Raw genomic sequence first — 55,735 nt, 5'->3', positions numbered from 1 at the left:
GAAAGTTACTCATGATCAGCAGCATAATGACGGTGATAGAAAAAATGACGTTCTGTTTAATAATCCGGTTCATGCGTTTGGAAAGTTCCATGGCACGCGCGATTTTCGGAAGATCATTTTTCATAAGGACAACATCAGCTGTCTCTAAGGCGACATCTGTACCTTCTCCCATAGCAACTCCTACATCAGCCTCTGCCAGTGCCGGAGCATCATTAATGCCGTCTCCGACCATAGCGACGTGAGGGAAGTGCTGTTTCAACCGCTTGATTTCCTCCAGCTTTTGATCAGGAAGACATTCGGAAATGTATTGGTCCAGTCCTGCTTCTCGAGCAATGGCCTCCGCTGTGGCAGCATTATCTCCAGTCAGCATAATTGTATAAATCCCCTGATCCTTCAGTATCTGTACCGCCCGTTTCGTATCCTCTCTTACCGTATCCTTCAAGGCAAGAAGGGCCGAAACGAGCCCGTTCCGTTTTACGAAGATGACGGTCTTCCCTTCAGCAGCTAATGTGGAAAACAATCCTCCCTCAAAACTGGAGCAGTCGTCCCGTCCAATGAAATCGGCTTTTCCAATCGCCCATTCCTCACCTTTGTACCAGCCGCTTACACCGTTACCGCTGTGATTTTTTACGTCCTCAACGTTTACAAAAGGAACTTTCTGCCCGGCGGCAAAGGTCACGACGGCTTTTGCGAGAGGATGGTTGGATTGCTGCTCAATGGATGCTGCCACAGATAACAGGTCATCAGCGGCCTCTTTGTCCGTGGTGACGAAATCCGTTACGACCGGCTGCCCTTTTGTGAGGGTCCCGGTTTTATCAAAGGCGAAAGCTTTGATGGAAGACAAGTGTTCAAGGTGGACGCCGCCTTTGAATAGTATCCCCTGACGTGCCCCATTGGTAATAGCTGAAAGGGTGGCCGGCATAATAGAGGCGACCAGTGCGCATGGGGAGGCGACCACAAGCAGAATCATCGCCCTGTACAAAGTTTCCATCCAGGTCCATCCAAATAAGAAGTGCGGCAGAAACATCATGACAGCTACTGCTCCAAGCACAGCTTTGACATACGTGCTTTCAAACCGTTCGATAAACAGCTGGGAAGGCGATTTTTCGCTTTGTGCGTTTTGAACCATGGTAATGATTTTCTGGAATAAGGTTTCCTTTGACTCTTTTGTCACTTCTACAAGCAGGCTTCCATCGATATTCATCGTACCTGCAAAGACCTCGTGATCCATTCCCTTGGAAGCAGGCATGGACTCTCCTGTGATCGTGCTTTCATCCAAAGTGGATGTTCCTTCAGAAATGACTCCGTCAGCCGGAACACGTTCCCCTGGCTTCACACGAATGACATCTCCGACGGTTAATCGTTCTACAGGCACCCATTGTTGATGTCCATTTGTAACAAGCAGCGCCTGCTCCGGCTGCAGGTTCATGAGGGAGGAGATTTCCTTATGGCTCTTATTCATCGTATAGGTTTCCATAGCTCCGCTTAAAGAAAAAATGAAAATCAGGATGGCTCCTTCAGTCCAGTAACCGATGGAGGCCGATCCAACAGCGGCCAGGATCATCAGCAGCTCTACATTCAATGACCGGTCTTCCAGCGTTTCTTCTAATCCCTCTTTCGCCTTGGCAAATCCACCAATGATAAAGGCGGAAAGGTACAAAGTGATGTACACAGGGGGAGACCAGTAGTTTTCTCCTATCCAGGCAGAAAGCAGAAGCATACCACTGACAAGAGCGGCAATCAGTTCGGCGTGCTCTTTCATATGTCCTGGGAATTTCAGTTCCTTCCAATGTTTCGGGTAAGGAAACGTGCGGGTTTCATTCACTTGATTCTCAGCTCCTTTTACATAATTGAAAATGAAATTCATTCACAATTAATTATAAGATTTATTATTTTATAATCATTATAATCTGAGTATGGTATTATCATAGCACACTGGACGGAAAAGTCCACAAAAAATTTCCCAGCCGATAAAAATGGACAGCACAGTTGATTTGACAGGTGTCAAGTTGCTATATTAAACAGGTGACACGAATAAAAATGGAGGGTGGAAAGAACGATGCGCAAAGCTTTTATACTTATGAGCATGTTACTGCTGGCTGTGATTGTGGCTGCTTGTGGATCAAGTGAAGACACAGGGGACAGTGGTTCAAATAATGGAAGCGAAGAAGCTTCTGACAGTAAGTGGAGTGAAATTCAGGAAGAAGGAGAAATCGTCGTCGGGACATCCGGCACACTTTTCCCGGCTTCCTACTACCCGGAAGGCTCCGATGAAATGACCGGGTATGATGTGGAGATCATGCGCGAAGTCGCCGACCGCCTTGGTCTTGAATTGAAATTTGAGGAATATGGTGTCGATGGACTGCTTTCTGCGATTAACAGCGGCCGGATTGATGCCGTTATTAATGATATGGAAGTTACGAAGGAGCGCCAAAAACAATTTACGTTCAGTGAACCTTACAAATACTCCTATTCCACGATGATTGTGCGGGAGTCTGATTTGTCCGGCATTGAAAAACTGGAGGACCTTGAAGGCAAGACCCATGGTGGTGGAGCGACAACGGTATTCTCCCAGATTGCGGAACATTTCGGTGCGGATACGAAAACATACGGAAATGTCACCAATGATGTCTACCTTCGTGATGTGGAGAATGGAAACACAGACTTCATTATCAATGACTACTATTTACAGTCCCTGGCCCTGCAGGCTTTAACAGATATTGAAGTTCAGCTTCATCCAGATTTGAAATTCCATCCGACGAACTCAGCTATTGTGATGCCGAAAGAAGCAGAAACAATGAAAGAGGAAATGGATGCCGTACTGGCTGAAATGAAGGAAGATGGAACATTAACAGAATTGTCCGAAGAGTTCTTCGGCGGCCAGGATGCTTCGAAGGAACCGGAAGAGGATATCCGCGAAATCGAAGGCCTGGATTTATAAGGGTTAGGAAATGTTTGGCATTGAAGTAAACGAAATACAAGTCGAGAAGCTCTTTAATGCAGAGCGGGCCTGGTCCAACCTTCCTTTTATCCTGGAAGGTGTGCCTCTTACTTTATTAGTAGCAGTCATTGGAATGGCCATCGGTCTCATTCTTGGTTTTTTCCTGGCATTGGCACGTGGGTCCAGTCGTATCTGGCTCCGATGGCCGGCGAGGTTTTATATTTCCTTCATGAGAGGAACGCCTATCCTCGTTTATTTATTTGTCCTTTATTTCGGACTGCCGGTTGTAGGATTGAAACTGCCGGCAACGACGGCTGCCATTATCGGATTCGGAACCAACAGTGCTGCTTATATTGCTGAAATCAACCGGGCTTCCTTAAACAGTGTGTCCAACGGGCAGTGGGAGTCCGCCCGTGCTCTTGGATTTACGTACTGGCAGACGATACGCAGGATTATTATGCCGCAGGCGACGAGGATCGCCATTCCACCATTAGGAAATGTGTTTCTTGATTTGTTGAAGGCCACCTCACTTGCAGCCATGATCTCCGTTCCGGAAATTTTGAATAAAGCACAGATTGCAGCAGGACGGACAGTGGATTCCATGACCATGTATATTACAGCAGCATTGATCTACTGGCCGCTGACGATGATTTTCTCAGCACTGCAGGATTATCTGGAAAGAAGAAACAATCGGTATTTATAATATTCAAAGACCAGTGCAGGGTTCCCTGTCCTGGTCTTTTGCTTTACATAAAGAAAAATAGGGTACTTCTCTCTTGATTCCTCAGGCAACCTCCTATATGATAGGGAAAGAATTTTAAATCGTAATGATTATTATCTTGAGAGGGATGGACCATGAGTGAACAAACCATTGTAAAGTTGGACAATGTCTCCTTTAAATATGAGAGAGAAACGGTCGTTCAGGATGTAGATCTTGAGATTAAATCAGGTCAGTTCCTTGGACTGGTGGGACCTAACGGATCAGGGAAGTCGACACTCATTAAATTGATGCTCGGACTCGAGAAGCCTGATAAAGGAACGATCCAGTTGTTCGGCAGACCACTGAAACAGTATAAAGACTGGCAGGAAATCGGTTTTGTCTCCCAAAAGGCGAACAGTTTCAATTCCGGATTCCCCGCAACAGTTCTGGAGGTCGTAAAGACCGGTCTCGTATCGAGGATAGGCACGTTTAAATTTTTCAATAAAAAACATAAAGAGAAAGCGATGGATGCTCTGCGCACAGTGGAGATGGAAGAATACGCGCATGCCGGCATTGGTGATCTTTCCGGCGGTCAGCAGCAGCGTGTGTTCATAGCAAGAGCTCTTGTCAGTGATCCATCATTGATGATTCTGGACGAGCCCACCGTCGGAGTCGATGCTAAGCATGTCACCGAATTTTATGACCTGCTCGGCAGATTGAACAAGGAGCGGGGCATTACGCTGCTTATGATCAGCCATGATATTGGAACGATTACAGACCATGCCACCCATGTGGTGTGCATGAACAAGACGGTCCATTTCCATGGACAGTCGGAGGAATACAAGGAATTCAGTGAAGAGGATTTGAATCAGCTTTATGGATACGCCGTTCAGCAGCTGACTCACAATCACAGTCACTAAGGAGGAAAAAGAGCGTGCTTGAAAGTTTTATGCAATTTGAGTTTTTACAGAATGCAGCGATTACAGGTCTTTTGATTGGCATTGTCGCTCCTCTCCTTGGAGTGTTCATAGTCGTACGACGCTTATCGTTGATTGCTGACGCCTTGTCCCACATCACACTGACAGGGATTGCGGCCAGTCTTCTGTTGGAAAAGAGAGTATCATCCATCGATGACTGGAACCCGGTTTATATGGGCATGGCGTTTTCTGTAGCCGGTGCCATTTTGATTGAACGGTTGAGAAAAGTATATAAACACTACGAAGAACTGGCGATCCCTATTATTTTATCCGGAGGGATTGGACTTGGTGTCATTTTGATTTCCCTGGCGGACGGATTTAATACGGACTTGTTCAGTTACTTGTTCGGAAGTGTTACAGCGGTAAGCCGCGACAGTATGTGGACGGTATTATTGGTAACCGTGATCGTTATTTTTATCGTTATTTTCTTTTATAAGGAATTGTTCGTTCTATCGTTTGATGAGGAACATGCGTCGGTATCAGGGGTGAACGGCCGTTGGATTCATTTATTATTTATTGTTATGGTGGCGCTTGTGATTGCTTCCGCCATGCAGGTCGTCGGCATTCTGCTCGTATCAGCGCTGATGACGCTGCCTGTGGCTTCCGCACTCCGGATTGCCACAAGCTTTAAGCAGACGATCGGGCTTTCCATCGCGTTTGGGGAAGTCTCTGTCATGGTCGGGCTGTACTCCTCCTACCACCTGAGCGTACCTCCGGGTGGAACGATTGTCGTCATGGCCATCTTGATTCTGGTAATGTCTATTATTTATAAAAATGTTAGAAACCAGCAATGGATAAAGGGTGAGGCTTCATGAATGTGGAAACAGCATTGCAGAGATTGAAGGAAAAGGGATATAAGCGAACCAAGCAGCGCGAACGTATGCTGAAGATTTTTTCTGGTCAGGACCAGTATATTGCGGCTAAGGAAATTCTTAAGGAATTTCAGGGATATTTCCCGAGCGTCAGTTATGATACGATCTATCGGAACCTTTATATGCTGACGGAGGTTGATATTCTGGAGTCGACAGAACTGGGGGGCGAAAAGCATTTCCGCCTCAGCTGTGATACGGACGGCCACCATCATCATTTCATCTGCACAGACTGTGGAAAAACTAAATCCATCGCCTTTTGTCCGATGGAAAACGTGCATGAGAATTTGAAAGGCTATGATATTGAAAACCATAAGTTTGAAATTTATGGCAAATGTCCGCGGTGTCATTAAACAGATGGGAAAGGGTGTCTTCACAGGCATCCTTTCCTTTATTGATTAAAAGGTAATGGTTACTGTTTACAAACCGTAATGATTACGCTAAGATTTGGGCAGAACCATTTGGAGAGGACGAAATCATATGAAGAAATTTGGTATATTATCGTTTTTATTAACAGCAGTTTTTCTTCTCAGTGCCTGTGGAAGTGAAGAAACTTCAGGGGATGGGAAGGAAGGAGAAGAGAGCGGGGACACTATCAAGGTGTATACAACAGTTTACCCGCTTCAATTTTTCACCAGTGAAATCGGGGGAGACACGGTAGATGTGGAAACGATCCTTCCGCCAGGGTCTGACGCGCACACGTACGAACCTACAACAAAAGAAATGGTGGATATGGCCGGGGCCGATTTGTTCGTTTACAACGGAGCAGGCCTTGAAGGGTACGCCCAGAAAATCTCTGAAGCTTTGAAACCTGAGGGGACAACCGTGTTGGAAGCGGCCGGCGATATGGACCTGCAAGAGCGTGTTCATGATCATGGAGCGGAAGACAGCCATGAAGGTGAGACAGCGGAAGAACATGCTGAGCATGACCACAACCATGAGGGAGAAACAGAAGAAGAGCATGCCGGGCATGACCACAGTCATGAGAGCGAAACAGAGGAAGAGCACGCGGAGCATGAAGACAGCCACGAAGGACATGATCATGGGGAGAATGATCCGCACGTCTGGCTCGACCCGGTTCGGTCCATTGAACTCGCTGAAGGTATTAAAGAGCAGCTTATTGAGTTGAATCCTGAAAAGGAAGACCTGTATGAAGAAAACTTCGAGGCCTTAAAAGGAAAACTTACAGCGTTGGACGAGCAGTTTCATAAACAAGTGGAATCACAGCCGAAAGACAAAATCATCGTTTCTCATGCGGCCTACGGCTACTGGGAGGAAGCTTACGGCATCGACCAGATTGCAGTGTCCGGCCTGAGTCCGACGAATGAACCTTCCCAGAAAGACTTGGAGGAAATCATTGAACTGGCAGAGGAAGAGGAGCTCCGCTACGTGATTTTTGAACAAAATGTCACTCCTAAAGTATCAAAAGTCATTCAGGATGAAATCGGTGCAGAGCCTCTACAGTTCCATAATCTTGCTGTGTTGACGGAAGAAGATGTAGAGAATGAAGAAGATTACTTCTCCTTGATGGAACAAAACCTGGAAGTGCTTTATAAAGCACTCGCAGAATAAACAAACAGGCAGCCCTTAGGATGGGGCTGCCTGTTTTTTCTCTAACGGAAGAGGTTTGTACAAGAATATCGCTGTCAGAACGACAACCAACAGGGATACGATGACATAAAAGAATGAAAGGTCCGGCCACAGGTCCAGAACGAATCCTGATAAGAATGGACCTAGAATACTTCCGATACTGAAAGACATCCCGCAGAGAATGTTTCCCGCGGGAAGGAGTTCCTTAGGTAGAAGGTCGGTCATATAGGAAATCCCCAAGGAAAAGAGAGAGCCCACAAAAAGCCCGCCTAAGGCGAAGGAGGCAAAAAGCCAAGGGATCGATCCTTCAAAAGCTGCAGCGAGCAGAAAGGCGGCAATGCCTCCCGTCACGACCGTTATTATCACTTTCTTTCTCCCAATATGGTCACTTAATATGCCTAGAGGAATCTGCGAAAATAAACTGGCCGCAGCAAAGGAAGGGATGATGAACGATAACATGTTCACATCGTGTCCGATCCGCATGCCGTACACGGGGAAAATCCCATGCAGGGTGGCTTCCAGAAAGCCATAGGCAAGAGGCGGCAAAAAGGCCGGCCATGCCAGACGGATACTCCGGCCGAAACGTTTCCATGAACTTGTCCCATAAGCAGTGGCCTGCTCGGTTGGCGGCTTTTCGCTGCGAACGCGCAGGAGCAGCAGCCACACCATGAAACTTAAGAAGGAAGACAGGAGAAACGGAACGAAAATCCCGAATTCCAACAGGTTGGTCATTAATGGACCAAGGGTGAATCCGACACTGAAAAACAAACCATAATAGGCAATGCTGCGCCCTCGGTTCTGCGGGTCCGAGGAAGCGGTGATCCATGTCTGGGTACCGAAGTGGAGAATCTGGTCACCGATTCCGACAGCTACCCGGAGCATAAACCAGAACCACAGCGCCTGCCAGAAAGGAAAGAGCGCGAGTGAAACGAATACGAGCGCTCCCCCGAACAGTATGATGGCTTTGTAGCCGAACCGACGGAGTGGTTTTTCCATAAAAGGGGACGATAATAAAATTCCTATGTAAAGCCCCGTTGCATGTATCCCGTTCACAGAAGACGAAATCCCGTTCTGCTCAAGGATGACCGCGATGAGGGGGAGAAGCATGCCTTGGGAAAAGCCCGATATGGTGACAAGACCGATTAAAATCCAAAACCTGGTGCGATTAGAAACCATAGTCATCCTCCTGTTCTACACGCTTATCGTATCGGAAAAGGTGTCAAACAGGCAAGGTCGGGGCGGAAAGACGGTGTGGTTTCTTTTACAGAACGATCTATTATATAATGAACGCAAAGCCGTTAAGCGAAAGGAGTGAATAAACTGATGGAGTTTCATTTAAGAGAGAACGGCATCCGTACTTCTTTGGAATATGGACAGCTGGACATTTCCGGCGATGAAGCCAATGGTTTCCGCCCGTTTCAATTGATGGTGTCTTCGATTGCAGGGTGCAGCCTTGGGGTGTTCAGGAAAATCCTCGATAAACAGCGGATGAATTACGAAGATATACAGGTATCTGCGGAAGTAACGAGAAATCCCGATGAGGCGAACCGTATCGAAAAGATCCACCTGCACTTCGTTGTCAAAGGGTATCACTTGAATCAGGACAAGCTGTTGAAAAACCTGGAAATTTCCCGGAACAACTGCTCGATGGTTCAATCAGTAGAAAATAGTATAAATGTGGAAGAAACGCTTGAGTGTATCCAGTTAAGCTAGTAAAATATAAAGAGCATGAGTCCGACAGCCGGATTCACGCTCTTTTTTTGTGTCTTATGTACAGGTTTTCGGTTCAAAGCAACTTTGAAATAAAGAAATGAGGGAGACCATGAGAACATTAGTCATTAAAGGATTCTTTTATCTTGCAGGGTTGATTGTCATTGCGATGGGCGTCACACTAACGATTAAATCGAATCTGGGAGCTGGAGCGTGGGATGCCGTAAATGTCGGGCTGACGGAACAGATCGGACTTACAATTGGAACGTGGGTTATGGTCATTGGTGGTTTTCTGATTGTAACCAATGCACTGATTGCAAAAGAGAAGCCGGACCTGCCTGCGGTGATTACTATATTAGTACTTGGGAAATTCATCGATTTCTGGATGCTGCAGGTGTTTGACACCTTGGTGCTTCAAGCATTCTTCATGAAATTGATCACTTTAATCCTCGGAATTGTAATTATTGCCATCGGCGTATCGCTTTATCTGCAGCCGAAATTCTCCTTGAATCCTGTGGACGGGTTTATGGTCGCTCTCCAGAAGCGTTTCGGCTACAGCATTACCAAAGCTAAAACCATGACCGAGTCTTTTGCTCTCGTGCTGGCTCTTGTGCTTGGTGGCCCTATTGGTATCGGTACCATTGTAATTCTTCTGGGGATCGGGCCATGCATCCAGTTTTTCGACAGCAAAGCGAGCTATATGATGAACAAGCTAATTGCAGCAGAATAATGTATACTACGGGCCATCTTTCACAAGCTATAAAAAAAGTGAAAGGTGGCCCTTGATGTGAATAGAAAATGGCTGGGACTACTGCTGTTTATTTGTATTCTTACTTGGTTTGCTGCCGGTTCTGCCTCGGCTGAACCTAAGAAGAATGAAAAAGAAGAAGGCTCCATTCCGAATCACGTCTTAAACATATCCAAAGACAACACGTATCCGAACTCTACCGATGATCAGGAATTGCTGGAAGCGGAGGAAATTACGAAAGAGCTGATGGAGAATACGGAGGTCCGCATTACCAATCCCCAGTTGATTGAAATGCTGAATGAAACGTCCTTGAAGCCTTCTCCACTGGCGATTGGGTACAGAGGAGACATATTTCTTGGAAGGTGGCCGCTTTCCTATGATTCGAAAGAAACCAATATCAATTGGGAGTATCAGGAGATCAATACAAATGAACTGAACAACCACGGAGGAGAAAAGCAGGAGAAACTGAGTTATCTTCAAAAAGAAGAAAAAGCAGTCAAGGGTGGTCTGACCTCACGGATCAGCCACAGCGACCAGATGATGAAGCTGATTCTTCTGGAAGCTCAGAAAAACACAAAACTTCCGTTATCCTTTAACACCGTGATTGGTAAAGGAACAAAGCAGAATAATACGTACGGCATCCCGACCAACAAAGTAGGGGTCCTTCATGCGTTTGCACCGGCCGTGAATGAAAAAGGAGAAGTAGCTTTCGGTGATGTTTACATCCAGCTGAAGGGGTCGAAGAAGACACTCTCCGTTAAAAACGTGACCCGGCAGGGCATCGGAGCCTGGATCCCCATTCAGGATCACGTCAGCTTTTCCTTCGAATTAAAATGAGAAGACGCGCCGTCTGTACGAGAACAACACATTTGTTTTCGTACAGACGGCGCTTTTTTACAGCTGGGTGAAGCCGGTTCTGGACAGAGGCAGATACTTGTACTATGATGGACTGGACGTAAAACAGATAAAGGAGCTGAATCGTTACATGACGCAGCAGGAGAAGATGTCCAACTTGAAGCAGCGCCTGGAAGATTTTATGGGACGTTTAGATAACCTGGATCCTGAGCAGACGTCAGTGGAAGACATTGACCGCCTGATCTCTATGCTTGAATCCCTTGAGCGCAGCATGGACGAATAAGCAGCTTTCAGAATTGACTCTCTATTTTCCTGAGGGTTGATTTTTTCACCATCATACTTTATCATGATAAATCGCTAATGCATGAAACTACTGGAGAGGAGAATGTCTTATGGCATGGGCAGTTGTCGTTTCTGTCCTGGTGATGACCGTGTTAAGTTTATTACGCGTGAACGTCATCGTTGCCATTATCGCCGCGGGTTTAACCGCAGGTCTCATGAACGGGGAGAGCTTGACAGATGCGTTAACCCTTCTTGTTGACGGGATGGGAGAACAGGCGAATGTGGCATTAAGTTATATATTGCTGGGAGCTTTCGCGGTTGCGATCAGCTACTCAGGCATCACATCCATACTAGTCGGATTTTTACTGCGTGTTTTAAAGGATAAACGGACGATGATTGTTTTTGTCATTGCGTTCGTAGCCAGTCTTTCTCAGAACGTCATTCCTGTACACATTGCTTTTATACCGATTCTTATTCCACCGCTTTTGAAATTATTTGATGAAATGAAGCTGGACCGGAGAGCTGTAGCTGCCGCCTTAACCTTTGGTTTGAAGGCGCCGTATGTCATGATTCCGGTTGGCTTCGGCTATATTTTCCACGATACGATCAAGACATCCATGGAAACGAACGGCATTGACCTTGGGATTGGGAGTATTGCTTCATCCCTTATTATTCCCGGTTCGGGAATGATCGTCGGACTTTTCATCGCCATCTTCATTACTTACCGGAAACCGAGGGATCCTTCTGTCGTACCAGAAGATAAAGAAACGCCGGATGAAGAGGTTGTCCTTGATTCACGTTTCCAATTGAAACACCTTCTGACGCTTGCAGCCATGCTTGTGACCCTTATCATTCAGGCGGTCTGGTCGAATCTGATTCTGGCTGCTCTGGCCGGTATCATCCTGATGTTTATCTTCCGTGTCGTTCCGTTCAATAAAGGCGACAAGGTCATCAACGACGGCATCGGAATGATGGGTTTTATCGCTTTTGTGATGCTTGTCTCATCAGGTTATGCCAATGTATTGACCGCGACAGAATCTGTATCGGCGCTTGTAGAGCTCAGCTCCGACTATCTGGGGGATAACCAGGCTTTCATCGCCTTTATCCTGCTCCTGGTCGGACTGATTGTCACAATGGGAATCGGGTCTTCCTTTGCAACGATACCGATTCTTGCGGCTCTGTTCGTTCCGATCTGTGTGGCTGCCGGTTTTTCACCGATGGCAACGGCTGCACTGATTGGTACAGCAGGAGCTCTCGGTGATGCAGGTTCTCCGGCTTCAGACAGTACACTCGGTCCGACTTCAGGGTTGAATGCGGACGGCCGGCACAATCACATCTGGGATACTTGTGTACCGACATTTCTGCACTACAATATTCCATTGTTCATCTTCGGATGGGCCGCATCTTTATTTTTGTAAAAAGGCAGCGTGGGGAATTTTCCCACCTGTCTTTTTTTATATTCCTTTTTCCTTCACACATACTAAATAAAAAGCGAGGGATACACATGAGCAGGATAGTGAAGTTGATCACAGCCGTCCTAATGGTCTGTTTTTTTCCTTTAACCACCTATGCGGAAGGCTGGGGATATAATAAAAGCAAAAATGGTATGACACCGGATCCAGGCAGATATGGGCCGATGATTGAACAGCATCATGGTTTTTTTATGGATCCTTCTGAAGAACGTGTGGTTTATTTAACGTTTGATAATGGGTATGAACAAGGACATACCGGTCAGGTCCTGGATGTTCTTAAGGAAAAGGATGTTCCGGCTGCCTTCTTCGTGACCGGGCATTATATAGAGAGTGCGCCGGATCTTTTGAAGAGAATGGCTGACGAAGGACATATCATTGGAAACCATTCCTGGAGCCATCCTGATTTTACGCAGAGTTCCAAAGCGGAAATGGAAAAGGAATTACAGCGGGTGGAGGAAGCTGTCAAGGAAAAGACAGACCAGGATATTATGACCTTTCTTCGTCCGCCTCGAGGTATGTTCAATGCGCAGACATTGAAATGGGCAGAAGAATTGGGGTACACCCATGCGTTCTGGTCCGTCGCTTTTGTTGACTGGCATACTGACAGGCAGAAAGGGTGGGAGTACGCCTACCGCAGCGTTATGGATCAGATTCACCCCGGAGCCGTCATTCTCCTGCACACCGTTTCCAGTGATAATGCAGAAGCTCTTTCCCAAATGATTGATGAGCTCAGGAAAAGAGGCTATCGGTTTGGGAATTTAAATGAAATCTTGATGAAAAAGCTTGTCCCCGCCCCGGTGTGGGGATTATAAAATAGAATGCCGCCGTACACGTTGTACAGCGGCTTTTCGTTTTATGAAATCAGAGCAGGTGTCTGTGATTGTAATGTTTTGCTAAGTTTCATCAAAGCTTCTATGATAAAGGGAGAATTGGTCGGATAAGCCTCAGGTCTTCTTTCCTATTCTTGACAAAATAGAAAAACTAAAGGAATTGAAGGAGGAGAAACTCACGTGTGGAAAGAAAAATTAAAGGCAGTTAACTTTTACGATTTTGATTATACGCTACTCCGCTGGCAGCTGGACCCTTTAATTCATCTGGACAGAGAGGAACGATGGGTGGACATCCCTGTCAAGCTGAATGAGGACCATCATATAGTCAGAGTGCAGGCCCTTGGGACGACCCTTGATCCTGTTTTCTCTGTGCAGAGTGACAGCGATGAAGCCAGACCACAGCTCCTGAACTACATCAAGCATCTTTTTCAATGGGATGTTGATTTGGAGGGAATTCATCAGCATTTTTTGGACACCGACTTGGAACAATTATTCAGAAATCATCCGGGCACACCGATTGTGAAGGATTTTCACCTTTACGACTGTTTGATGAAAGTCATCATCCACCAGCAGTTGAATATGAAGTTCGCTTATACTCTGAGTACCAGGTTCGTAGAGACACTGGGCAGACAGAAAGACGGGGTATGGTTTTATCCTGATCCGGAAACGGTCGCTCAGACGCCATACGAAACACTGAGGGAACTGCAGTTCAGTCAGAGGAAAGCCGAGTATGTGATCGATACGTCCAAACGCATAGCAGAAGGGGAGCTGGACCTGCCGGCGCTGTCTGCTATGGAGAACGATGACATTATGAAACGTCTGGTGAAAGTCAGAGGAATCGGGCCATGGACAGCAGAAAACTGGATGATGTTCGGGCTCGGAAGGGAAAACTTATTCCCGAAAGCGGACATCGGCATCCAAAACGCGTTGAAGCACTACTTTCAAATGGAACGTAAACCGACAATAGAAGAAATGGGAGCATGGAGCCGGCCGTGGTCGCCTTATTTGAGCTACGCCTCGTTAACATTGTGGCGCAGTATTGAAGGGTGAAATTTCTGTCATATCGTTGTTCTTTTCAGCGTACAATGTTTAAAAAGCAAAAATAAAGGCTAAATCGTTAGAAAATATTCAAAATTTGTTAATTTTGCGTTATAATGAAAACCGTATTGGAAATAAACGAGCGGCAAAAAGGAAAGAGGTCTTACTATTGGTTATAAGAGAGAGGTATTCAGACCAAGTTCATAGCGGTGAGATTTTGGATGTTCTCAGTATGAATGGAACACCCGCATGTTTACTCGATCTGCGTCTTCAAGCCGTTACATTGAATCAGGAAATGATTCATATGCTGCATTTGAAGGAAACAGACCTGTCTTTCTCTCAGTGGATCCGGTGTTTCCGCCACACAGGCCAGCACCGTCTTCAACAATCTCTTCATCAGCTTCTGACCGAAGGGCTGAGGGAAACCTCTGTCCAGTTGACAGATAAGAATTTTAATCTTAGGTTTCAATGCCGTATGGTGCATCTGACCAACGGACAAATCACCTTTACACTTGCCAAAACGGAACAAGACCATCATTTTTCTGCATCGGGTCCGGTGGCCGCTGATGTGCCTTCAAAGAATGATAAGCCGTCCTTATCCATTACGAATTATGAAGGCGTTCCGCTGTCAAGCTTTTCCTCTTCTCAAATCCAGCACCGCATGACACACATTGTCGATAAATTCCCACACGGCCTTGCCGTCATTAATCATAACTGGGAAGTTGTTTATGCCAATCCTAAAATGGAAGAGCTGACCAAACGTCCTTTTTTCAAAAATTATTATAAAAAATTATGGGATATCTTCTCCATAGATGAGCACTATCCATTTTTTCAGCATTTCCTGCGATCTATGGAAACGTACGAAACGGTGGAATTCGAAGGTTTTATTGAGGAAACCCAGCTCGATGTGAAAGTGACGGTCCATCCAACAGAACTGGGCCTTACTGTTTTTCTGCAGGATATTACTCAATACAACAAACATTTGCAAGCGCTTAAAGATTCAGAAGAACGTTTTGCTCTACTCGCTGATAACATTACGGATGTCTTCTGGATCAGTGATCCACACTTTGAGGAAGTCCACTATATCAGTCCTGCCTTCCAAACCTTGTTCGGTATTCCGAGGCGCCAGGCATTTTCAGACCCCAAGTCACTTTTGGAGCACGTACATGAAGCGGACCGTTCTCATTTTGTAGACGGCCTTTCGAAAATGAAGGACGAGGAATTCGTCGTTGACTATCGGGTGTGTGTCCAGGGAAAGGAAGAAAAATGGATCCGTACGAAAGGCTTCCCTGTGGATTATAACGGAAAGTCGCTCATTCTCGGTATTCATCAGGACGTAACGGAATACAAGGAAATGATTGAGCTGAAGGAAAAGTCCCAGCAGCTGTCTACAATTACGCAGATGTCTGCAGGTATTGCTCATGAAATCAAGAATCCCCTGACCGCCATCAAAGGTTTTCTTCAGATCGGAGCGGCTAATCCGGAGCTCAGGGATAATTATCAGGAAATCATTTTAGATGAAGTCAATCGGATCGAAGCAATCGTCCAGGACTTCATGATGTTATCAAAGCCTAAATCTTCCATCCAGCTTGAGGAAGTGGACCCGGAACAGCTGGTATCGTATGTACTCCGCCTTCTTGAACCGGAAGCGAACGAAAAGCAGATCCTACTGCTGTTTGATTGTGATCCTGTACAGGATAAGTTCAGGACGGAACCGAAACGTATGAACCAGATTTTAATCAATTTGGTGAAAAATGCAGTGGACGCGGTCGATCTTGGTGGTGAAGTACGGATTGAAATTCAGATGTCGAGCTCTCATCTAACGCTTTTCGTTAGAGATAATGGGCCGGGTTTAAGTGCTCAGGAACTCTCGAAAATCGGTGAACCGTTCTTTACTACAAAAGAAAAAGGAACAGGACTAGGAGTTATGGTCACGAAAAAGATCGTATCGGATTTGAACGGGACGATAAATTATGAAAGTGAAAAAGGAAAAGGAACGACGGTCATTGTCAAACTGCCTCGTGCATGAACGAAAAAACGCCACTTAAAACGTGGCGTTTTTTTATGTTTCCTTATCAGGGAAAACCATTTCAATTTGCTGAATATTTACGCTTAAACCGCTTACTTAAAATAAATCCTTTTTTTACATCAACAGCTGTTTACAAAAGGCAGAAAGGGCTCTATAATCCCGATTGTATTGCAAATTTCGTTCGACAAAATCCTATCATTAATTACAATAAAGGAGGCTCTCAGATGTTTAAAAAAGTGTGGTCATTTCTAATGATGAATCTTGGTGCGCTTGCTGTAGCAACCAACGTCCACTTCTTCCTGTCCCCGAACGACCTGGCTACAGGGGGAGTGAGTGGTTTATCCATCGTTTTGAATAAGGTTTTTCCTGATTTGTCCCTTGGAATGATTATGATTCTCTTGAATATTGTCTTATTTATCGTCGGTTTTATTTTCCTAGGGTTCCAATTTGGTGTGAAAACTATTTATGCAAGTTTTGCACTTTCATTTATGGTTTGGGGCCTCGAAGCCTTTTTCCCTATGCAGGAAGCTCTGAGTGATGATCTGCTGATTCAGCTGATTATCGGACAGATTATTGCCGCTTCAGGCATGGCCCTCGTTTTTCATCAGGGAGCTTCCACAGGTGGGACCGATATCCTGGCTATGATTCTAAATAAATTCTTCTCCATTGAAGTTGGAAAAGGTGTGCTTTTCTCTGATATTGCCATTGCCACATCTTCCATCTTCCTGTTCGGCCCTACGGTCGGTATGTATGCGTTCTTTGGTGTCATCCTCAATGGTCTTGTGATCGATTATATGCTTCAGCAGTTCGAGGATAACAAGGAGATTGTTATTATCAGTCGTGAGAGTGAGCTTGTCCGTAACTTTATCATCAATAAGCTCGGCCGCGGTGCTACCATTCATGAAGCAAAGGGTGCGTTTAACCAGGAGCAGAAGGAAGTCATCACTACAATTCTCAGCCGGAAAGATTATACCCGTCTCAAGAAATATATGACGGCTGTAGATGAGCAGGCGTTTATAACGGTTCACTCCATGAATGAAATTCTTGGGGAGAATTTCAAACGACTGGCTTGACTCCTGGAGAAACCGACGGCGCTTCTCATCCCTTCATTCACGAACGGTCGAATGGCAGCGGGGATCAGTCGTGTCTGATCATACTTGGATGAAAGATCAACATGATACGGATATAGAGATAAACATCAAAAAAGAGTCTCCGGAAGGCATCACCGGAGGCTCTTTTTTCTGTCTTTTCGGATGGAAGGGGAAGCGAGAGCTACATTCATAATGACCACACTTGCAACGGAAGCTGCGGTGTAATTGTAATTGTTTGTTACGATGGAGAGGGACAGAAATAAAGCCAACATCACTCCTGAAATGAACAGGAGAGGGAAACCTGGAATGACACGCTGCTTTTTCATTGGACGAAACTCCATCTGCCGCACTCCTCTCTACAGTTAGTACCAGTATATGAAAAGTTTTAATTATCTGTCAATTGTTCTGAATAAAAGGAACAATATTTGAAAGATTTAGATAAATTGGTATAATGGGAGTGTTGAAAATGCAGTACGTTATTATGGAGGAGGATGGCACATGAATCGAGAAGAATTGATTGCCCCGGAACGGTACAACGTCGTTTCTGAAATGGAAAAGTATGCAGACGATGCCGAACGGAAAGCTTTATTATGGTTGAACGATCAGGGGGAAACGAAAGAAGTTACATATCAAAGCCTGATGGAACGTGCGAATAAAATTGGAAACGCTTTCCTTGACTGTGGATTAAAGCAGGGAGATAAGATCCTGGTTATGATCCCACGCCTTATTGAAGCATATCAGGTTTACACGGCGGCTTTGAAGGCCGGACTTGTCGTTATTCCAAGTTCTGAAATGCTGAGGACGAAAGATCTTCAGTACCGGATCAGTCACGGAGAAGTCCGGGGCGTTGTCAGTTATTCTCCTTATACAGATCAGTTTCAAGGGATCCGCGAATACGATGAGCTTGTGAGGTTTTCCGTCGGTGAACAGAAGGAAGGGTGGCATCACCTGGACAGTCTGATGGAAGATTACAGCGGAACGATGACGCCTGCTGACACGGGTCGTGAAGATATGGCATTCCTCTCCTATACTTCAGGAACCACCGGAAATCCAAAAGGGGTCGTTCACACGCATGGATGGGGATATGCCCATCTGAAAACAGCGGCTTATCAATGGCTGGCCATTGAAGATGGAGATACCGTGTGGGCAACAGCTGGTCCAGGGTGGCAGAAGTGGATTTGGAGTCCGTTTTTATCTGTGCTGGGGACGGGTGCAAGGGGACTCGTTTATCAAGGGAAATTCGATCCGAATGTCTACCTGGATATCATGGACAAACACGATGTGAATGTGCTCTGCTGTACGCCGACGGAATATCGTCTGATGGCGAAAGTGGATAACTTGAGTGAGTACAGTCTGAACCATCTTCACAGTGCCGTGTCAGCCGGGGAACCTTTGAACAGAGAAGTCATCGACACCTTCCAGAGGCATTTTCAAGTGACTGTCAGGGACGGATACGGCCAGACGGAAAATACACTTCTCGTTGGGATTATGAAGGATATGGAAGTCCGGCCGGGATCGATGGGACGCCCGACACCAGGCAACCAAGTCGAAATCGTGGATGAAATGGGGGTACCTGTAGGGACGGATGAAGTGGGAGATATTGCTGTACACTTGGATACCCCGGCGCTCTTTAAAGAGTATTATAAAGATCCAGAGAGGACGAAAATGTCAAGGAGAGGCAATTACTATATTACTGGAGATCAAGCCAAAAAAGATGAGGATGGATACTTCTGGTTTGAAGGGCGCAGTGATGACATCATTATCAGCTCGGGGTATACGATCGGACCATTTGAAGTAGAGGATGCGCTCGTCAAACATCCGGCTGTCCGGGAATGTGCCGTAGTTGCAAGTCCGGATGAAGTCCGGGGCAATATTGTAAAAGCATTCGTTGTGCTGCAGTCCGGGTATGAAAAAGACAGTCAAATCGTTCAGGAGCTGCAGACTCATGTGAAGGAGCATACGGCCCCTTATAAATATCCGAGGAAAATTGAGTTTATCGAAGAACTTCCCAAAACAACCTCGGGTAAAATACGAAGGATCGAACTGAGGGAAAAGGAAAAATCCTTCCATAATTAAGCGGGAAAACCGGAGGCAATCAGTCTCCGGTTTTTTCGTTCTCTTCCGTTTGAAGTGATAAGATAGACGGGAAATAGGCAGATTATAAGAACAGGAACTTACATCGAAGTGGAAAGGTGGAGTATTATGAACATACACGTAGAAATTACATACCGTGCGAAAAACAAAACGGAAGTCTTTTTCAAATCTGAACCTGTTTCTCCTGGAGAAGCGCTTCTTATAGCGGAAGACCTTGAAAAAACAGGACGGTTGAAGGATATCGCATTTATTGATGATTATGATACTTCATGGAAATTGAAGGATCTGAAGAAGTATATGGCCAAGGTGGACGCCGAGCCCCATCATATACGAGTGTATTTTGACGGAGGGTTCGACAGGAATGACAGGAAGGGTGGTCTGGGATGCGCGATTTATTATGAGCAGGACGGCCGGTTTATGCGTCTAAGGAAAAATGCCGCGGTCGAGGAAATGGAAACGAATAATGAGGCGGAATACGCTGCTCTTTATTTTGCTGTACAGGAACTGGAGGCGATGGGGGTTCAGCATATCCCTGTAAGCTTTATCGGTGATTCCCAGGTTGTCATCAATCAAATGAAGGAGGAATGGCCGACGATGGAACAATCCCTTCATGAATGGGCGGATCGGATCGATGGGAAGCTTAGGGCCATGTCCATAGAGGCGTCCTACCATCTGATCTCAAGGAAGGACAACCGTGAATGCGACCGGCTTGCCACTCAGGCCCTGCAGGGAACAGAAGTGGAGAGTACGTCTGAAGTGCAGGGATAGGTTATAAATGGATGGTGACGGGGGTGCCGTTCGGAATCGTGAGCGCCAGTTCTTCCACGTCTTCATTGTACATCCGTACACATCCGCGTGATACAGCTTTTCCAATGGAGGACGGATTGTTCGTTCCGTGGATGCCGTAATGTTCTTTTGATAAGCTCATCCACATCGTTCCGAATGGTCCGCCGGGATCGGGGGCTTTATTCAGGATAATAAAATCCCCTATCGGTGTTTCATAAAGCATCCGCCCGACAGCCACTGGATATTCTTTTACGAACTGCCCGTTTTTGTAGAGCCTCAGCAGGCGTTCATTGATGGAAACATCCAGCTGGTACGGCTGGGTTTCTACAGGTGGGTACCCTGGGATTGTAATTCTCTGTCCGACCCTGATCACATCCGGATTAGGAATGGAATTGACGGCTAAAATGGTTGTCAGCGGCATCCGGTAATCTCTTGATATTTGATAGAGGGTTTCTCCCGGTTTTACCGTATGGAGCATTCCATCATCTCCCCAGAAGTTTTACACCATTGTATGCATGGATGAGACAAAAAAACCAGACCTCCTGTCTTTGTCAGAAGGAGGTCTGGTTTTTTTCGATTTATAATACGATGGTTTTGTTTTCGTGTACGATGACGCGGTCCTCAAGGTCCCATTTGACCCCTCGGTTTAGAACAGTACGTTCAATCAACCGGCCTTTCTTTTTTAAATCGTCGATGTGGTTACGGTGATCGACACGGATGACATCCTGTTCAATGATGGGGCCTTCATCAAGGTCATCTGTTACATAGTGGCAGGTGGCTCCTATCAGCTTAACGCCCCGTTTATGCGCCCGTTTATGTGGATTCGCTCCGATAAAGGCGGGTAGGAACGAATGGTGGATGTTAATGATCTTCGATGGGTGGGTCGACACGAAATGTGGAGTAAGAATCTGCATATATCGTGCAAGTACGATGACATCGATGTCGTATTCCTTCAAAAGCTTCAGTTGTTCCTCTTCCACTTCGTGCCGGATCTCTTTACTTGCGGGAATATGGTAGAAAGGGATGCCGAAGGATTCGACGAGCTCCTTTCCTTCCCTGTGGTTGCTGATGACGAGAGGGATATCCGCCATAAGACCACCACTTTCCCATTCGTAAAGGAGCTCTCGAAGACAATGGAGTTCTTTGGAAACGAAGATGGCCATGTTCTTGAGTTTATATAAAAATGTCAGCCGCCATTTCATATGGAATTGGGCAGCAATTTCCTTGAACCCTTCCTGGAACGTTTCTTCCTTTTCTTTCATATCCGAAGCGGCAAATTCGATGCGTATGAAAAATGTCCCCTCATCCGGGTGTGTTGTGTATTGATTGGACTCCACGATATTCGCTCCGTGTTCATGAAGGAATGTGGAAATGGCAGCCACTATACCCGGTTGATCTGTACAACTGATGAGAAGCCGCGCTTTGTTTTGGTTTTTTTCTGTGTGGTGCTGGATGTGCTGGTTGGTAGACGTCATGCCTGGTCCCCTTTCGTTGTTTCTTTATATTGTAGAGGAAATAAATCCCGAAGCAAACCATGTTTTTGCAAAATTCGCTCGATACCTTTTTGATTTGACAATCATCAGATAAGGAAGGGAACGTTGAGATTTATGAAACGTTTTTCCCTTCCATGTCGTATAGAGAGGTAGAGAAAGAAATTCTGGCGGAAAAAATAACAGGTCCTGTCTATACAAAGAAATAATCAGGAAGGATGGCATGTGTGAAGAAAAAATTATTGACGTCAGCAGTACTGGCCTTTCTTGTGTTGTCGACTTGGTACATACACCACACGTTTTTTTTCAGCCCTTTATCTTTTGAACAGGATGATATTACCCACCACTCATGGAGCGATTACCAACGTCCGATGACGCTTACTTATTATGACTTGGATGGAGAACGGTCATCCTACCAAATGGACACGGATGAAGACATACGGTCGTTTTTCAAAGCAATGAAGAAGTGTCCGTCAAGTGCAGGAGAGAAAAAAGGGGCACAGGTGCTGGGGGCGCTCCGCATATCCAGTGCCCGTGAGGTCGTGCTGGAAGCCTATTTTTACAAAGATTTCTGGCACGTGCTGCAGAATGATCATGAGCGGCTTGAAATCACTCCGCAGCTGGAGGGACTGATCAATCAATTGTAAACACTGAGGCGGCGTTTCTTCGTCCGCCTTCCATGGTATTCTTCCTAAAAGAATAAGGTTGTACTATACTTGGAAAGGATACAGGCAACCATAAGTGGAAGGAGTCAGACGGATGAATAGCTGGTTCACCCATATTTTTAACATCTTAGTCGGAATATTGATCATTGTCGAAGGCGGCGTGTACATATTTATGAATAATAAAGACGGAGACCTTCATCTGCGCAGTATGATGATGACGGTCCTGCTCCTCACAGCTTGGGCCATGTCCTACCGCAAACAGGTGACAAGCGATAATCCCAGTGCGTGGCTGATTGTAACGATCATCATTATGATCCCGATGATTCTCCCGTGGTTGTTCTTTATATAATTTAGAAGAGCCAGCGGTAAAGACCTGCCGCAGCAAAGAAGACGGCTGCCAGCAGGTATAGAAAGCCGAAGACGCGGGATCTGGGTTCTTCAGCGGCTGTTTCTACAGCCCCTGCGAACACCAAAAAAAGAATGCCCATGATCACCATCGTCACTTCAACCCCCGAAAACGGGGGTTTTTTTAATAGCAGCCATACTTCAATAGGAATGGCTGTCCACAGGGGTGAAAGCAAGGGACCGAACCATTTTTCCACGCCCTTCTTCAATCCGTCCATTTTCTTCCTCCTTTCCTCATCCAGTCAAGTGTCCATTCTGGTCGAATGCCGGCGGAAAATCTGTTAAATAGGAATATTCTACCCGGGATGGGGTATTAGATTTACATCTAGATTTGCCTTCTGTCTATACAATTGGTACAATTCATTCTGTACGAAGTACTTAATCCTCTGATTTATCCCCCGCATTGCATGTTTTAACCCTTGCAGTTCAAACTACTTAACGAAGGTATAGGAAAGGATGTATGTCACTTGAAAATGAAGCTTATTGACTGGCCTACGTTTATTGGGGCCTTAATATTACTGCTCGGAGTTACCATTCCGTTAATTGTTTTCCCTGAGGCAGGGAAAGAAGTGGTGTCTCAAGCCAATACATTTATGACAGAGAATTTCGGCGTTCTTTATATGGTTCTTGGATTTGTCATTTTTGCTTTTTTAATCTATGTCGCTTTCAGTAAAAATGGAGCCATCAAACTCGGAGATGAAGGAGAAAAACCTGAATTCAGTACATTCTCCTGGGCTGCGATGCTTTTCGCTGCCGGGATCGGTTCCAGTATTCTTTACTGGGCAGTCATTGAATGGGCGTATTATTATCAGGGACCTCCTTTCGGCGTAGAGCCGGAGTCGAAGGAAGCCATCAAGTGGGCTTCTACTTACGGCATGTTCCACTGGGGGCCTATCGCCTGGGCGATTTACACGCTGCCGGCACTGCCGATTGCCTATTTCTATTATGTACGTAAAAAGCCGGTGTTGAAAGTATCTGAAGCCGTACGTCCGGTCCTTGGTGATACGGTGGACGGCCCGGTCGGTACAATTATTGATGTCCTGTTTATGTTCGGACTTCTAGGCGGGGCGGGAACGACGCTTGCGCTCGGAACACCGATGATTGCACAGGGGGTCAATGATTTAACAGGCATCCCTGTAACGCTCGGTCTGAAAAGTGGGATTATGCTGCTTTGTACGTTGATTTTCGCAATCAGTGCCTATTCCGGCTTGAAACGCGGGATTAAAATCCTTAGTGATGTGAACTTATGGTTGTCCATCTTCCTGCTTGCGTTTATTTTCATCTTCGGTCCGACCCGTTTTATGAGTGAAACGACGTTCACATCTCTCGGACTTCTTGCCGATAACTTCTTCCGCATGGCTACATGGATGGAGCCGTTCGGGAACCTCGGCCAGTTTGAGAAGACGAGCTTCCCTGAATACTGGACCGTGTTCTACTGGGCATGGTGGCTCGTGTACGCTCCGTTTGTCGGTTTATTTGTTGCCCGTATTTCCAGAGGACGTACCATCCGTCAAATGATCCTCGGGACGATGGTTTACGGAACAATCGGATGTGTCCTTTTCTTCGGAATTATGGGGAATTTCGGACTTTACCTGCAGATTTCAGGTCAATTTGATGCCATTGCCTTTATGAACGATAACGGGGCACCGGCAACCATTATTGAAATTATGAACCAGCTGCCGCTGGCTGATTTCATTGTCTTGATCTTTACGGTCCTGGCTATCATTTTCCTTGCCACAACCTTTGATTCTTCCTCCTACATTCTTGCGTCTGTGACACAGAGAAGTGTAGAAGGTGAACCGCTCCGCTGGAACCGTTTATTCTGGGCGTTCGCGTTATGTATCATGCCGCTCGCTCTCATGTTCCTCGGTGGACTGGATACGCTGCAGACAGCAAGTATCGTCGGTGGTTTCCCGCTCATTATCATCATGTTCCTGCTCGCCTGGTCGTTTATGAAGGCGTCCAATACGGATATTCGTGAGTCTGACGACTATGAGCCATCCACCATTCACATTAAGCGCTGGAAAAACCGTAAGAAAAAGAAAAAGCGTTCCGCCCTCGAGGCTCTTGAAGATAAAGATACGGATTAAAAATAAGGAAACCCTGAACTCCATTGGAGTTCAGGGTTTTTTCTTTCCCGCAGAACAAAGGGGGTCAAACGTTCTTTTTTTCTGGAAGGTAGGGGACGACGTCCTGGATGATCACATCGCCGCTTTCCTGGAGAAACTGTTCCACCAGATGAAGGTGATCGGCACCGACGAGAACAAGGACACGGTCCCCGGGTGCAGCTGTGCGGAGGATGTTGGCGGCCATGGCTAAGTCGCGGTGGTGCCACTGTTTGAGCCAGTGGACACCAATTTGGTGCTGGCGCTCCCCGACACGGGTCAACTTCATATAGACGCGCTGCAGTTGTTCTTTGTAACCCTCGTGATTAATGTAACGGAAATAGCCGGCCAGTGTTTGTTTATCCTCCATCTGCTTTACATCCTGCTGTATGGAAAGAATATCCTTGAGAAGCTCCGGTTGATGCTCTCCCGCCCAGGAGAATACCTGCTCAAGGGAAGGGGTGGACATATCCACAATCTCGTCAACAGGATAGAGGTGATTCTGTCCAAGGGAGGCAGCAAGTGGGAAAGCGATCTGTTCCACTTCATCGTACGCAGGTGCCTGCTCTCCCGTTAGGAACTGCCCCAGCCTTTTGTTGAGTTCTTCTTCAAGGAAAAAAGACTTTTCCACCGCGATCTTTGTCGGTTTCCATTCTTTCAAGGAAGCGGTCAGGGAAGAAAGTTCATCTCTATGCTTATGGATCATTTCCGGCTCCACAGCCATATGAAAAGTGCCGAGAAGCATAATCTCCGGTTTCATATCATCATTCCTTTCCGTGTCATTTGAAATAGGGCAGGATATCTTCGCCAATTTCCTGCATTACCTCAGTTGTCGGTCGTTTGTTTTTGGAAAGGCCGAACATCATATGGTTCACACCAGCGGAACGGTACTGTTCGATAATATCCTTTAAACCTTCGCGTCCGGTTTGATAGCCGGCCGGAATTTTTTCGACAGGGGCTTCAGGGTTTTCAGAAAGAATGACAGGAAGAGGCATGAAAAAAGGACGGAAAACATCGCCGTGGAAGCCTCTCACTTTTTCCCTGTACATGTCAATCGTCTGTTTCTGCTGTTCTGGACGCTGAGGATAAAACATCCACCCATCTCCGTGTTCAGCAATCCAGTCGAGCGTCTGCTGACAATAGCCTGTCATAAAAACAGGAATCCGGTTCGGCGGCTTAGGAACGAGGTTGGCTTTATCAAGCTTGCCGAAAGAGGAGAAGGCTTCCGGGTACTCTTCATATAAGGCCTTCGCAAAGAAATCGTAGGCTTCTCTGAACCATGCCCCGCGCTCCATGATAGGGATGTTCAATCCTTCAAAGTCCTTCCGCCGGTCTCCAGAGGATAGGCCGGCCATGAGACGTCCGGGAAACAAGCGTTCAATGCTTGCCAGCTCCTTTGCTGTCCGTAAAGGGTGGCGGAGCGGCATGACCAATGCGGCTGTCCCGAGATTGATGGACGGGGTGTGGGAGGCCAGGTAGGTTAAGTAGATCAGGCTGTCAAAGATCTGCCCGGTTGCAGGGTCTTCAAACGTTGGATCTTCAAGAAGGACGTCCTGCAGCCATAGACAGTGAAAACCGAGTTCTTCTGCCATCTGCGCCTTCTGGACTTGATCGTCCATGAGCGGTGTCTCTTTATCGTAATTTTCAATCGGTATCGTCAGTCCAAAAGATATCTGATCTTTTTGGAGCATGTTCTGCCATCCGCGATGGTTTTCAAACAAAATATTTCCTCCTCCATGTTTCTTTCTTCTTCTTATTATAATGAGGTGGAGGCTGGACTTCTAATCAAAGGAACTAAAAAGCACCTTCTCCTGAGGGGAGAGAGGCGCTCGTTGTAAATCACATGACATAGATGGCCAGATAAAGGACAAGAGTGAGAAAAACGGAACCTCCGGCTACACTCACGATTTCTGTTCGGTCGTATTCCATACGTTTTTTCAATGTCATCGCTCCTTAAAGATATAAATGTCATCTTCCTATGTATTTTTTTGTTCTACTCTATATGACGATTGAATAGTCAGAAAGGTTTCATTTATATTACAAAAATGTAACTTTTCCATGTCGGTGATTTTTATGTGTCATCACGTAAAGGGAGTTTGCACCTCTGATATAATGGGAGAAGCAATCCATAATAGATGGGAGAGGAAACGCTTATGTCTACCTATGCAATGACGTGGAATCTGGACAGTCTTTTTCAAGGCGGCAGCCATTCCAGTGAATTAAAAAACTATGTCCAGCAGCTGGAGGTTCATCTGGAGGAGCTTGAATCGCTTATTCCATCCTTTGTGCCGCCGTCCAGTACAGATGAAACGGAACCATTACATCACATGATAGAGGCTCTTCAGGTGGCTGTGAAAGAGCTTGAAGAATTCAGTGCCTTTACGAGCTGTCTGCAGGCTCAGGATGTGAACGATACTGGAGCTGGTCAATGGCTGGCGAAGAGGAGTGAACTGGGAGCCCGTCTGAATAATGTGCTGGTTCAGCTCGATGAGACGTTCATCACCATTGATGATGAAATCTGGACTTCACTTCTACAGCAGCCATCGCTGAAGGAACTGTCCTTCGTGCTTGATGAGCGGAGACAGAAGGCTGCAGATAAGCTGGATGCGTCACGGGAATCGTTAATCAATGACCTTAGTGTTGATGGCTACGACGCATGGGAGCTCATGTATGACCGGCTTGTTGCTAAATTGTCTGTCAAAGTGGAAGGCAGGTCCTTATCGGTTGGGCAGGCCTCCAATAAATTGGATTCCCCCGACCGTTCTGTCCGCAAGGAAGCTTTTGATCAATTGCAGAAGGCGTGGCAGAACGAAGCGGACGTATTCAGTGAAACATTGAATCATTTATCTGGGTTCCGCCTTCAAACTTATAAGCATAGAGGGTGGGAGAATGTCCTTAAGGAGCCACTCGACTACAACCGGATGAGTGCCGCGACGCTTGAGACCATGTGGAACGTCATCACCGATTATAAGCAGGCCTACATTCCATATATGAGAAGAAAAGCAGAACTTCTGGGTGTGGACCAGCTTCGTTTTTATGATGTGGAAGCTCCTGTCGGAAAGACGGATAGTACAAAGAGCTTTCAGGAGGGGGCCTCCTTTATTATCGAGCAGTTCAGGAAGTTCAGCCCTAAAATGGCCGATTTTGCTGAGATGGCATTTGAGAAAGGCTGGATAGAGGCTGAGGACCGTCCTGGGAAGCAGCCGGGTGGATTCTGCACCAGCTTTCCGGATAGTGAAGAAACAAGAATTTTCATGACCTACTCCGGCAGCCCCTCCAGTGTCGCCACACTGGCTCATGAACTTGGTCATGCCTATCATCAGCATGTCATGAATGACCTTCCTGTATTGAATCAGGGCTATGCGATGAACGTAGCTGAAACAGCCTCTACGTTTGCGGAAATGATCGTAGCCGATGCCGCCGTGAAAGAAGCGTCCACGAAGGAAGAGAAGATGACGCTTCTCGAGGAAAAAGTACAGAGCAGTGTGGCTTTCTTTATGAATATCCATGCCCGTTTCCTGTTTGAAACACGGTTTTACGAAGAACGGAGAAGGGGAATCGTACCTCAGGAACGTCTCAATGAATTGATGGTGGAAGCACAGAAGGAAGCCTATATGGAAACGCTGGAAGAGTATGATCCGACGTTCTGGGCATCCAAGCTTCATTTCCACATCACCGATGTTCCGTTTTACAACTTCCCATACACCTTCGGCTATCTGTTCAGCGCGGGAATCTATGCGAAGGCATTGGAGACCGGACCTGAATTTGAAGAGCGTTACACAGCGCTGCTGAGGGATACAGGGAAGATGCCGGTAGAGGAACTGGCCTGGAAACATCTCGGTGTCAATCTCGAGGAAAGAGAGTTCTGGGAACATGCCGTGGAATTATGCACAGCCGATCTGGATGCATTTATGAAATACAGTGAATCATCAATGGAGGGATAAGGATGGATGAAACGCGTATTCCGGAAGAAGCCAAGTTGGAGAGAGTGGCTGAGCTGGATGGATGGAAGCTGACCGATGAGAAATTCATTACGAAACGCTATCGATTCCAGGATTTTTTAACAGGCGTCCGTTTTGTCAATTTGATTGCGGAGTATGCTGAGGAAATCCAGCACCATCCGTTCATCAGCATCGATTATAAGATGGTGACGTTGAAACTGACCTCCTGGAATGCCGGGGGCCTGACAGAACTCGATCTGGAGTGCGCCCGGAAGTACGACAGCATTTATCAGTCTATTGAACAGAAATAAAAGACGCTGAACGCACCTTGTGCCAAACAAACGGTTATAACAAGACCCCCTTACTTTCACAGAGAGCCACGTTCCGCCTACCGTTGGATAGCTGACGCAGACGTTACCAGCGATCAGCTCATCCGGGGTGGAGGCAAGAATGAAATACTGTTGGCCATCGACGGAAGAGGGAATCATCGGGAACTTTGTTGAGCCAAAACCCGCTCCTGGAATCAGGAGCGGGTTTTGGCTGAAGAAAAAGCCTGTGTCAACCAGTTAGAGTTGTCCATTTGTCATGTAAAGTGACACATTCCGCTTATCGGTGGATGAATGCCGCGGGCACGTCCTCAGCTCACTTGGTCAGGAAGATCGTCTGCCCAAGTGGATCTTCGGCCCGTGCTTTTCACGCAGGCATCACCACCGAACGCTCCACGTGTCGACGTTAGAATATAGAGGAGAAAGACTGGACCCTATGCAGGTTCGCAGATTCCAAAGAACGGCATGAGTTGCGCTATGGCCGCCTGCGTGGAAAAGAAGGGAAAGAACAAGCGCTGATGATGGCTGCCTGCCGGAATACGGAAAAGACTGTTCTCCATCCAACAAGGGCGATCTGGGTGAAGGAGAGTCTTGTTCGATGTTAGAGAACTCCCAAGAAGCGGTGCCCCTTCCACTCCTGCGGATGAACGAGTGGTCCGAGATCGCCGAGCGTGGGTGTTGCGAGGAAGCTCGGGCGCTCGTCCGCGGAAAGGGAAGGGGGCTTTCGCTCCTGGCGGTAAGAAAGAAAAAAGCTTGTAAAGAAACAGGGGTTTCTCTACAAGCTGAAACCGCTCCTGGAATCAGGAGCGGTTTTTTATCTGTTTCAGCAAATCAATATGAGCTTTGGTAAATAACGTGGACGATGGGGCGGGCGGTGCATAACAATGAATCGTTTCCTCAGTAAAAGGATGGACGAATGTCAGCCTGGCTGCATGAAGAGCCTGTTTATAGTGGATATTCCCTTTTCCCCCGTACAGCGTATCCCCGATCAATGGATATCCGATCGAGCTCAAGTGCACACGGATTTGATGTGTCCTTCCTGTCTCCAACTGCAGCATAACGAGGGAGCAGTCCTGACCGGCATCATAGCTTAACACGGTATAATGCGTCTCTGCATACCGGCCGTCCCCGGAGACCATTCGTTTTACGGTATGTTCTGGATCTTTGCCGATCGGTTTAATGATCGTCCCCTGCTCCGGGAGAAGTCTGCCGTGAACCCAGGCCAGGTAGGAGCGTTTGATCTTCCTTTCCTGGATTTCTTTTCCGAGCATCGCTGTAGCCAGTGCATGCTTGGCAAATAATATGGCTCCGGATGTATCCCGGTCGAGCCGGTGGACATACTTCGGAGTAGAGGGTATACCTTGTCTTTGGAAATATCCGGCGGCTCCGTTGACAAGGGTATCGTGTTCATCCGGCCGGTTCGGGTGTGTGAACACACCGGCCGGTTTATTGATGACAAGCAGATGATCATCCTCAAAAACGGGGTCGATCGACATGGACGATGGAGTTACCTCTAAAGGCTCCGGTCCGAAAAGCCGGAGGCGGAGGTGATCCCCGGAGTGGACATTCGTCGTTTTGTAATGAGGAAAGGTGTTGTTCAGCATCACCTCATTCTGGGAACGGAAACGATGCATCAGTTTCCTCGGTACATGCCATTGTTTTGTCAGGATCTTTTCGATTGTTAAACCGTCCCATTTAAAGGGGATGATGACGTTGAGCCATTCCCCGTCCCGGCTTGTTTTCATGATGGACACCTAATTTCTGGCTGCTGTGTATCCGGTTCTTTTTCGAAGGAACCTGGACCAATTGATTTTATTTTACTTGTTTCCATATCTGTGGTGCAATGGGGAATAGAAGTGATTCTGCCGGGAAGGTGCAAAACCAGCCAGCTGTCTATCGTTAACTCTAAGTAAATCTGGTATCGATCCTAAAGCAGTTGTGTTATAATAGAACGGTTGAATAATATTTGCGATACGAAAGAGGTGTGTGCTTCATGCAACACAGAGATGATATTCGTAATATAGCCATCATCGCACACGTTGACCACGGTAAAACAACGCTGGTTGACCAGATGCTTCACTATTCCGGAACTTTCCGCGATAACGAGCATGTCGATGAGCGCGCTATGGACTCTAACGATTTGGAAAAAGAACGCGGCATTACGATTCTTGCTAAGAATACCGCGATCAATTATAACGATGCCCGTATTAATATTTTAGATACACCAGGTCACGCCGACTTTGGTGGAGAAGTAGAACGTATCCTTAAAATGGTAGACGGCGTTCTTCTCGTTGTCGATGCGTACGAAGGGTGTATGCCACAAACTCGATTTGTTTTGAAAAAAGCGCTGGAACAGAAACTGACACCAGTCGTTGTTCTTAACAAAATCGACCGTCCGAACGCCCGCCCTGACGAAGTCGTCGATGAAGTACTGGATCTGTTCATCGAGCTTGGAGCGGATGACGAACAGCTTGAATTCCCAGTCGTTTATGCGTCTGCTCTTAACGGTACATCCGGCGATGAGCCTGAAGACCAGCAGGAAACGATGGATCCGATCTTTAAGCTGATCATGAACAACATCCCTGCTCCGCACGATACGAAAGATGATCCGCTTCAATTCCAGGTGACTCTGCTTGACTATAACGACTACCTCGGCCGTATTGGTGTCGGACGTGTCTTCAATGGTCAAATTAAAGTCGGTCAGCAGGTTTCCTTGATGAAGAAGGACGGTTCAGTGAAGAACTTCCGTATTTCCAAACTATTCGGTTTCATAGGCTTGAAGCGTGTCGAAATCGAAGAAGCCAAAGCGGGTGACATCATTGCCCTGTCCGGTCTTGAGGATATTAACGTCGGGGAAACGGTCTGTCTGCCTGAACACCAGGATGCGATGGAAATCCCTCGTATTGATGAACCGACCCTGCAGATGACATTCCTTGTCAACAATAGTCCTTTTGCCGGTCGTGAAGGTAAATATGTAACTTCCCGTCAAATTGAAGAGCGTTTGATGACACAGCTGGAAACAGATGTCAGTCTGCGCGTCGACCCTACAGATTCCCCTGATGCCTTCACAGTATCAGGACGTGGTGAACTTCACCTTTCCATCCTTGTGGAAAATATGCGTCGGGAAGGTTATGAACTTCAGCTTTCCAAGCCTAAGGTTATTCTGAAGGAAATCGACGGTCAGACTTGTGAGCCTGTCGAGCGTGTTCAAATCGATACACCGGAAGAGTACCAGGGTGCCGTTATGGAATCCATCGGTTACCGTAAAGGTGAAATGCAGGACATGGTCAATGATGGTAATGGACAAGTGCGTCTTGAATTCCTTGTACCATCTCGTGGTCTTATTGGCTATGCGACAGAATTCATGACGCAGACACGCGGATATGGAATTTTGAACCATACTTTTGATGGCTATGCGCCCCTTGTAAAAGGCCAGGTCGGCGGACGTCGTGAAGGTGTCCTTGTGTCTCTTGATAAAGGGAAAGCTTCCACGTACGGCATCATGAACCTTGAGGACCGCGGTACCATCTTCGTGGAACCGGGTACAGAAGTGTACGAAGGTATGATTGTCGGAGAGCACAACCGTGAGAACGACTTGACGGTCAACATCACGAAAGAAAAACACTTGACCAACATTCGTTCTGCGAACAAAGACACGACGAATACAATCAAGAAAACCCGTCAAATGACGCTCGAAGAAGCGATTGAGTATCTTGATGATGACGAATACTGTGAGGTTACTCCAGAGAACGTTCGTCTTCGTAAGAAATTCTTGAACAAAAACGAGCGCGAAAAAATGGCGAAGAAGAAAAAGCTTCAAAATACGGACGTATAATAATGAAAGGACCACCGGGCAGCCCGGTGGTCCTTTTTTTATTCGATTACTTCTATGGTCTGCTGTTTTTCACCTTGAAGGTCTTTCTCTTCCTGTTCATAAACGACGGTGACTGTATAGTTTCCTGCTTCCTCGAACGTGTAGGATCCTTGGTATTCCCCCGGCTGTTTTTCTTCAGCCGTGACTTCGGTTTCCTCACCACCTGCTTCTGGTGTAATGAGGTATTTCACCTTACCTTCTGTGAACGGTTCCTCCATATGATTGATATGGGCCGTAAGCATGGATTCACTTCCGGCAGCGAATGTTTCTTCTGTCATCAAATGAACCATGAACTTGCTGGATTCCATATCCATGGCCTGTCCCTCTTCTCCATGGCCGACCTGTACTTCTTTTTGGGGCATCGTATGCAGATCATCGACTTGCGTATGAGCAATCACCTGGTAGGAGCCTTCCTGTTCAAACGTATAGGACAGCTCGTAAATGCCGTCTTCTGTATGTTCGGCTTCTTTCGTTACCGAGTCTTCCTGCCCTTCCTCTGTATTCCAGATTTCAAACTTAACATAAGAGGCATCAGTGACAGGCTCCTCTCCCTGTGTCACTTCTGCGCGGATATCGACGGGTTCATTGACTGGATAGGGCTGCTGTTCGAGCAGCACTTCAACTTCAGGTATGGGAGCGGCCTGGTCTTCACTTCCGCTGTTCTCCGAATCAGCACAGGCCGTTAAAAAAATCGTAAGTATAAGGGCTGTCACTAAAATGGCTGCGTTCTTCAAAAAATCATCTCCTTTATGTTGACCCTTTTTATAGAATATCATTTCCATCATGGTCATGGAGTCCTGAATTTAGACAGATCGGTGAAAATCTGCCAGTGTAAGAATGATTTGGATCGTTCGAACTACAAAAAAAGTCCTGCTCCATGGAGCAGAACTTTTATGTTTTAGGTGACCTGATCGCTGGACCAGTCATACGTATAAAATTTCTCTTCGGTCACCCATTTAAGAGCTTCCGGATCGTTGACCTTGATGCCTTCTTCAAGCATTTCCAGCATAGCAGCTGTCTGGGAGATATGGGCGCGCATGGCATTCATTTTCTGTTCCTGGACACCGCGGATGTCGTTAATCACGTCCGGACTCCCCAGGTTTTCCTCTGTATCATTGGCGAAGGCAACAGCGTGGAACTTCGGGCGTTTGTCTTCATCGATGTCGCGCAGCGCCCGGACAACGGCGCGCGCTGTCGCTTCATGATCGGGATGGACGGCATATCCTGGATAAAAACTGATGACAAGGGATGGGTTCAACTCGTCGATGAGCTGGCTGACCATATTTTTCATCTCTGTATCGTCTTCGAATTCCAGTGTTTTATCCCGGAGCCCCATCATACGGAGATCTTCGATGCCCATAGCTTCAGCCGCTTTGACAAGCTCTCTGCGCCGGATGTCAGGCAGTGATTCCCTCGTGGCGAACGTGGGACGGCCGAGGTTTCTTCCCATTTCCCCAAGTGTGAGGCAGGCGTAGGTTAATGGTGTGCCCTGATTTATATAAGTGGAGATCGTTCCGGACACGCCGAATGCTTCATCATCCGGGTGGGGGAAGATCACGAGTACGTGTTGTTCATTTTGTATCATATCTTTCACTCCTTGAAGAGGATCACTAGTCTCCATTATTGCCTACTTTTTTAAAAATGAAAAGTCATTTGTTTATAGAGCAGGTTTATAAAAAGGAAGTAAAAGGAAGAAGAGGGTTAGATGACATTTTGAAGGGAGTTTTTACGATGGAAGAACGTATTGACTATTTAGTCCGGTGGCTGCAGGATAAAGTCGAAGAAGCAGGGGCAGATGGAGCCCTTGTCGGGATCAGCGGCGGAATTGATTCAGCTGTCGTCTCCTACCTTGTTAAAAAGGCATTCCCTGAACAGTCGCTTGGTGTCCTGCTGCCGATCAACAAAGAGATGGAGGAACAGACGGATGCGCTGGCCGTTGTAGAAGGGGCGGACCTTGATTACATCGGTATCAATCTGACGGACGCCTATGAAACGACGTATCAGGCAGTAAAAGGACAGATTGAGGAGAAAGGGGACTGGAAGGAGGATAAATCGCAGCTGGGTGGAGCGAACCTGAAGGCGCGCCTCCGCATGAGTACACTGTATGCCGTTGGAAACAACTACAATTATCTTGTTGTTGGAACGGATAATGCCGCAGAGGATTATACAGGCTACTTTACCAAGTACGGGGATGGTGGCGTTGACCTCGTACCGTTGATTAACCTGAGAAAAGAAGAAGTCCGGGAAATGGCGGGAGCGCTGGATGTGCCTTCCTCCGTTATTGAGAAAAAACCGAGTGCAGAGTTGTGGGAAGGGCAGACGGACGAAGATGAGCTCGGCATGTCCTATGATACGATTGACGCTTATCTGCGCGGGGAGAAAATCGATCCCGAAGATGAGAAACAGCTGAAAGACAGACATAAACAGACGGCCCATAAGCGCCAGATTCCTGCAGGGCCGGAAGAATACCGGGGAGATTAAACATGAAATCGTCCACGGCCCTTCTTATTATTGATATGATGAATACATTGGATTTTGACGGGGGAAAGGACCTGTTGGAGTATGCTCTTCCTGCGGCTGAAGATCTGCAGAGCTTCAAGCAAGAAATGAAGGAGCAGGGGATTCCTGTCATTTATGTGAATGACAACTTCGGTCTGTGGCAGGACAACGCCTCCGACATCATAGATACATGCCGCCAGTCCAGGGGAGAGCCGCTGGTGGAGCTTACGCAACCGGAAGAGGATGACTTCTTCATCATTAAGCCGAAGCATTCCGGTTTTTTCGGGACGCAGTTGGAGATTCTTTTGAATCAGCTTGAAGTGAGCCGGTTGATTTTATCAGGAGTCGCTGGAGACATTTGTGTTCTGTTTACAGCGAACGATGCGTATATGAGGGATTATGAGCTGTGGGTTCCTTCGAATCTATCGGCCTCGGAATCGCATGAAGGGAACGATAATGCGATGAAAATCATCCGTAGATCGCTCGGAGCAGAAACCGCCCCGACATCCGAACGGAAACTGCAGGATGTCTTTTCCGTTGACAAATGAACGCGAATCTCCTATATTAAAGAGGATGAATCGTCTGTTCCACGCAGAACGATCCTTATAACAAAGGAGAATGATGTATGAGTGTGGTAGTTCTTAACTAATCCATGAACTGGATACGTTTCTAATCAGGTGTAAAAAGTGTGCACGGTTGCATGCTTGTTTAAGTGCCGCCTTTTTAGGAACAGTTAAGAACAAGCATAAGCATAGCCTGGACAGATACGTCTTTGAAGCTGTGGCTGCTTTTCAGTCACAGTTTTTTTGTATCCCGTGGAACAGACGACGTTCACACAAAAGTCCGCGATGAGCTTATTTCAGCTTGCCGCGGGCTTTTTTATATGGATAAATATAGGAGGAATCACATTGAACGAACAAGCTTTTCAAGTATTGGAATATCATGAAATTTTGAACCGTACAGCTGAGCATGCCCATACAGAACTGGGAAAACAGACCATTATTGAATCAAGACCGATTCAAGATCGAAAACGACTGGAACTGATGCACGAGGAAGTAGAAGAAGCCAAAGCCATCCTCGCCACCCAGAGCCGTGTCCCGCTCCATACGCTCGCTGACATTCAGGGAATGCTGGAGCAGGCGCAGAAAGGCCTCTACCTTCAACCGAGACAGCTGATGGTTCTGCTTTCTTTCCTGGATCATTGTACGAAACTGAAGCGGTTTATGAAGGGGCAGCAGCTGATCGCTCCGAGGATTGCTTTCTATGCAGAATCCATGACGGAGCTGACCAGTCTTGAAGAAAATATCGCCTCAGCAATCCGCCATGCGCAGGTCGACGACCATGCTTCAAAGGAGCTCGCAAAGATCAGGAGAAAAAGAGAGAAGAAAACAGAGGAAATCAAGGAACGAATGAACAGCCTGGCTAAAAAGTATGCGTCCATCATGCAGGAGGCACGTCCCATGGATAAAGGCGGCCGGTGGACACTGCCGGTGAAAAGGGAGCAGCGCTCAAAAATGAAAGGAACCGTGCTGGATCAATCGGCGTCTGGAGCCACTCTCTTTGTTGAACCGGAAGAAGTGACCCGCCTTCAGGAAGAACGGCAGCTATTGACGTTCAGTGAGGAGCAGGAAGTCGAACAGATTTTATATACGTTGACTGGAGCGGTGCTGGAGCATGAACAGGATCTCTCCATAGCTGTCGAGACGATGCTTCAGTATGATGTTTTATTCGCGAAGGCCAAATACAGTCGTCTGACGGGGGCTCATACACCGGTATTTACCGATCACGAGTTGAAAATCAATCAGGGCCGGCATCCGATGCTCGGAGAGAAGGCGGTGCCCCTGACCCTTCACATGAATGAAGGGGAACAGGCGCTGCTTATTACAGGTCCCAATACCGGCGGAAAGACGGTTACATTGAAAACCGTCGGCTTGTTCTGCCTGATGGCCCAGACAGGACTTCACATTCCCGCAGAGCCGGGAAGTCTTCTTCCGTTATACCAGTCGATTTATGTGGACATTGGGGACGGTCAGAGCATTGAGGAGAATTTGAGTACGTTCAGCTCACGTTTGACGAACTTGATTGACATTTTACAAAAAGCGAACGACCATTCGCTGTTGTTATTAGACGAAATAGGATCCGGTACAGAACCTGGAGAGGGGATGGGGCTTGCAACAGCCATCCTGGATCAGCTGGCCGCCAAAGGATCGGATATTCTGGCTACGACTCATTATAGTGAAATGAAAGCTTATGCGAAGGAAAAGGATGGGTTCATCAACGGTGCGATGGCATTTGATCTGGAAACGTTGAAGCCGACGTATCAGCTGCAGACGGGTACAGCCGGCGAGAGCCAGGCGTTCGACATCGCTTATAAGCTCGGACTGCATCCGGATATTCTTAACCACGCTCATCAGATCACCTACAAGGAAGAGGCATCCTATAAGCTGGAGGAAGAACAGCGCAAACATTCCTCTTATGCCAGTCAGGTGGCCGTCAACCGGTATAAGAAGAACCGGAAGCGTAACGACAGCAAACAGCCGCCTTCTTTCAAAATGGGCGATAATGTGCATGTCCCTGATTCAGATGCGGCCGGTATCGTCTACACAGGCCCGGATGCAAGAGGCAATTATGTAGTTCAAGTGAAGGGGGAGAAGCAGACGTACAATCATAAACGGTTGAAACTGCATATCCCGGCCGAAGAGCTTTACCCGGAAGATTACGATTTTGATATCATTTTCAAGTCGAAGGAATACAGGAAAATCGACCGGATGATGAACCGCAAGTATGTGGAGGGGCTCACCTTGGAGGACGAAGAGTAAAGACAGCAGAATTCTGTCTGGAATTTTTATTCCGTGGTATGCTTAAAGAAATTCAACACAACAAGGGAGGCCTCTGTGTGAAGAAAAAAAGGATATGGACGGCCGGCATCATCGTTCTGCTTATAGGCGCAGCATTTGCTGTCCCTGAGATTTACTCCTATGTAACAGAGCGGAATTATGAGAGTGAGGAAGTGGCTGCATCAGAAATTCCGGAAGGGTACGAAACAGCTGTGCTGGCTGGAGGGTGTTTCTGGTGTATGGAGCCACCGTTTGAAAAATTGAAGGGCGTCCATAGTGTCGTCTCCGGCTATACCGGTGGAGATGTGGAAAATCCGACTTATGAAGAAGTGTCTGCCGGGGGGACCGGCCACATTGAAGCGGTGCAAGTTTATTTCGACCCTGATGTGATTTCCTATGCGCAGATCCTTGATGTTTTCTGGAGGCAGATCAATCCGACGGATGATGAAGGTCAGTTTGTAGACCGCGGGTATCAATATACATCAGCGGTGTTTTATCTTAATGACGAGCAGAGACAGACGGCAGAACAGTCCCGCAGAGAACTCGAACAGTCCGGACGGTTCGATGAGGACATCGTAACACCGATTGTTGAAGCAGAGACATTTTACCGGGCGGAAGAATATCATCAGGATTATTACAAGAAAAACAAGATCCGCTATGACTACTACCGAGGAAATTCCGGGCGTGACCAATACCTTGAAGAAACGTGGGCAGAAGATCTGAACGTGGATCTTCCCCGAAAATAAAAATAAAAGCCTTTCCGCTTCAAAGCGGAAAGGCTTTTTAATATTGTTTCGTTTCCTGTGATATTTCAGGATTGGCATCTACTTCAGGATCTATATTGGTGTATCCTACATAACTGAAACCAAGCACAATGATTACCATGACAGCCATTAACACTCTACGCATCTTTCTATTCCTCCATCACTGCAGAAAATGTCGGTACACTGCAGCAGCCTGCTTCTTTTATTGTAAGCATTCTTTGAAAAGAACACAAGGTTGTGATGGATATTATGAAACCAATTTCAAACCGATGATACCAGTGAGGATACAGGCAATAAACAACAGCCGTTTCGGTGTTGCTTTCTCATTAAAAAAGAGGATGCCCAGCAGGACGGTTCCTGCCGATCCGATTCCTGTCCAGATCGCATAAGCCGTGCCGATCGGAAGGTCATTCAAAGACAAGGAGAGGAAATAAAGACTGCCGCTCATCGCAATGGCGGCACCCAGTGTCGGCAGCTTTTTTTTAAACCCATCCGACAATTTTAAAAAGAACATGGAAGTCATTTCTCCTGTTCCTGCGAGAATTAAGAAAATCCAAGCCATGTTATCCCTCCTGTGCCTGACTTGATGAAGCGGAATCTGTCATTTTCAATCCGATAATTCCCGTAATCAACAGAACGATGAAGAATATCTTCCCTATACCACCGGCATCGCCGAGAAAAATCATACCGACCAGCGCTGTTCCTACAGCCCCCACCCCGGTGAATATGGCGTAGCCTGTGCCTACATCCAGGCTTTTTAATGCCATTGTAAACAAAGCGAAGCTGATGATGATGCAGACGACGGTGATGGTGGAGTATAGAGGCTCGGTAAAGCCCTCGGACAGTTTCAAGCCGACCGCCCAGGCGATCTCAAACAAGGCGCCGACAAACAAATAGACCCATGGCATTTTACGATCCCTCCTGATGTTGTGTCTGGATGCCGAGCCAGAAAATTTCCCAGCTGCTGAGCTGGCGCTGTTCGAACACATCCTGATCATAGTAGTTTTCTTCCAAGAACAGACCGTCAATTAACGTATAAAAAGCAGAAGTCAGCGTATCTGTAGAAAGAGGGCGGATTTTCTTCTCCGCTATTCCTTTTTCCATGATCGGCTGAATGACAGCGGTCATTTGATCTTCCACCATAAGGAATACCTCTTTGATTTCAGCCGTAAACTTTTCAGGTGGGAAGAAGGTGACACGCTTAAAAAAAAGCCCTTCTGTGGAATGGGCCATGCGTTCTAAATAAAACCGGTAGAACTGGTGAAGCTGCGCTTTCACCGTCATTCCCTTCAGTTGTGGAGCTTGCTGCATGATCCGTTCCTTTTCCAAATCTCCGACGTGATAAAGCACATCGAGGAAGATGGCATCCTTATTGTCAAAGTGATTATAAAGAGACGGTTTTTTAATCCCGACAGCATCGGCGATCATCGTCAACGACGTGTTCTCATAGCCATGTCTGGCGAAAAGGCGTAAACTTTCCTGCCTGATTGTTTCTTTTGTCATCCAATCATCCTTCCTGACTACAAACTAACGGTCGTTAGTCTTTAGTTTACCACGTTTGAATTCTTCAGTCCAGTTCACCGTAAATTCGACATGTTTAGTCATAGGGTGCAAAGGGAATGATACTTCAAAAGAGACAGAAGACAGGGAAGGAATGTCTCTATAGAGAATTCCAAGTAGAAAGGGTTTGAGTAGGTGAATCAGTACAGACTCGATCGATACGAAGGTTCATACGCAATCCTTGTAGAGGATTCAGAGTTTCAGAATGAATTGTACGTGTTGAAAGAACGACTGATCGGTTTTGTGAAACCGGGAGACTGCCTGGAAATTGAATTTGATACTATAGGAAACTTAAAGCACGTTGCTATCATATCTACGCCTGACAAAATGGAAAAAGCATAAAAAAGAGTGCGTCATCATTGTTCAAACAGAACCTGATGGCGCACTTTTTTTGTTTTAAGACCGTTCATTCCAGCCAAATATAATGAGGAGGCTTATGTATGATTTTACAGGCGGCCATGGATCTTCTGGATGAAGGGGTATTGATTTCTGATGATCAGTATATCATTACCTATGTCAATCCGGCATTTATTGAATTGTTTGGTCTTCAGGGAAATCAAGCAGCGGGGGAGTCCCTTCACACACTCTTTCCGGATATCGATCCGGAGAGGCGGGTGGTGACAAATTCAACGAAAGAACAAAGGCCTTTGATTGTAGATGATTATCCGATGCATTGGCAGGGGGAGGAGTATGTATTCAAGGTTCATACCCGACCATTTACATATGAAGGGAAGGGCTACAATCTAACCAGGATTTTTGACAGGACCCAATCCTATTACAGGGAGAAACAGCTGATCCACATCATTGAGGAAATGACGGCGAACATCGTAAAAGTGGCTGATGGCTTTGCCCTGCTTCCCCTGCAGCCGATCCTCAGGGAAGAGCAGAAGGAGGTCCTCCTGACCCGTGTGCCGGAGCTTTGTCAAAACCAGCGGATCAATCGTCTGGCTGTTCAATTTTCTGGAATCGTGTCCGTAGAAGATGAATGGGTGCACCTGCTTAGAGACTTGATTGTCAGCCTCCAGCTGCTTGGTATTGAAGTGGTTCTTGCTGGAATGCGTCCACAGGTGGTGATGCAGTTCACACAGAACCGGATCAGTCTGTCCGGTGTGCGGACGTTCAAAAACCTTCCTCAAGCCGCAGACTACTTTTTAAATAAGCGGAAGTAAGGAAGTGGTCTTCTTCGGGTTCTGGAAGTATTTGTACCCTGCCGGAACTGTTCCTGTTTGATGTGGACATTCAGCGGAAAGAAAAAAAGCTTGTAGAGAAACTAGGTTTCTCTACAAGCTAAGGCGCATGAGACATGCGCCTCTTTTTCATCTCCGTACTTCTTTTTTCAATTCGTGATCCTTAATTTCCGCCTGTGGCAGCATGATGGATGAAAAATCGAAGGGGTCCAGATGCTGACCGTTAAGGATGCGGTTCGGTGCATCCGGATTTTGGAGCGCTGCTGTACCGAGACTGATGAAATCAGCCTCTTCGCTGCTCAACAGCTGCAGGGCTTTGTCTGTCTCATGAAGACCGCCGTTGGCAATGACAGGAAGACCACTGAACATCTTCGCAGCGGCAGCCATGGAAAGGGACCCCTCTCCGAAGCTGGAGGCTGTTCCGTCTTTATCTGTTACATGGATGAAATCGATCGGAGATTCACCGAGTTTACCGAAGATGGTTTTGGCATCTGTTTCACCAAGAGCCCAGCGGTGTTCGCCATCGGAGGCTTTCCCCTGCGAAATCCGAATGCCGAGAAGGTAATCATGGCCGACTTCCCGCCTGACTTCCTTGATGACTTCAAGAATATACCGCATCCGGTTGGTCGTTGTTCCTCCGTACTGATCTTCTCTCTGGTTGAAATAATCGGTCATGAACTGATCCAGCAGGTAACCATTGGCTCCGTGAAGCTCTACGCCGTCAAACCCTGCTTCCTTAGCCAGTCGTGCAGAGTGTGCGAAGGACTGCTTGATTTCTTCCAGTTCCGCATGAGTGGCTGCTTTCGGGGTAGGGAACGGGCCTTTCCCACCGTAAAAAGGCAGCTGATCATTTTTAGGGGCCACAGCTGAAGGGGCGATGGTTTGGTCCGTGTAGGCGTTTCCCTGCGACTGGGCACCTGCGTGCATGATTTGAGCAATGAACAGGGATCCATGCTGATGAACGCCCCGGACGATTGGCTTCCAGGCGTCCCGGTGCTGTTCGTCGGCAAGCCCCGGCTGGTTTGAGTATCCCTGGGAGTAGGTACGGTCCGGGTAGATGCCCTCGCTGATGACTGCTCCGAATCCACCTTTAGCATAGCGCTCATAATACTGCTTCATCCGCTCATTGGCTGTCCCGTTGTTGGCCGCGCTGACTCTTGTCATCGGTGCGACCACATAGCGGTTTTTAAAGCGGTTGTCCTGAACGATCTTTTCTTCAAATAAAGGGGTGATATCGCTGGTCATAATTTCCTCTCCTTCCACAGGTCCATATCCGTTCCACTGAGGCTTCAAACCGATTCAGTGTGCTATAATACAAACAAATGTTCTTGGAAGGTGAATCACTATGGAAAAACTGATGGAAGGATTGAACGAAGCTCAGCAGGAGGCTGTCGTTTCTACGGAAGGATACATCCGCGTCGTGGCCGGTGCAGGTTCGGGGAAAACGAGAGCACTGACGCACCGGTATGCGTTTATCGTCAATGAACTGGGCGTGGATCCGGCCCATGTATTATCTGTAACCTTTACGAATAAGGCAGCTCATGAAATGAGGAGAAGGGTGAAGCGCCTGATCGGCGGCGAACAGGATACAGGATTCATTACGACTTATCACGGCTTCTGCGTCCGTGTGCTCCGAGAGGATATCCATCGTCTCTTCTATCCGAAAAATTTCTCCATTTTAGACGTCGAAGACCAGAAAACACTGCTGCGGGAGATATTTGAAGATATGGGGTTGAAGATGAATGAGAAAACCTTCAAGCGCCTTCTGGACAAGATCGGAATATTGAAAGGAAATACCCATTATGTCCAACAGATGATCATGCGCGGCGGCATGCCTGCGGCTGATGAATCCGGTGACCTGGACGGGCAGATTCTACAACACTATTTAAAAAAACAAAAACGCGTGTACGGCCTGGATTTCGATGACCTGCTGAATTTCGTCTTTGTCCTTTTTGAACAATATCCGGATGTACTGTCCAAATGGCAGGACCGTCTGTATTACATCCAGGTCGATGAATTCCAGGACAGCAGTCTGAAGCAGTTCGAACTTGTACGCATGCTCGCACAGGAACATGAGAACCTGTTCGTTGTTGGTGACCCTGATCAGACGATCTACGAATGGCGGGGGGCGGATCCGAAGTATATGGTCGAGTTCGACGAATTTTTCCCGGGGGCACAGACAGTCTTTCTGAAGGAAAATTACCGTTCCACCCCTGAAATCCTCTCCCTTGGCAATGCGTTGATTAAAAATAACTACTTCCGTGTGGATAAGGATATGCTTCCTGTCCACCCGCCTGGAGTCAAAGCGGTCCATTACCACGGAAAAAACGACATACAGGAAGCGAAATGGATTGTTCAGCAGATTCAAAGTCTTGTTGAGGAAAAGCAGGCGCGGCTCAGTGATGTGGCTGTTTTATACAGAGCAGGTTATTTATCGCGTTATGTGGAGCAGGAACTTATGGCGGAAAACCTGGAGTATACTATTTTCGGAGGTTTTAAATTTTTTGACCGGATGGAGATCAAGGATGCTCTCGCTCATCTGAAAATGATCGCTGCAGGAGATGACTTATCGTTTTCAAGACTGATCAATGTGCCGAAAAGGCAGATCGGTAAAAAACGGATGGCCTTTATCCGTCAGAGGGCAGAGGCAGAGGGGCTTTCTTATTATGAGACCTTGAAAAAATACGCGGATCATGAGCAGCTTCAGCGGACAGGGGCCAAAGCATTCATTGGTGCCATGGAGGAACTCAAGGAGAGGAAGAAAGAATTGAACGTGTCGGAACTGCTGCAGGAAGCGATGCAGAAGACGGGTTATGAAGCCTGCCGCCGCGAAGACGGGGACCAGGAACGCCTGGATAATCTGGCCGAACTGCTTCACTCCATCGTCCAGTATGAACAGACGCTCGGAGAAGATATCGATTTGGATGAGTACCTGCAGATGATTTCTTTGTATACCGATCACGACAGAGAAGAGCGTACGGATACGATCAAACTAATGACGATCCATACTGCCAAAGGTCTGGAATTCCCCTATGTTTTTGTGATCGGCATGACAGAAGGGGTCATGCCAAGTGTGCGGACCATCCGTCAGCGGAAGGAGCGTGGGCTTGAAGAAGAGCGGAGACTTGCCTATGTCGCCGTTACCCGTGCCGAAAAGGCGTTGTATATGACGGAGTCGGAGGGCTTTCAAAATGGAGGGCAGAAAAAATATCCGTCCCGCTTCATCTTTGAGGTGGACGAAGATTTATATGAGCGTGTCGGGGACCTGGATCCAGCCCTTATAGAAGAAGCGGAGGATTACATCCGGGCCTCTCACCATTTAAAACAAGAGGCTCCTCAAAAAGGGTTTGAAAAAGGAACACGTGTCCATCATCCCGTGTTCGGTATCGGGACTATTCAATCCATTGATGAAAAGAAGAACACGTACCTTGTTTTCTTCGATAACCTGAAGGCACCAAGGCCGATCAGCCGGATGTTTAAGAAACTGGAAAAAGTTCAATGAATACGGCAGTCTGTGACCACATAAAAAAGCTGCGGGGAAGGTTTCCCGGCAGCTTTTATAGATGATTGGCGATTTCCACAGCTTTTTCCGAACGCTCTTCAGCAGGCCCGTAATATTCAACCTGATAGATGATATCTTCTTCTCCTTCATACCATTCCACAAACACATGTGTCTCTTTTTCCAGTACGCCTGCCAGCGCTCCGGAATCCAATGGTACCTGCAGTTCGGATTTCTGCAGGATGTTTCCGGGACTGTATAAGGTCGTAACGACAGCTTTCTGCTCGGTATCGGATGTATAGGTTACCTCGGCTTCATTTTCTCCAACAGAGGATTCCACCATGGTCACTTCAAAAGGCATATCAGAAGGCAGGCCAAGGTTTTCCTGCTGTGTTTCAGAAAGGTTCTGGATAGGATCTGCGAAGTCCTCGGGATAAGCAGCGGTTAAATCTTCATAGGATAAATTTTGTGAGGAACAGGCAGCCAGAAAAAATAATCCTGTCAGCATCAACCAACGTTTCATAGTCATTCCACTCCTTGTGTCGATAAGAAAACAATCGCTCTTATTTTATCATACTTTTCTCTCATCATTGACGGAAAAAAGACACATAGAATGAAACGAATAGGGAATTGTATCGTATAATAGAGTAAAGAGATCAGGCTTCATCATAGACAGACTGGGAAACTTAACAGGAGAAAACTTGGAAAAGAAAGGGAGGAAACGATGGAATCCATTCAAATCCGCTCGTTTCGCGAACAAGACTTTGATAGTGTTCATCAGTTGAATCAACAAGAAGGATGGGAGGGGCTTGTGCAGTATAATGAAGAAACGCTGTGCGCCTGGATCAATTCGGAACCTGCCCTCGTGGCCGTGGATGAATCTGGAGAACTCGTCGGTTATTTGAGAGGATTGACCGACGGGACGACCACTTTGTACATCTGTGAACTCCTCGTTAAGGAATCCTGCCGCAAGCAGGGAATTGCCGAACAGCTTGTAAGAACCGCCCATGAATGCTATCCGAACGCCCGCGTGGACATGCTGGCTACAGAAAGCTCGGAAGGCTACTATTCTCATTCAGGCTACCGCTCGTTCTATGGTTTTCGTAAAGCAGCCGAAGAAATGTAAAAAAACTGACCCCGGAGACGGGGTCAGTTTTTTCGTTTCTGCATGAATTGGGCTTCTTCCTGAGGAGAGAGCACACCTGTGGCTTTGCCGACGTTCCCGTTCTGAAGCGTCCAGATCCGGTTATGGTCCTCATCAGCCGTTGAGAAATCACCTGCGTGCCATTTCGTCAGGATCTCTTCATATGTCTGTCTATGAGTAAGCGTGGTCTGATCCAATCCCTCAAGCAGCCACTCAATACGTTCCGGGTGGATAGTTGTAAATCCCCACTTTTTATCGGCTTTCACTTTCTGGTGGGACATGGAGTGGATGTAGCTTTGATAATCGGAATCTGTCAGTTCGCTTTGGCTTTTTTCATGACCGAATGGATTTTTACCTTCTTCCTCATAGGTCTGAAGCTTTTCATCTGCTTCCTCAGCGGATTCTTCTACGGCTTCCTTGACTTCTTGTTCTGTCATTGCTTCAGCCTGTGTGCTCATCAAATACCAGCCTGTGCCGGCAGCTGCGAGCAGAAGAAGGACGGTGGATAAGATCCATTTCTTCATACCTCTGCCCCCTGTTTAAGAATTTTCTTCCAATATATCAAGTATAAAGGAGATGGCGGCAGGAGGAAAGGTCTGGGACATAAGAATTATTGATCCATATAATGAGCGGCTTTTGCAGCCCAGGAACGAGGAAGCAGTTTCGCCGCATAAGCCATCGTCTGGTTGGCCGGCCCGGGAATGATGACACGGCGGCCTTTAACAAAGCCGACAAACCCTGATTTAGCAACAGCTTCCGGTGTCATCGTCTGCTTGACCAGCTTCGTATGCTCTGCCTGAGCTGTCTTGAAGAAGTTGGTTTCTGTTGCGCCCGGGCACAGCGTCGAGATTGTGACGTTCGTGTCCCTCAATTCCTCCACAAGAGCTTCGGAGAAGGAAAGGACGTAGGCTTTGGATGCATAATATACGGCCATTTTCGGCCCGGGCTGAAACGCCGCAGTGCTGGCGATATTCAGGATGCCTTTTGGAATGGAGCGGAATCGTGCCGCTTTGATTTCCGGCAGAAACAGGTGGGTGAGCTCTGTGAGTGCATTGACGTTGACTTGCAGCATTTTCTGCTGGTCTAACAGCGGAAGCTCCTCAAACAGGCCGTTCAGGCCGAACCCTGCATTGTTCACGAGCACGGTGACGTTCAAGCCGAGTTCTTTGACTTTGTCGTAAACAATTTGGGCGGCCCCGGGTTCTGACAGATCCTGCGGAAGAATGGTAACGGGGTGGCCATCCAATTCATTTCGCAGCTCCTCGAGTTTATCTTCAGATCTTGCTACAACGATCAAGTTATAACCAGCCTTCGCGAAAAGCAGGGAAAGTTCATACCCGATTCCCCCGGAAGCTCCGGTAATCAGTGCAGTCGGCTTCATGCAAATCTCTCCTTTAGACAATCCAATAGTTTTATTGACAATAGTCTATACCCTATTGGGTGGGAGTACAACTCTTCTTCCTTTTGATCCGTAAATTTTGACATTCAGGAGAGTCTGGTGCTTTTCTTCAAACGTTTCGTTCCTGCATAAAGGAGAAGGATGGTAAGCGCGGCTGTGACGAGACTGGTGTACCATAAATCCTCAGGCACTTCTCCCGTAATGAGAAGAGAACGAAGGTAGGAGGACAGCCGTGCGGGACTCCAGGCGAGGTACTTGGAAAACAGACTGGTGACCAGGCTCATGGTCATGAGGGCTGCCAGTGTGAAAAACAGGACGAGGCCGGGGATACGTGACCAGGCATTCATAAAAAGACTGATGCTCGTAAGAAATAAAATCCACAAGCTGTAGAAAAAGATCACTCCGGCTGCGGCCGTAAAGGACACATCTCCAAAAAGGAGCTGGACGTAATACCAGCTCGCTGTCAGGCCGATGGCAGCAGAGAGGATCAACAGTGTGGAAGCAGCCGCCCACTTCGCCGTCAGGTAAGAAAAGTAAGAGACCGGTTTCACGAGGATCAGCTCCGCCACCCCTGATTTTTTCTCTCCGGAGATTGTGCCCATCGTGATGAGTGCAAGGACGAGGATACCCAGCGTGTTCAGCTGGGAAATGCTCATCATGAACACCTCGGAAGGGGGAGGGGTGGGCAGGTCAAAGACCGCCCCTTCCGGAAGACCTCCGGCAGCTTCAATAATCACCGGAAGATAATAGGTGGACAAGGGGTCAAGGATACAGAAGAGAATAAAGACAAGAGGTACCCAAATCCATTTGTAATTCCTGATCATTTCAAGCCATTCCTTCTTATAGATGGTGATCCACTGCATGGTTTTTCACCGCCTTTATAAATAAATCTTCCAATGTCGGCCGTCCGACTTCGAAGTGGACAAGCGGCCATTCGTTTCGTGAGGCTTCCTCCAGGACTTTCTTCCTGACCATTCCACTGTCCGACACATAGAGGTGAAGGGTCTGTTTATGCCATTCCACACGATTGACCTCGGGCCATGCGCTCACATAATCCTTCCAATTTTCGGTGTCCATCGAAAACTGGAGGGTTAGTTTTTCCATAGGATGGCGGGATTTCACATCATCAATCGACCCAGATTCAATCATCTTTCCTTGATGCATCAGTAGAATTTCATCACTCACTTCTTCAGCGTCGTTCAGGATATGGGTGGAGTAGAGCAGGAGGGTTTCCTGTTTCAGCTCTTCCATCAGTTCCAGAACTTCCCGGCGCCCGATTGGATCCAAGGCAGATACCGGTTCATCAAGCAGGAGAACGCCGGGGGTGTGTATGACCGCCTGTGCGATGCCGAGGCGCTGCTTCATCCCTCCGGAGTACCGGGCGATTCTTTTGTTCTGAAACTCTTTCATCCCCAACCGGTCCAGCGTCTTATCCGCCTGTTGCCCTGCCTCCTGCTTGGAGAGGCCGGCAAGACGGGCGGCATATAACAGGAATTCCCGTCCTGTCATCCATCCATGAAATTGAGGATGCTGAGGCAGGTAGCCGATGTGAGCGCGGATATCCCCGGGTGTTCCTTCAAGGTGTATCGTTCCGGAATCAGGAATGAGCAGTCCGGCTATGAGACGCAGGGTGGTCGTTTTCCCTGCGCCGTTCGGACCGAGAAGAGCCATGCATCTGCCTTTTTCCAACTGAAAGGATACGTCGTCCACAACAGGGTGCCGGCCGAACGATTTCGTGAGGTTGTTCACCTGCATCATCCTTCCTCACTCCTTCCGAAAATAAAGTAGGCGACAGGCCCGAGCGTATTGACAAAAATAATCAGCAGCACCCACATCCACTTCGGGCCGCGTGTTTCTTTTGTTCCTGCCAGGCTGATGAGCGCGGTTACCATTAAAATCAACTGGACAGCCATCAGCGGGAGGAGAACAGGGAGGTTGTCCGTGAGCATGTGGAGAACCCCCGCTGTCATTGTGGACTCCTTTCTGCAAGGGTGACCGCTGTTCCGTAGGCGATGATTTCAGAAGCGGCACTCGTAATAGAGGACGTTTCCAGGCGGACGGCAATGACAGCATCAGCCCCTTTCTCCTCTGCATGTTGAATCAATCGTCCGATGGCCTGCTGACGGGCGCTGTCCATCATACTTGTATAATCTTTAATTTCTCCCCCGACAAGATTCTTTAATCCCGCCAGAATATCTTTTCCCACGTTTTTCGACTGGACTGTACTGCCACGCACAAATCCTTTCACTTCCTGAACGTCATATCCAGGAACAAATTCAGTAGTCACGATAATCATTCCAGTGTTCCTCCTTTTTTTCTTCCTTGGCTTCCTTCCACAGCTTTATGATTACGAGTGTGAAAGCTGCATAAGAGATGAGTAGAAGAGCGATTCCCGTCCAGATGGACACAAACAGGATAAGAGCGTAAGCTGCCAGTTGTGCGGCTGTACCTGCCGCAATGAGGATCATCTTCATTCTGTTGGATCCTTCCAGATTGTTTTGCACAGGATGATGAATACGATGGTTGGGAAAGGGAATTGAATCAGTCCGACAAGGCCCCACAGCCAGGGGGTCCGTCCGCGTTTTTTTGCCTGGATGAACAACAGGGTGCTCTGGGTGATCAGGATGGCGGCAATGATTCCCCACCCCCAGACAGGGATTTCTTCAGGTCCATAATGCTTCATTTATCGATCATCACCATTTCTCTTTTCTCCTTCCAAACATACCCAAGCAGCACGGCAGCGGCTGTTCCTTGAATGATGATGAACAGGGCCGGTACGAAATAAAAACTGAGTGCGAGCCCAGTGATCATCATAAGAGCGGCCGTCCATAACAGCATCAATTCCTTCCACAGCCTCTCATGCCATGCTTTCCTTTCCTCTCTCACAAGCGTTTCGAAATACAGGAGGGGGGGTTCGTCCGTGTCCAGCTGCTGATCCATCTGCTGGAACCCCTGCTTCAGCTTTTCCTCAAGAGAAAGGTTCTTCTTGTCATCCATGTTCATTCAACTCCTTTCGCAGCTTCTCCATACCATAATGCACCCGTGATTTCACCGTTCCGGTTCTGGATTTCGTCATGTCAGCGATTTCCTTGTATTCACACCCATAGTAATGTTTCAAGAGGACGGGGATCCGGTATTTTTCATCAAGGTTCCAGAGAGCCTCCTGAACGTCCAACCATTCTTCTGGAAGCTGCTGCGGGGTCTGCAGTTTTAGTCGTTCCTTTTCCTGCTGCTCCAGTTTTTCGTTTCTCTGTTGTTTTCGTCGTGTATCGATATACGTATGGGTAGCGATGCGGATCAGCCACGTGGAGAATTTGGACGTTCCCCGGTACTGGTCAATCTTCTGGATGGCTTTCATGAGCGTGTCCTGGGTGACGTCATAGGCCAGCTGTTCATCGCCGCACATTTTCCATACATATTTCATCACAAAGGAGTAGTGTTCTTTCAGGAGCCGGGCAAGACTTTCTTCGTCTCCATTCCTGGCACGTGTCAAATCGTTGGCTTCCATAATCATTCCTCTCTTCCCGCCTGTATATAAGACGTCACTGGCTGTGGATGCGTTCAAAAGAAATCCCGGTTTTTTTGTGGTGTGCTTTTCCTGGAGCCGTTCAGCGTTTCTTATATTATAAACAGATAGCTTTGAAGAACCGCAGCGGTTTGTTAAGGTGGAAATAGAGTTGCTGGAAATTCTCCGGTTGACTTTATTATCTGAATTTTATAGACTGTGAGAAAGTATTTTATAAATGAATACAAAGTTAGTTGAGAAGAGAATGAGTTGAGTTGAGGAATAGGATGAGCAGAGCAGAGCCGAGTAAGAGCGAGGAACCGCTGGACGTACGGAGCTGGTTGGTTGCCTGGCCGAACCCCTTTATTTCATCCACTCATTTTTTCATTCCTCAACGTCTCGTTCTCCATAAACCCTTTATGGAGAGGTGAGCGAATGACCACTTACGAAACATTTCAAACCGATGCGGAAGCGTACCGCACCATTCCCATCAGTCAATCCTTTTTTACAGATACGATTACACCCATTCATATGTTTCATGCATTGAAAGATGAAGCTGTCTTTATGCTTGAAAGCCAGGACCCGGAATCCCCGTGGTCGAATTTTTCATTCATTGGACTCGATCCCATGGTCCAGGTGAAAGAGAAAAGCGGCCGGTTTCTTATTGAAGATTACCGTCTGCAGACAACAGCATACGAAGAGACCTTCAAGGCCGCTTATGAAAAAGTGGTGCGCGATCTGGAGGTGAAGCAGCCGGAAATCGATCTTCCATTTAAAGGAGGCGGGGTCGGTTACATCAGCTACGATGCCATCTCAGATTTCGAACCGGTGGAACCGGCGGAACAGGATGACCTGAATCTTGCCCGCTACCACCTGCTGTTCTGCCAGACCTTGATCGCCTACCATCATAAAACGAAAGAAACGACGATTCTTTCCTTCGGAAGAGTCGACGAGCCAGAGACTTCCCGTGAAGTTTATGATACGACGAAGGCACGCATCAAAGAGATTACAAGCCGTTTGAGAAAAGGCAGCGATTTGGAAGATTTGATGCTTGGGGAGGAATCGGGAGAAGAGCAGGAACTCGTCCTTTCCAGCAACTATGAGCCGGAAAAATTCAGGCAGGATGTGGAAACGATTAAAGAGTACATCCGGGCCGGGGATGTTTTCCAGGCTGTTTTATCCCAGCGCTTCCACACCATTACAGACCGTACAGGCTTCGAGCTTTACCGGGTGCTGCGGAAAGTGAACCCATCTCCTTATATGTTCTACTTGAATATGGAGGATGTCGAAGTGATCGGAAGTTCGCCGGAGCGGCTGCTTGAAGTACAGAACGGGCAGCTTGAAATCCATCCCATTGCCGGAACAAGGAAGCGCGGGCAGACTCAGGAGGAAGATGACCAGCTGGCAGAGGAACTCCTTGCAGATGAAAAAGAACTGGCCGAGCACAGAATGCTCGTCGATCTTGCCAGAAACGATATCGGCCGTGTCGCTGAATTCGGAAGTGTGGACGTTCGTGAGTATATGACGATCGGGCGTTTCTCGAAGGTGATGCATATCATCAGTAAGGTGACGGGGCAGTTGAAGGAAGGGGTTTCACCGATCGATGCCCTTATTTCCTCCTTCCCGGCCGGAACGTTATCCGGAGCACCGAAGGTCAGGGCCATGCAGATCCTTCGTGAACTGGAGCCTACACCGCGTAATCTTTACGGCGGCGGCATCCTTTACCTTGGGTTTGATGGGAATATCGATTCCTGCATTACCATCCGTACAATGACTTTAACGAATAAAAATTTATATATTCAGGCCGGAGCCGGTGTGGTTGCCGATTCCGATCCTGAGGCTGAATATCAGGAAACACTGAACAAAGCCAGCGCCTTGAAGAGAACGATCGAGTTAGCAGAGCAGGTATTTTCGAGCCGAGAAGGAGTGGAGACGAGATGAAACAAACGTTGAGCCGGGTTGTAGCCGGAGAGTCCATGAGCGAGCAGGAAGCCTTTGAAACGATGAACACGATCATGAATGGAGGAGCCACAACCGGACAGTTGATGAGTATGCTGAGTGTCATGAGCTACCGCGGGGAAACCGTCGAGGAGATGACCGGGTTCGTCCGCGCCATGCGTGAGAACATGACAAGGATGGATGTGGACGATGCTTCCCTCGTAGATACGTGCGGGACCGGCGGCGATGGTGCATCCACTTTCAATATTTCGACGGCGGTATCACTCGTTCTAGCCAGTATGGGCGTGAAGGTCGCCAAGCATGGCAATCGGAAAGTTTCCTCGAAAAGTGGAAGCGCCGATGTTCTGGAATCTCTCGGTGTTCCAATTGATACGACACCGGAGCAGGGAGCGAAAGCCTTGGAGGAAAAGGGAATGACCTTCATGTTTGCTCCTCTTTATCATCAGGCTATGAAGCATGCCGGTCCAGCACGTCAGGAGCTTGGGTTCCGTACGGTGTTCAATCTGCTTGGACCGATGTCCAATCCGGCCAATGCAAGACGTCAGCTGATCGGGATTTATGACACAGCTTATGCCGAGAAAATGGCTGAAACCCTTTATAAGCTGGGTTCCGAACACGTCCTGCTCGCCACCGGCCGTGACGGTCTGGACGAAATTACGATTACCGGGGAAACCGATCTTGTGGAAATGAAGGACGGGAACATCCGCCGCTTTACAGTCAAACCGGAAGACTTCGGGATGGCCAGAGGAAACATTGAAGACATTCAAATAACAGAAACTGAGGAAAGTGCCGCCATCATTAAAGCCGTCCTTTATAACCGGGCAGGGGAAACAGCGGCATCGATCGTTACCTTGAATGCAGCAGCCGGGCTGTATGTGGCTGGTAGAGCAGAAACGCTGGAAGACGGTGTCATGCAGGTCCGCGAGGCCATTCAATCCGGCAGGACCAAAGAGTACTATGAATCTATCGCGTCAGAAAGGGAGAATCGCCAGTATGCTTGAAACCATCTTAGCTGTGAAACATCAGGAAATTGAAAAAATGTACCTGCCTGAGGAACAGTCCTTCCCGAGGCATTCCTTATATGAAGCGTTGAACGGGGCAGATCCATCCGGACTGATCGCCGAAGTGAAGAAGGCTTCCCCTTCCAAGGGTATCATCCGTGAAGACTTCAACCCTGTCCGCATTGCGCATGATTACGCCGAAGCAGGCGCCCATGCCATATCTGTTTTGACCGATCAGCACTTTTTCCAGGGGCATCGCGATTATTTGACACAGATCAAGCAGGTCGTGGACATTCCTGTCATGAGAAAAGATTTTATCATCGATTCCGCCCAGGTCGTTGAAAGTGCGTATATCGGTGCCGATGCGATTCTTCTGATCGGTGAGGCGCTGGAAGCGGAGAAGCTTCACGAGCTTTACAACCAGGCCTATGAGCTGGGAATGGAAGTGCTTGTGGAAGTGCACAGTGAAGAGACCCTTGAAAAAGTGCTGAACCAGTTCACACCGAAAATCCTGGGCATCAACAACCGCAACCTGCATACGTTCGAGACATCCTTGAAGCAGACCGAACGGATGGCGGCTCTTGCACCGGAGGAATCGCTGCTCGTTTCGGAAAGCGGCATTTTCACAAATGAAGATGTTCAACAAGCCGCCAGGTATGGGGCGAAGGGGGTTCTTGTTGGAGAATCGCTGATGAGGCAGGATGATATCAAAAAAGCCGTACGTACCCTGCTTGAAGGAGTGGAGGTCCAGTGAGGGAGCCTATAGTGAAATTGTGCGGCAACCAGTCGCTTTCTGACACAGCGAAAACGGCCTCCTCCAAAGCCTCTCATCTCGGCTTCATTTTTGTGAAGCGGACGAAGCGCTATGTGCGCCCTGAGCGTGTAGGTCGCTGGATTAAGAAAATCCGTCCGCGACAGAAGCTTGTCGGGGTGTTCATTGACCCTACAATAGATGAACTGGAGGAAATTCTCCATTTCGTGCCGCTGGATGTCATTCAGCTGCACGGGAACGAGACCGTTTCCCAGCTGCTGCAGATCAAAGAAGCTTTTGGTCTTCCGGTCTGGAAGGTTGTTCATCATCAGGATGGTGGTCTCGACCAGATGGACGTATTTAAAGGCGTCGCGGACGGTTTTATCGTGGACAGCAAAGTCGAGGGGGCATCCGGAGGTACAGGGGTCCGGTTTGACTGGGAAGCGGTCCCTGCCTACAGGGATGCCGCTTTTGATCAAGGAGTGCCCTGCCTGATCGCTGGTGGAATCAAGCCTGAAAACGTTGGTGAACTGTTGAGTTGCCAGCCGGAGGGTATCGATATTTCCAGCGGGATTGAACGAGAAAATAAAAAAGACATTGGTAAAATACAAGCGATTATGAAAGAGGTGGAAGCAAATGTTGCAAGCATTTCCTGATATTAAAGGCCGATTCGGTGACTTCGGGGGCAAATACGTACCGGAAACGTTGATGGGCCCGCTTCAGGAGCTTGAAGAAGCTCTGGATGAAGCTATGGCGGATCCTGAATTCCAAAATGAATACCATCATGTGCTCAAAGAATACGCGGGGCGTCC

63 protein-coding genes (2 of these 63 running past the window's edge) are annotated in these 55,735 nt (G+C 47.5%); 36 read left to right on the top strand and 27 right to left on the bottom strand.

What is annotated here, in order from left to right; all coding sequences use genetic code 11:
* Positions 1-1,762, bottom strand: the 5' portion of a protein-coding gene (locus ACXADP_RS16685; RefSeq protein ID WP_474970353.1) for a heavy metal translocating P-type ATPase. The gene continues 92 nt to the left of window position 1, outside the view; only the first 1,762 of its 1,854 coding nucleotides appear in the window; its start codon is at positions 1,760-1,762; the stop codon falls past the left edge of the window.
* Between the two features lie 297 nt (positions 1,763-2,059).
* On the opposite strand from ACXADP_RS16685, the gene ACXADP_RS16680 reads away from it, so the two are divergent.
* The 6 genes from ACXADP_RS16680 (at position 2,060) to ACXADP_RS16655 (ending at position 7,059) form a co-directional block, all read left to right on the top strand.
* The gene (locus tag ACXADP_RS16680) at positions 2,060-2,941 is read left to right on the top strand and encodes a transporter substrate-binding domain-containing protein (RefSeq protein WP_474967591.1); all 882 of its coding nucleotides are present in this window, start codon (positions 2,060-2,062) and stop codon (positions 2,939-2,941) included.
* Positions 2,942-2,951: 10 nt separating this feature from the next.
* Positions 2,952-3,644, top strand: a complete 693-nt coding sequence (locus ACXADP_RS16675; RefSeq protein WP_474967592.1) for an amino acid ABC transporter permease — start codon at positions 2,952-2,954, stop codon at positions 3,642-3,644.
* A gap of 152 nt (positions 3,645-3,796) precedes the next feature.
* Entirely contained in the window at positions 3,797-4,561 is a 765-nt protein-coding gene (locus ACXADP_RS16670; RefSeq protein ID WP_027956157.1) for a metal ABC transporter ATP-binding protein, read from the top strand.
* Between the two features lie 14 nt (positions 4,562-4,575).
* On the top strand, positions 4,576-5,433 hold the full coding sequence (locus tag ACXADP_RS16665) for a metal ABC transporter permease (RefSeq protein WP_027956156.1): 858 nt from the start codon (positions 4,576-4,578) through the stop codon (positions 5,431-5,433).
* Positions 5,430-5,840: a Fur family transcriptional regulator gene (locus tag ACXADP_RS16660; RefSeq protein WP_474967593.1), complete on the top strand. Its 411-nt coding sequence runs from the start codon at positions 5,430-5,432 to the stop codon at positions 5,838-5,840. Before ACXADP_RS16665 ends, ACXADP_RS16660 begins: the two co-directional genes overlap by 4 nt.
* 127 nt (positions 5,841-5,967) lie before the next feature.
* Positions 5,968-7,059, top strand: coding sequence for a metal ABC transporter solute-binding protein, Zn/Mn family (locus ACXADP_RS16655; protein WP_474971955.1), 1,092 nt, complete (start codon positions 5,968-5,970; stop codon positions 7,057-7,059).
* A 15-nt stretch (positions 7,060-7,074) separates the two neighbouring features.
* Here the strand turns inward: ACXADP_RS16655 and ACXADP_RS16650 are convergent, their stop codons facing one another.
* A complete protein-coding gene (locus ACXADP_RS16650; protein WP_474967595.1) occupies positions 7,075-8,253 on the bottom strand; it encodes an MFS transporter in 1,179 nt (392 codons plus the stop codon).
* 147 nt (positions 8,254-8,400) lie between these two features.
* On the opposite strand from ACXADP_RS16650, the gene ACXADP_RS16645 reads away from it, so the two are divergent.
* The 9 genes from ACXADP_RS16645 (at position 8,401) to ACXADP_RS16605 (ending at position 17,114) form a co-directional block, all read left to right on the top strand.
* Positions 8,401-8,790, top strand: coding sequence for an OsmC family protein (locus tag ACXADP_RS16645; RefSeq protein WP_474967596.1), 390 nt, complete (start codon positions 8,401-8,403; stop codon positions 8,788-8,790).
* Between the two features lie 109 nt (positions 8,791-8,899).
* On the top strand, positions 8,900-9,517 hold the full coding sequence (locus tag ACXADP_RS16640; RefSeq protein ID WP_027956151.1) for a YczE/YyaS/YitT family protein: 618 nt from the start codon (positions 8,900-8,902) through the stop codon (positions 9,515-9,517).
* Between the two features lie 57 nt (positions 9,518-9,574).
* Positions 9,575-10,372, top strand: a complete 798-nt coding sequence (locus ACXADP_RS16635; RefSeq protein ID WP_027956150.1) for a YfkD famly protein — start codon at positions 9,575-9,577, stop codon at positions 10,370-10,372.
* Positions 10,373-10,520: 148 nt separating this feature from the next.
* Positions 10,521-10,673: an SE1561 family protein gene (locus ACXADP_RS16630; RefSeq protein WP_474970354.1), complete on the top strand. Its 153-nt coding sequence runs from the start codon at positions 10,521-10,523 to the stop codon at positions 10,671-10,673.
* Positions 10,674-10,782: 109 nt separating this feature from the next.
* Positions 10,783-12,090: a Na+/H+ antiporter family protein gene (locus ACXADP_RS16625; RefSeq protein WP_474967597.1), complete on the top strand. Its 1,308-nt coding sequence runs from the start codon at positions 10,783-10,785 to the stop codon at positions 12,088-12,090.
* 86 nt (positions 12,091-12,176) lie between these two features.
* The gene (gene pdaA, locus ACXADP_RS16620) at positions 12,177-12,956 is read left to right on the top strand and encodes a delta-lactam-biosynthetic de-N-acetylase (RefSeq protein WP_474967598.1); all 780 of its coding nucleotides are present in this window, start codon (positions 12,177-12,179) and stop codon (positions 12,954-12,956) included.
* Between the two features lie 198 nt (positions 12,957-13,154).
* Positions 13,155-14,024 (top strand): DNA-3-methyladenine glycosylase family protein, encoded by an 870-nt coding sequence (locus tag ACXADP_RS16615; protein ID WP_474967599.1) that lies wholly within the window; start codon positions 13,155-13,157, stop codon positions 14,022-14,024.
* A gap of 220 nt (positions 14,025-14,244) precedes the next feature.
* Positions 14,245-16,041 carry an ATP-binding protein gene (locus ACXADP_RS16610; RefSeq protein WP_474967600.1) on the top strand — a complete coding sequence of 599 codons (1,797 nt, stop codon included), beginning with the start codon at positions 14,245-14,247 and terminating at the stop codon, positions 16,039-16,041.
* 224 nt (positions 16,042-16,265) lie between these two features.
* Entirely contained in the window at positions 16,266-17,114 is an 849-nt protein-coding gene (locus ACXADP_RS16605; protein ID WP_474967601.1) for a YitT family protein, read from the top strand.
* A 149-nt stretch (positions 17,115-17,263) separates the two neighbouring features.
* On the opposite strand, the gene ACXADP_RS16600 is transcribed toward ACXADP_RS16605, so the two are convergent.
* Positions 17,264-17,473 carry a hypothetical protein gene (locus ACXADP_RS16600; protein WP_474967602.1) on the bottom strand — a complete coding sequence of 70 codons (210 nt, stop codon included), beginning with the start codon at positions 17,471-17,473 and terminating at the stop codon, positions 17,264-17,266.
* A gap of 157 nt (positions 17,474-17,630) precedes the next feature.
* Here ACXADP_RS16600 and mbcS point away from each other — a divergent pair, with 157 nt between their 5' ends.
* Both mbcS and ACXADP_RS16590 read left to right on the top strand, forming a co-directional pair.
* A complete protein-coding gene (gene mbcS / locus ACXADP_RS16595) occupies positions 17,631-19,208 on the top strand; it encodes an acyl-CoA synthetase MbcS (RefSeq protein WP_474967603.1) in 1,578 nt (525 codons plus the stop codon).
* A gap of 126 nt (positions 19,209-19,334) precedes the next feature.
* Complete coding sequence (locus ACXADP_RS16590) at positions 19,335-19,994, top strand: reverse transcriptase-like protein (RefSeq protein WP_474967604.1); 660 nt, start codon at positions 19,335-19,337, stop codon at positions 19,992-19,994.
* A gap of 1 nt (position 19,995) precedes the next feature.
* Here the strand turns inward: ACXADP_RS16590 and ACXADP_RS16585 are convergent, their stop codons facing one another.
* Complete coding sequence (locus tag ACXADP_RS16585) at positions 19,996-20,490, bottom strand: L,D-transpeptidase family protein (RefSeq protein ID WP_474967605.1); 495 nt, start codon at positions 20,488-20,490, stop codon at positions 19,996-19,998.
* Between the two features lie 100 nt (positions 20,491-20,590).
* Positions 20,591-21,487: a formyltetrahydrofolate deformylase gene (gene purU, locus ACXADP_RS16580; RefSeq protein ID WP_474967606.1), complete on the bottom strand. Its 897-nt coding sequence runs from the start codon at positions 21,485-21,487 to the stop codon at positions 20,591-20,593.
* Between the two features lie 242 nt (positions 21,488-21,729).
* Between purU and ACXADP_RS16575 the strand changes: the two genes are divergently transcribed.
* Positions 21,730-22,149, top strand: coding sequence for a hypothetical protein (locus ACXADP_RS16575; RefSeq protein WP_474971954.1), 420 nt, complete (start codon positions 21,730-21,732; stop codon positions 22,147-22,149).
* Between the two features lie 112 nt (positions 22,150-22,261).
* Positions 22,262-22,516, top strand: coding sequence for a hypothetical protein (locus tag ACXADP_RS16570; RefSeq protein ID WP_474967608.1), 255 nt, complete (start codon positions 22,262-22,264; stop codon positions 22,514-22,516).
* Position 22,517: 1 nt separating this feature from the next.
* Here the strand turns inward: ACXADP_RS16570 and ACXADP_RS16565 are convergent, their stop codons facing one another.
* Complete coding sequence (locus ACXADP_RS16565) at positions 22,518-22,790, bottom strand: hypothetical protein (protein ID WP_474967609.1); 273 nt, start codon at positions 22,788-22,790, stop codon at positions 22,518-22,520.
* Between the two features lie 249 nt (positions 22,791-23,039).
* Between ACXADP_RS16565 and ACXADP_RS16560 the strand changes: the two genes are divergently transcribed.
* The gene (locus ACXADP_RS16560) at positions 23,040-24,662 is read left to right on the top strand and encodes a BCCT family transporter (protein ID WP_474967610.1); all 1,623 of its coding nucleotides are present in this window, start codon (positions 23,040-23,042) and stop codon (positions 24,660-24,662) included.
* 64 nt (positions 24,663-24,726) lie between these two features.
* Here the strand turns inward: ACXADP_RS16560 and ACXADP_RS16555 are convergent, their stop codons facing one another.
* Both ACXADP_RS16555 and ACXADP_RS16550 read right to left on the bottom strand, forming a co-directional pair.
* On the bottom strand, positions 24,727-25,437 hold the full coding sequence (locus ACXADP_RS16555; protein WP_474967611.1) for a DUF5694 domain-containing protein: 711 nt from the start codon (positions 25,435-25,437) through the stop codon (positions 24,727-24,729).
* A 19-nt stretch (positions 25,438-25,456) separates the two neighbouring features.
* Entirely contained in the window at positions 25,457-26,368 is a 912-nt protein-coding gene (locus tag ACXADP_RS16550; RefSeq protein ID WP_474972323.1) for a TIGR03571 family LLM class oxidoreductase, read from the bottom strand.
* 462 nt (positions 26,369-26,830) lie between these two features.
* Between ACXADP_RS16550 and ACXADP_RS16545 the strand changes: the two genes are divergently transcribed.
* Complete coding sequence (locus ACXADP_RS16545) at positions 26,831-28,621, top strand: M3 family oligoendopeptidase (RefSeq protein ID WP_474971953.1); 1,791 nt, start codon at positions 26,831-26,833, stop codon at positions 28,619-28,621.
* Positions 28,622-28,623: 2 nt separating this feature from the next.
* On the top strand, positions 28,624-28,929 hold the full coding sequence (locus ACXADP_RS16540) for a 4a-hydroxytetrahydrobiopterin dehydratase (RefSeq protein ID WP_474967613.1): 306 nt from the start codon (positions 28,624-28,626) through the stop codon (positions 28,927-28,929).
* 815 nt (positions 28,930-29,744) lie between these two features.
* Here the strand turns inward: ACXADP_RS16540 and ACXADP_RS16535 are convergent.
* Positions 29,745-30,689 carry an RluA family pseudouridine synthase gene (locus tag ACXADP_RS16535; RefSeq protein ID WP_474971952.1) on the bottom strand — a complete coding sequence of 315 codons (945 nt, stop codon included), beginning with the start codon at positions 30,687-30,689 and terminating at the stop codon, positions 29,745-29,747.
* Between the two features lie 248 nt (positions 30,690-30,937).
* Here ACXADP_RS16535 and typA point away from each other — a divergent pair, with 248 nt between their 5' ends.
* A complete protein-coding gene (gene typA / locus ACXADP_RS16530; protein ID WP_027956129.1) occupies positions 30,938-32,779 on the top strand; it encodes a translational GTPase TypA in 1,842 nt (613 codons plus the stop codon).
* 38 nt (positions 32,780-32,817) lie between these two features.
* On the opposite strand, the gene ACXADP_RS16525 is transcribed toward typA, so the two are convergent.
* Together ACXADP_RS16525 and bshB2 are read right to left on the bottom strand one after the other, a co-directional pair.
* The gene (locus ACXADP_RS16525; protein WP_474971951.1) at positions 32,818-33,552 is read right to left on the bottom strand and encodes a FixH family protein; all 735 of its coding nucleotides are present in this window, start codon (positions 33,550-33,552) and stop codon (positions 32,818-32,820) included.
* A 164-nt stretch (positions 33,553-33,716) separates the two neighbouring features.
* The gene (gene bshB2, locus ACXADP_RS16520; protein ID WP_211225375.1) at positions 33,717-34,403 is read right to left on the bottom strand and encodes a bacillithiol biosynthesis deacetylase BshB2; all 687 of its coding nucleotides are present in this window, start codon (positions 34,401-34,403) and stop codon (positions 33,717-33,719) included.
* A gap of 146 nt (positions 34,404-34,549) precedes the next feature.
* Here bshB2 and nadE point away from each other — a divergent pair, with 146 nt between their 5' ends.
* The 4 genes from nadE (at position 34,550) to msrA (ending at position 38,900) form a co-directional block, all read left to right on the top strand.
* Positions 34,550-35,299: an NAD(+) synthase gene (gene nadE, locus ACXADP_RS16515; RefSeq protein WP_474967616.1), complete on the top strand. Its 750-nt coding sequence runs from the start codon at positions 34,550-34,552 to the stop codon at positions 35,297-35,299.
* A gap of 2 nt (positions 35,300-35,301) precedes the next feature.
* Positions 35,302-35,865: a cysteine hydrolase family protein gene (locus ACXADP_RS16510; protein WP_474971950.1), complete on the top strand. Its 564-nt coding sequence runs from the start codon at positions 35,302-35,304 to the stop codon at positions 35,863-35,865.
* Positions 35,866-36,225: 360 nt separating this feature from the next.
* On the top strand, positions 36,226-38,136 hold the full coding sequence (locus ACXADP_RS16505; RefSeq protein WP_474971949.1) for an endonuclease MutS2: 1,911 nt from the start codon (positions 36,226-36,228) through the stop codon (positions 38,134-38,136).
* Between the two features lie 77 nt (positions 38,137-38,213).
* A complete protein-coding gene (msrA, locus tag ACXADP_RS16500; RefSeq protein ID WP_474971948.1) occupies positions 38,214-38,900 on the top strand; it encodes a peptide-methionine (S)-S-oxide reductase MsrA in 687 nt (228 codons plus the stop codon).
* Between the two features lie 37 nt (positions 38,901-38,937).
* On the opposite strand, the gene ACXADP_RS16495 is transcribed toward msrA, so the two are convergent.
* The 4 genes from ACXADP_RS16495 to ACXADP_RS16480 all read right to left on the bottom strand — a co-directional run bounded on the left by ACXADP_RS16495 (position 38,938) and on the right by ACXADP_RS16480 (position 40,421).
* Positions 38,938-39,063 carry a hypothetical protein gene (locus ACXADP_RS16495; protein WP_474967620.1) on the bottom strand — a complete coding sequence of 42 codons (126 nt, stop codon included), beginning with the start codon at positions 39,061-39,063 and terminating at the stop codon, positions 38,938-38,940.
* A gap of 102 nt (positions 39,064-39,165) precedes the next feature.
* On the bottom strand, positions 39,166-39,480 hold the full coding sequence (locus tag ACXADP_RS16490) for a DMT family transporter (RefSeq protein ID WP_474967621.1): 315 nt from the start codon (positions 39,478-39,480) through the stop codon (positions 39,166-39,168).
* 1 nt (position 39,481) lies between these two features.
* A complete protein-coding gene (locus ACXADP_RS16485; RefSeq protein WP_027956121.1) occupies positions 39,482-39,826 on the bottom strand; it encodes a DMT family transporter in 345 nt (114 codons plus the stop codon).
* 1 nt (position 39,827) lies between these two features.
* Positions 39,828-40,421: a TetR/AcrR family transcriptional regulator gene (locus ACXADP_RS16480; protein WP_474967622.1), complete on the bottom strand. Its 594-nt coding sequence runs from the start codon at positions 40,419-40,421 to the stop codon at positions 39,828-39,830.
* A 192-nt stretch (positions 40,422-40,613) separates the two neighbouring features.
* Here ACXADP_RS16480 and ACXADP_RS16475 point away from each other — a divergent pair, with 192 nt between their 5' ends.
* Positions 40,614-40,820 carry a hypothetical protein gene (locus tag ACXADP_RS16475; RefSeq protein ID WP_027956119.1) on the top strand — a complete coding sequence of 69 codons (207 nt, stop codon included), beginning with the start codon at positions 40,614-40,616 and terminating at the stop codon, positions 40,818-40,820.
* Between the two features lie 98 nt (positions 40,821-40,918).
* The gene (locus tag ACXADP_RS16470) at positions 40,919-41,647 is read left to right on the top strand and encodes a PAS domain-containing protein (RefSeq protein WP_474967623.1); all 729 of its coding nucleotides are present in this window, start codon (positions 40,919-40,921) and stop codon (positions 41,645-41,647) included.
* 147 nt (positions 41,648-41,794) lie between these two features.
* Here ACXADP_RS16470 and ACXADP_RS16465 read toward each other — a convergent pair whose 3' ends face one another.
* Entirely contained in the window at positions 41,795-42,910 is a 1,116-nt protein-coding gene (locus ACXADP_RS16465; protein ID WP_474971947.1) for an NADH:flavin oxidoreductase, read from the bottom strand.
* 100 nt (positions 42,911-43,010) lie between these two features.
* Here ACXADP_RS16465 and ACXADP_RS16460 point away from each other — a divergent pair, with 100 nt between their 5' ends.
* On the top strand, positions 43,011-45,167 hold the full coding sequence (locus ACXADP_RS16460; RefSeq protein ID WP_474971946.1) for an ATP-dependent helicase: 2,157 nt from the start codon (positions 43,011-43,013) through the stop codon (positions 45,165-45,167).
* A 55-nt stretch (positions 45,168-45,222) separates the two neighbouring features.
* Here ACXADP_RS16460 and ACXADP_RS16455 read toward each other — a convergent pair whose 3' ends face one another.
* Entirely contained in the window at positions 45,223-45,687 is a 465-nt protein-coding gene (locus ACXADP_RS16455; protein ID WP_474971945.1) for a hypothetical protein, read from the bottom strand.
* A gap of 201 nt (positions 45,688-45,888) precedes the next feature.
* Between ACXADP_RS16455 and ACXADP_RS16450 the strand changes: the two genes are divergently transcribed.
* Positions 45,889-46,290 carry a GNAT family N-acetyltransferase gene (locus ACXADP_RS16450; protein ID WP_474967627.1) on the top strand — a complete coding sequence of 134 codons (402 nt, stop codon included), beginning with the start codon at positions 45,889-45,891 and terminating at the stop codon, positions 46,288-46,290.
* Positions 46,291-46,313: 23 nt separating this feature from the next.
* Here the strand turns inward: ACXADP_RS16450 and ACXADP_RS16445 are convergent, their stop codons facing one another.
* The 10 genes from ACXADP_RS16445 to sigY form a co-directional block, all read right to left on the bottom strand.
* The gene (locus ACXADP_RS16445) at positions 46,314-46,832 is read right to left on the bottom strand and encodes a DUF6241 domain-containing protein (RefSeq protein ID WP_474967628.1); all 519 of its coding nucleotides are present in this window, start codon (positions 46,830-46,832) and stop codon (positions 46,314-46,316) included.
* Between the two features lie 86 nt (positions 46,833-46,918).
* Entirely contained in the window at positions 46,919-47,689 is a 771-nt protein-coding gene (locus ACXADP_RS16440; protein ID WP_474967629.1) for an SDR family NAD(P)-dependent oxidoreductase, read from the bottom strand.
* 104 nt (positions 47,690-47,793) lie between these two features.
* The gene (locus ACXADP_RS16435; protein ID WP_474967630.1) at positions 47,794-48,570 is read right to left on the bottom strand and encodes an ABC transporter permease; all 777 of its coding nucleotides are present in this window, start codon (positions 48,568-48,570) and stop codon (positions 47,794-47,796) included.
* On the bottom strand, positions 48,548-49,465 hold the full coding sequence (locus tag ACXADP_RS16430) for an ABC transporter ATP-binding protein (protein ID WP_474967631.1): 918 nt from the start codon (positions 49,463-49,465) through the stop codon (positions 48,548-48,550). Before ACXADP_RS16430 ends, ACXADP_RS16435 begins: the two co-directional genes overlap by 23 nt.
* A complete protein-coding gene (locus tag ACXADP_RS16425) occupies positions 49,462-49,656 on the bottom strand; it encodes a PLD nuclease N-terminal domain-containing protein (protein WP_474971944.1) in 195 nt (64 codons plus the stop codon). The genes ACXADP_RS16430 and ACXADP_RS16425 overlap by 4 nt, the downstream gene beginning before the upstream one ends.
* 17 nt (positions 49,657-49,673) lie before the next feature.
* On the bottom strand, positions 49,674-50,003 hold the full coding sequence (locus ACXADP_RS16420; RefSeq protein ID WP_474967633.1) for a YbjQ family protein: 330 nt from the start codon (positions 50,001-50,003) through the stop codon (positions 49,674-49,676).
* Positions 49,984-50,181, bottom strand: coding sequence for a hypothetical protein (locus ACXADP_RS16415; RefSeq protein ID WP_474967634.1), 198 nt, complete (start codon positions 50,179-50,181; stop codon positions 49,984-49,986). Before ACXADP_RS16415 ends, ACXADP_RS16420 begins: the two co-directional genes overlap by 20 nt.
* Entirely contained in the window at positions 50,178-50,390 is a 213-nt protein-coding gene (locus ACXADP_RS16410; RefSeq protein ID WP_474967635.1) for a sigma-Y antisigma factor component, read from the bottom strand. The genes ACXADP_RS16415 and ACXADP_RS16410 overlap by 4 nt, the downstream gene beginning before the upstream one ends.
* Positions 50,387-50,704 carry a YxlC family protein gene (locus ACXADP_RS16405; RefSeq protein WP_474967636.1) on the bottom strand — a complete coding sequence of 106 codons (318 nt, stop codon included), beginning with the start codon at positions 50,702-50,704 and terminating at the stop codon, positions 50,387-50,389. Before ACXADP_RS16405 ends, ACXADP_RS16410 begins: the two co-directional genes overlap by 4 nt.
* Positions 50,697-51,215, bottom strand: a complete 519-nt coding sequence (sigY, locus tag ACXADP_RS16400; protein ID WP_474971943.1) for an RNA polymerase sigma factor SigY — start codon at positions 51,213-51,215, stop codon at positions 50,697-50,699. The genes ACXADP_RS16405 and sigY overlap by 8 nt, the downstream gene beginning before the upstream one ends.
* 432 nt (positions 51,216-51,647) lie before the next feature.
* Here sigY and trpE point away from each other — a divergent pair, with 432 nt between their 5' ends.
* The 5 genes in view from trpE to trpB are tightly spaced (each overlapping or abutting the next) and all read left to right on the top strand, a layout consistent with a single transcriptional unit that may run on beyond the window.
* The gene (gene trpE / locus ACXADP_RS16395) at positions 51,648-53,153 is read left to right on the top strand and encodes an anthranilate synthase component I (RefSeq protein ID WP_474971942.1); all 1,506 of its coding nucleotides are present in this window, start codon (positions 51,648-51,650) and stop codon (positions 53,151-53,153) included.
* The gene (gene trpD / locus ACXADP_RS16390) at positions 53,150-54,172 is read left to right on the top strand and encodes an anthranilate phosphoribosyltransferase (protein WP_474967639.1); all 1,023 of its coding nucleotides are present in this window, start codon (positions 53,150-53,152) and stop codon (positions 54,170-54,172) included. The genes trpE and trpD overlap by 4 nt, the downstream gene beginning before the upstream one ends.
* Positions 54,165-54,926, top strand: a complete 762-nt coding sequence (trpC, locus tag ACXADP_RS16385; RefSeq protein WP_474971941.1) for an indole-3-glycerol phosphate synthase TrpC — start codon at positions 54,165-54,167, stop codon at positions 54,924-54,926. Before trpD ends, trpC begins: the two co-directional genes overlap by 8 nt.
* A complete protein-coding gene (locus ACXADP_RS16380) occupies positions 54,923-55,579 on the top strand; it encodes a phosphoribosylanthranilate isomerase (protein ID WP_474971940.1) in 657 nt (218 codons plus the stop codon). The genes trpC and ACXADP_RS16380 overlap by 4 nt, the downstream gene beginning before the upstream one ends.
* On the top strand, positions 55,560-55,735 hold the beginning of the coding sequence (gene trpB, locus ACXADP_RS16375; RefSeq protein ID WP_474971939.1) for a tryptophan synthase subunit beta. It continues 1,018 nt past the right edge of the window; only the first 176 of its 1,194 coding nucleotides appear in the window; its start codon is at positions 55,560-55,562; its stop codon lies off the right edge, out of view. Before ACXADP_RS16380 ends, trpB begins: the two co-directional genes overlap by 20 nt.

It is taken from the genome of Halobacillus sp. AWH4_228 (assembly GCF_056158365.1).
The sequence above is the reverse complement of the archived record's forward strand: the minus strand, read 5'-3'. Positions and strand labels throughout refer to the sequence as shown.

Excerpts from the sequence above, each read along its gene's own strand:
- ACXADP_RS16680 (WP_474967591.1), top strand. The coding sequence starts at position 2,060 with ATGCGCAAAGCTTTTATACTTATGAGCATGTTACTGCTGGCTGTGATT.
- ACXADP_RS16675 (WP_474967592.1), top strand. The coding sequence starts at position 2,952 with ATGTTTGGCATTGAAGTAAACGAAATACAAGTCGAGAAGCTCTTTAAT.
- ACXADP_RS16670 (WP_027956157.1), top strand. The coding sequence starts at position 3,797 with ATGAGTGAACAAACCATTGTAAAGTTGGACAATGTCTCCTTTAAATAT.
- ACXADP_RS16660 (WP_474967593.1), top strand. The coding sequence starts at position 5,430 with ATGAATGTGGAAACAGCATTGCAGAGATTGAAGGAAAAGGGATATAAG.
- ACXADP_RS16655 (WP_474971955.1), top strand. The coding sequence starts at position 5,968 with ATGAAGAAATTTGGTATATTATCGTTTTTATTAACAGCAGTTTTTCTT.
- ACXADP_RS16650 (WP_474967595.1), bottom strand. The coding sequence starts at position 8,253 with ATGGTTTCTAATCGCACCAGGTTTTGGATTTTAATCGGTCTTGTCACC.
- ACXADP_RS16645 (WP_474967596.1), top strand. The coding sequence starts at position 8,401 with ATGGAGTTTCATTTAAGAGAGAACGGCATCCGTACTTCTTTGGAATAT.
- ACXADP_RS16640 (WP_027956151.1), top strand. The coding sequence starts at position 8,900 with ATGAGAACATTAGTCATTAAAGGATTCTTTTATCTTGCAGGGTTGATT.
- ACXADP_RS16630 (WP_474970354.1), top strand. The coding sequence starts at position 10,521 with ATGACGCAGCAGGAGAAGATGTCCAACTTGAAGCAGCGCCTGGAAGAT.
- ACXADP_RS16625 (WP_474967597.1), top strand. The coding sequence starts at position 10,783 with ATGGCATGGGCAGTTGTCGTTTCTGTCCTGGTGATGACCGTGTTAAGT.
- pdaA (WP_474967598.1), top strand. The coding sequence starts at position 12,177 with ATGAGCAGGATAGTGAAGTTGATCACAGCCGTCCTAATGGTCTGTTTT.
- ACXADP_RS16610 (WP_474967600.1), top strand. The coding sequence starts at position 14,245 with ATGAATGGAACACCCGCATGTTTACTCGATCTGCGTCTTCAAGCCGTT.
- ACXADP_RS16605 (WP_474967601.1), top strand. The coding sequence starts at position 16,266 with ATGTTTAAAAAAGTGTGGTCATTTCTAATGATGAATCTTGGTGCGCTT.
- ACXADP_RS16600 (WP_474967602.1), bottom strand. The coding sequence starts at position 17,473 with ATGGAGTTTCGTCCAATGAAAAAGCAGCGTGTCATTCCAGGTTTCCCT.
- mbcS (WP_474967603.1), top strand. The coding sequence starts at position 17,631 with ATGAATCGAGAAGAATTGATTGCCCCGGAACGGTACAACGTCGTTTCT.
- ACXADP_RS16590 (WP_474967604.1), top strand. The coding sequence starts at position 19,335 with ATGAACATACACGTAGAAATTACATACCGTGCGAAAAACAAAACGGAA.
- ACXADP_RS16585 (WP_474967605.1), bottom strand. The coding sequence starts at position 20,490 with ATGCTCCATACGGTAAAACCGGGAGAAACCCTCTATCAAATATCAAGA.
- purU (WP_474967606.1), bottom strand. The coding sequence starts at position 21,487 with ATGACGTCTACCAACCAGCACATCCAGCACCACACAGAAAAAAACCAA.
- ACXADP_RS16570 (WP_474967608.1), top strand. The coding sequence starts at position 22,262 with ATGAATAGCTGGTTCACCCATATTTTTAACATCTTAGTCGGAATATTG.
- ACXADP_RS16565 (WP_474967609.1), bottom strand. The coding sequence starts at position 22,790 with ATGGACGGATTGAAGAAGGGCGTGGAAAAATGGTTCGGTCCCTTGCTT.
- ACXADP_RS16555 (WP_474967611.1), bottom strand. The coding sequence starts at position 25,437 with ATGAAACCGGAGATTATGCTTCTCGGCACTTTTCATATGGCTGTGGAG.
- ACXADP_RS16550 (WP_474972323.1), bottom strand. The coding sequence starts at position 26,368 with ATGCTCCAAAAAGATCAGATATCTTTTGGACTGACGATACCGATTGAA.
- ACXADP_RS16545 (WP_474971953.1), top strand. The coding sequence starts at position 26,831 with ATGTCTACCTATGCAATGACGTGGAATCTGGACAGTCTTTTTCAAGGC.
- ACXADP_RS16540 (WP_474967613.1), top strand. The coding sequence starts at position 28,624 with ATGGATGAAACGCGTATTCCGGAAGAAGCCAAGTTGGAGAGAGTGGCT.
- ACXADP_RS16535 (WP_474971952.1), bottom strand. The coding sequence starts at position 30,689 with ATGAAAACAAGCCGGGACGGGGAATGGCTCAACGTCATCATCCCCTTT.
- typA (WP_027956129.1), top strand. The coding sequence starts at position 30,938 with ATGCAACACAGAGATGATATTCGTAATATAGCCATCATCGCACACGTT.
- bshB2 (WP_211225375.1), bottom strand. The coding sequence starts at position 34,403 with ATGATACAAAATGAACAACACGTACTCGTGATCTTCCCCCACCCGGAT.
- nadE (WP_474967616.1), top strand. The coding sequence starts at position 34,550 with ATGGAAGAACGTATTGACTATTTAGTCCGGTGGCTGCAGGATAAAGTC.
- ACXADP_RS16510 (WP_474971950.1), top strand. The coding sequence starts at position 35,302 with ATGAAATCGTCCACGGCCCTTCTTATTATTGATATGATGAATACATTG.
- ACXADP_RS16495 (WP_474967620.1), bottom strand. The coding sequence starts at position 39,063 with ATGCGTAGAGTGTTAATGGCTGTCATGGTAATCATTGTGCTTGGTTTC.
- ACXADP_RS16490 (WP_474967621.1), bottom strand. The coding sequence starts at position 39,480 with ATGGCTTGGATTTTCTTAATTCTCGCAGGAACAGGAGAAATGACTTCC.
- ACXADP_RS16485 (WP_027956121.1), bottom strand. The coding sequence starts at position 39,826 with ATGCCATGGGTCTATTTGTTTGTCGGCGCCTTGTTTGAGATCGCCTGG.
- ACXADP_RS16480 (WP_474967622.1), bottom strand. The coding sequence starts at position 40,421 with ATGACAAAAGAAACAATCAGGCAGGAAAGTTTACGCCTTTTCGCCAGA.
- ACXADP_RS16470 (WP_474967623.1), top strand. The coding sequence starts at position 40,919 with ATGATTTTACAGGCGGCCATGGATCTTCTGGATGAAGGGGTATTGATT.
- ACXADP_RS16465 (WP_474971947.1), bottom strand. The coding sequence starts at position 42,910 with ATGACCAGCGATATCACCCCTTTATTTGAAGAAAAGATCGTTCAGGAC.
- ACXADP_RS16460 (WP_474971946.1), top strand. The coding sequence starts at position 43,011 with ATGGAAAAACTGATGGAAGGATTGAACGAAGCTCAGCAGGAGGCTGTC.
- ACXADP_RS16455 (WP_474971945.1), bottom strand. The coding sequence starts at position 45,687 with ATGAAACGTTGGTTGATGCTGACAGGATTATTTTTTCTGGCTGCCTGT.
- ACXADP_RS16450 (WP_474967627.1), top strand. The coding sequence starts at position 45,889 with ATGGAATCCATTCAAATCCGCTCGTTTCGCGAACAAGACTTTGATAGT.
- ACXADP_RS16445 (WP_474967628.1), bottom strand. The coding sequence starts at position 46,832 with ATGAAGAAATGGATCTTATCCACCGTCCTTCTTCTGCTCGCAGCTGCC.
- ACXADP_RS16440 (WP_474967629.1), bottom strand. The coding sequence starts at position 47,689 with ATGAAGCCGACTGCACTGATTACCGGAGCTTCCGGGGGAATCGGGTAT.
- ACXADP_RS16435 (WP_474967630.1), bottom strand. The coding sequence starts at position 48,570 with ATGCAGTGGATCACCATCTATAAGAAGGAATGGCTTGAAATGATCAGG.
- ACXADP_RS16430 (WP_474967631.1), bottom strand. The coding sequence starts at position 49,465 with ATGATGCAGGTGAACAACCTCACGAAATCGTTCGGCCGGCACCCTGTT.
- ACXADP_RS16425 (WP_474971944.1), bottom strand. The coding sequence starts at position 49,656 with ATGCTCACGGACAACCTCCCTGTTCTCCTCCCGCTGATGGCTGTCCAG.
- ACXADP_RS16420 (WP_474967633.1), bottom strand. The coding sequence starts at position 50,003 with ATGATTATCGTGACTACTGAATTTGTTCCTGGATATGACGTTCAGGAA.
- ACXADP_RS16415 (WP_474967634.1), bottom strand. The coding sequence starts at position 50,181 with ATGAAGATGATCCTCATTGCGGCAGGTACAGCCGCACAACTGGCAGCT.
- ACXADP_RS16410 (WP_474967635.1), bottom strand. The coding sequence starts at position 50,390 with ATGAAGCATTATGGACCTGAAGAAATCCCTGTCTGGGGGTGGGGAATC.
- ACXADP_RS16405 (WP_474967636.1), bottom strand. The coding sequence starts at position 50,704 with ATGGATGACAAGAAGAACCTTTCTCTTGAGGAAAAGCTGAAGCAGGGG.
- sigY (WP_474971943.1), bottom strand. The coding sequence starts at position 51,215 with ATGGAAGCCAACGATTTGACACGTGCCAGGAATGGAGACGAAGAAAGT.
- trpE (WP_474971942.1), top strand. The coding sequence starts at position 51,648 with ATGACCACTTACGAAACATTTCAAACCGATGCGGAAGCGTACCGCACC.
- trpD (WP_474967639.1), top strand. The coding sequence starts at position 53,150 with ATGAAACAAACGTTGAGCCGGGTTGTAGCCGGAGAGTCCATGAGCGAG.
- trpC (WP_474971941.1), top strand. The coding sequence starts at position 54,165 with ATGCTTGAAACCATCTTAGCTGTGAAACATCAGGAAATTGAAAAAATG.